The organism is Candidatus Chlorohelix allophototropha (genome assembly GCF_030389965.1).
GTDB lineage: Bacteria > Chloroflexota > Chloroflexia > Chloroheliales > Chloroheliaceae > Chlorohelix > Chlorohelix allophototropha.
Map to the genome: position 1 here is coordinate 1,897,270 of NZ_CP128399.1, position 57,671 is coordinate 1,954,940.

51 protein-coding genes and 1 pseudogene (2 of these 52 only partly in view) are annotated in these 57,671 nt (G+C 44.6%); 23 read left to right on the forward strand and 29 right to left on the reverse strand.

The annotated features are described in order from the left end of the window. Positions 1–68, reverse strand: partial view of a cation diffusion facilitator family transporter gene (locus OZ401_RS08395; protein WP_341467781.1) — the 5' end (the start) only. The gene continues 892 nt to the left of window position 1, outside the view; 68 of the gene's 960 nt are visible here — the first part of the coding sequence; the start codon lies at positions 66–68; its stop codon lies beyond the left edge, outside the window. Positions 69–508: 440 nt separating this feature from the next. Between OZ401_RS08395 and OZ401_RS08400 the strand changes: the two genes are divergently transcribed. Together OZ401_RS08400 and OZ401_RS08405 are read left to right on the forward strand one after the other, a co-directional pair. After that, on the forward strand, positions 509–2,011 hold the full coding sequence (locus tag OZ401_RS08400) for a DEAD/DEAH box helicase (RefSeq protein ID WP_341467782.1): 1,503 nt from the start codon (positions 509–511) through the stop codon (positions 2,009–2,011). 209 nt (positions 2,012–2,220) lie between these two features. After that, positions 2,221–2,856 carry a sigma-70 family RNA polymerase sigma factor gene (locus OZ401_RS08405; protein ID WP_341467783.1) on the forward strand — a complete coding sequence of 212 codons (636 nt, stop codon included), beginning with the start codon at positions 2,221–2,223 and terminating at the stop codon, positions 2,854–2,856. 162 nt (positions 2,857–3,018) lie between these two features. On the opposite strand, the gene OZ401_RS08410 is transcribed toward OZ401_RS08405, so the two are convergent. Continuing rightward, complete coding sequence (locus tag OZ401_RS08410; RefSeq protein WP_341467784.1) at positions 3,019–4,134, reverse strand: Crp/Fnr family transcriptional regulator; 1,116 nt, start codon at positions 4,132–4,134, stop codon at positions 3,019–3,021. Between the two features lie 477 nt (positions 4,135–4,611). Here OZ401_RS08410 and chlG point away from each other — a divergent pair, with 477 nt between their 5' ends. After that, the gene (chlG, locus tag OZ401_RS08415; RefSeq protein WP_341467785.1) at positions 4,612–5,583 is read left to right on the forward strand and encodes a chlorophyll synthase ChlG; all 972 of its coding nucleotides are present in this window, start codon (positions 4,612–4,614) and stop codon (positions 5,581–5,583) included. A gap of 51 nt (positions 5,584–5,634) precedes the next feature. On the opposite strand, the gene OZ401_RS08420 is transcribed toward chlG, so the two are convergent. The 3 genes from OZ401_RS08420 to OZ401_RS08430 all read right to left on the reverse strand — a co-directional run bounded on the left by OZ401_RS08420 (position 5,635) and on the right by OZ401_RS08430 (position 7,845). Further along, on the reverse strand, positions 5,635–6,765 hold the full coding sequence (locus tag OZ401_RS08420; protein ID WP_341467786.1) for a glycosyltransferase family 4 protein: 1,131 nt from the start codon (positions 6,763–6,765) through the stop codon (positions 5,635–5,637). A 111-nt stretch (positions 6,766–6,876) separates the two neighbouring features. Beyond that, complete coding sequence (locus OZ401_RS08425; protein WP_341467787.1) at positions 6,877–7,248, reverse strand: beta/alpha barrel domain-containing protein; 372 nt, start codon at positions 7,246–7,248, stop codon at positions 6,877–6,879. Positions 7,249–7,293: 45 nt separating this feature from the next. Beyond that, complete coding sequence (locus tag OZ401_RS08430) at positions 7,294–7,845, reverse strand: hypothetical protein (protein WP_341467788.1); 552 nt, start codon at positions 7,843–7,845, stop codon at positions 7,294–7,296. 536 nt (positions 7,846–8,381) lie between these two features. Between OZ401_RS08430 and OZ401_RS08435 the strand changes: the two genes are divergently transcribed. Together OZ401_RS08435 and murJ are read left to right on the forward strand one after the other, a co-directional pair. Next, positions 8,382–9,293: a restriction endonuclease gene (locus OZ401_RS08435; RefSeq protein ID WP_341467789.1), complete on the forward strand. Its 912-nt coding sequence runs from the start codon at positions 8,382–8,384 to the stop codon at positions 9,291–9,293. Further along, positions 9,294–10,838, forward strand: a complete 1,545-nt coding sequence (gene murJ / locus OZ401_RS08440; RefSeq protein ID WP_341467790.1) for a murein biosynthesis integral membrane protein MurJ — start codon at positions 9,294–9,296, stop codon at positions 10,836–10,838. It abuts the gene before it with no gap. Positions 10,839–10,969: 131 nt separating this feature from the next. Here the strand turns inward: murJ and OZ401_RS08445 are convergent, their stop codons facing one another. From OZ401_RS08445 to OZ401_RS08465, 5 genes are all read right to left on the reverse strand, one after another. Next, positions 10,970–12,241, reverse strand: coding sequence for an ABC transporter permease (locus tag OZ401_RS08445; protein ID WP_341467791.1), 1,272 nt, complete (start codon positions 12,239–12,241; stop codon positions 10,970–10,972). A 120-nt stretch (positions 12,242–12,361) separates the two neighbouring features. Beyond that, positions 12,362–13,405 (reverse strand): ABC transporter ATP-binding protein, encoded by a 1,044-nt coding sequence (locus OZ401_RS08450; protein WP_341467792.1) that lies wholly within the window; start codon positions 13,403–13,405, stop codon positions 12,362–12,364. 309 nt (positions 13,406–13,714) lie between these two features. After that, a complete protein-coding gene (locus tag OZ401_RS08455; RefSeq protein WP_341467793.1) occupies positions 13,715–14,155 on the reverse strand; it encodes a hypothetical protein in 441 nt (146 codons plus the stop codon). A 16-nt stretch (positions 14,156–14,171) separates the two neighbouring features. Next, a complete protein-coding gene (locus tag OZ401_RS08460; RefSeq protein WP_341467794.1) occupies positions 14,172–14,951 on the reverse strand; it encodes a hypothetical protein in 780 nt (259 codons plus the stop codon). Between the two features lie 11 nt (positions 14,952–14,962). Beyond that, a complete protein-coding gene (locus OZ401_RS08465) occupies positions 14,963–15,448 on the reverse strand; it encodes a Fur family transcriptional regulator (RefSeq protein ID WP_341467795.1) in 486 nt (161 codons plus the stop codon). A 199-nt stretch (positions 15,449–15,647) separates the two neighbouring features. Between OZ401_RS08465 and OZ401_RS08470 the strand changes: the two genes are divergently transcribed. The 3 genes from OZ401_RS08470 to OZ401_RS08480 are packed head-to-tail and all read left to right on the forward strand — an operon-like array spanning position 15,648 to position 17,758. Further along, positions 15,648–16,037: a helix-turn-helix transcriptional regulator gene (locus tag OZ401_RS08470; protein WP_341467796.1), complete on the forward strand. Its 390-nt coding sequence runs from the start codon at positions 15,648–15,650 to the stop codon at positions 16,035–16,037. Between the two features lie 34 nt (positions 16,038–16,071). Further along, positions 16,072–17,394 carry a cation:proton antiporter gene (locus OZ401_RS08475; protein ID WP_341467797.1) on the forward strand — a complete coding sequence of 441 codons (1,323 nt, stop codon included), beginning with the start codon at positions 16,072–16,074 and terminating at the stop codon, positions 17,392–17,394. Positions 17,395–17,413: 19 nt separating this feature from the next. Then, positions 17,414–17,758, forward strand: a complete 345-nt coding sequence (locus tag OZ401_RS08480; RefSeq protein WP_341467798.1) for an HAD family hydrolase — start codon at positions 17,414–17,416, stop codon at positions 17,756–17,758. An 11-nt stretch (positions 17,759–17,769) separates the two neighbouring features. On the opposite strand, the gene OZ401_RS08485 is transcribed toward OZ401_RS08480, so the two are convergent. The 3 genes from OZ401_RS08485 to OZ401_RS08495 form a co-directional block, all read right to left on the reverse strand. Further along, the gene (locus OZ401_RS08485) at positions 17,770–18,003 is read right to left on the reverse strand and encodes a hypothetical protein (RefSeq protein WP_341467799.1); all 234 of its coding nucleotides are present in this window, start codon (positions 18,001–18,003) and stop codon (positions 17,770–17,772) included. A 305-nt stretch (positions 18,004–18,308) separates the two neighbouring features. Continuing rightward, positions 18,309–20,480, reverse strand: coding sequence for a hypothetical protein (locus tag OZ401_RS08490; RefSeq protein WP_341467800.1), 2,172 nt, complete (start codon positions 20,478–20,480; stop codon positions 18,309–18,311). A 140-nt stretch (positions 20,481–20,620) separates the two neighbouring features. Then, positions 20,621–22,162, reverse strand: coding sequence for a bifunctional glycosyltransferase/class I SAM-dependent methyltransferase (locus OZ401_RS08495; RefSeq protein ID WP_341467801.1), 1,542 nt, complete (start codon positions 22,160–22,162; stop codon positions 20,621–20,623). A gap of 230 nt (positions 22,163–22,392) precedes the next feature. On the opposite strand from OZ401_RS08495, the gene OZ401_RS08500 reads away from it, so the two are divergent. Then, positions 22,393–23,592 (forward strand): transposase, encoded by a 1,200-nt coding sequence (locus OZ401_RS08500; RefSeq protein WP_341469865.1) that lies wholly within the window; start codon positions 22,393–22,395, stop codon positions 23,590–23,592. A gap of 109 nt (positions 23,593–23,701) precedes the next feature. Here the strand turns inward: OZ401_RS08500 and OZ401_RS08505 are convergent, their stop codons facing one another. The 3 genes from OZ401_RS08505 to OZ401_RS08515 all read right to left on the reverse strand — a co-directional run bounded on the left by OZ401_RS08505 (position 23,702) and on the right by OZ401_RS08515 (position 28,596). Then, positions 23,702–24,643 carry a GDP-L-fucose synthase family protein gene (locus tag OZ401_RS08505; RefSeq protein WP_425607615.1) on the reverse strand — a complete coding sequence of 314 codons (942 nt, stop codon included), beginning with the start codon at positions 24,641–24,643 and terminating at the stop codon, positions 23,702–23,704. 143 nt (positions 24,644–24,786) lie between these two features. Beyond that, positions 24,787–27,315 (reverse strand): glycosyltransferase, encoded by a 2,529-nt coding sequence (locus tag OZ401_RS08510; RefSeq protein WP_341467803.1) that lies wholly within the window; start codon positions 27,313–27,315, stop codon positions 24,787–24,789. Positions 27,316–27,399: 84 nt separating this feature from the next. Continuing rightward, on the reverse strand, positions 27,400–28,596 hold the full coding sequence (locus OZ401_RS08515; RefSeq protein WP_341467804.1) for a glycosyltransferase family 4 protein: 1,197 nt from the start codon (positions 28,594–28,596) through the stop codon (positions 27,400–27,402). Positions 28,597–28,998: 402 nt separating this feature from the next. Between OZ401_RS08515 and OZ401_RS08520 the strand changes: the two genes are divergently transcribed. The 3 genes from OZ401_RS08520 to OZ401_RS08530 are packed head-to-tail and all read left to right on the forward strand — an operon-like array spanning position 28,999 to position 30,919. Next, positions 28,999–29,343, forward strand: coding sequence for a MazG nucleotide pyrophosphohydrolase domain-containing protein (locus tag OZ401_RS08520; RefSeq protein ID WP_341467805.1), 345 nt, complete (start codon positions 28,999–29,001; stop codon positions 29,341–29,343). A 3-nt stretch (positions 29,344–29,346) separates the two neighbouring features. After that, positions 29,347–29,841, forward strand: coding sequence for a type II toxin-antitoxin system VapC family toxin (locus OZ401_RS08525; RefSeq protein ID WP_341467806.1), 495 nt, complete (start codon positions 29,347–29,349; stop codon positions 29,839–29,841). A 37-nt stretch (positions 29,842–29,878) separates the two neighbouring features. Continuing rightward, positions 29,879–30,919, forward strand: coding sequence for an NAD(P)H-dependent glycerol-3-phosphate dehydrogenase (locus OZ401_RS08530; RefSeq protein WP_341467807.1), 1,041 nt, complete (start codon positions 29,879–29,881; stop codon positions 30,917–30,919). A 309-nt stretch (positions 30,920–31,228) separates the two neighbouring features. Here the strand turns inward: OZ401_RS08530 and ybiA are convergent, their stop codons facing one another. Next, positions 31,229–31,660 (reverse strand): riboflavin biosynthesis intermediates N-glycosidase, encoded by a 432-nt coding sequence (gene ybiA / locus OZ401_RS26010; protein ID WP_486599295.1) that lies wholly within the window; start codon positions 31,658–31,660, stop codon positions 31,229–31,231. Positions 31,661–31,729: 69 nt separating this feature from the next. Beyond that, positions 31,730–32,233, reverse strand: a pseudogene (locus OZ401_RS26015) (protein-tyrosine phosphatase family protein); the annotation flags it as partial. Positions 32,234–32,842: 609 nt separating this feature from the next. On the opposite strand from OZ401_RS26015, the gene OZ401_RS08540 reads away from it, so the two are divergent. Further along, positions 32,843–35,836, forward strand: coding sequence for an alpha-galactosidase (locus OZ401_RS08540; RefSeq protein WP_341467809.1), 2,994 nt, complete (start codon positions 32,843–32,845; stop codon positions 35,834–35,836). A 49-nt stretch (positions 35,837–35,885) separates the two neighbouring features. On the opposite strand, the gene OZ401_RS08545 is transcribed toward OZ401_RS08540, so the two are convergent. From OZ401_RS08545 to OZ401_RS08555, 3 genes are all read right to left on the reverse strand, one after another. Then, the gene (locus tag OZ401_RS08545) at positions 35,886–37,175 is read right to left on the reverse strand and encodes an NAD(P)/FAD-dependent oxidoreductase (protein ID WP_341467810.1); all 1,290 of its coding nucleotides are present in this window, start codon (positions 37,173–37,175) and stop codon (positions 35,886–35,888) included. Between the two features lie 51 nt (positions 37,176–37,226). Continuing rightward, positions 37,227–38,348: a prolipoprotein diacylglyceryl transferase gene (lgt, locus tag OZ401_RS08550; protein ID WP_341467811.1), complete on the reverse strand. Its 1,122-nt coding sequence runs from the start codon at positions 38,346–38,348 to the stop codon at positions 37,227–37,229. A 78-nt stretch (positions 38,349–38,426) separates the two neighbouring features. Then, positions 38,427–40,172, reverse strand: coding sequence for an ArnT family glycosyltransferase (locus OZ401_RS08555; protein WP_341467812.1), 1,746 nt, complete (start codon positions 40,170–40,172; stop codon positions 38,427–38,429). Positions 40,173–40,310: 138 nt separating this feature from the next. Here OZ401_RS08555 and crcB (OZ401_RS08560) point away from each other — a divergent pair, with 138 nt between their 5' ends. Further along, positions 40,311–40,685 (forward strand): fluoride efflux transporter CrcB, encoded by a 375-nt coding sequence (gene crcB / locus OZ401_RS08560; protein WP_341467813.1) that lies wholly within the window; start codon positions 40,311–40,313, stop codon positions 40,683–40,685. A gap of 20 nt (positions 40,686–40,705) precedes the next feature. Continuing rightward, positions 40,706–41,161 carry a fluoride efflux transporter CrcB gene (crcB, locus tag OZ401_RS08565; RefSeq protein WP_341467814.1) on the forward strand — a complete coding sequence of 152 codons (456 nt, stop codon included), beginning with the start codon at positions 40,706–40,708 and terminating at the stop codon, positions 41,159–41,161. A gap of 16 nt (positions 41,162–41,177) precedes the next feature. On the opposite strand, the gene OZ401_RS08570 is transcribed toward crcB (OZ401_RS08565), so the two are convergent. Both OZ401_RS08570 and OZ401_RS08575 read right to left on the reverse strand, forming a co-directional pair. Next, positions 41,178–41,699 (reverse strand): thioesterase family protein, encoded by a 522-nt coding sequence (locus OZ401_RS08570; protein WP_341467815.1) that lies wholly within the window; start codon positions 41,697–41,699, stop codon positions 41,178–41,180. A 19-nt stretch (positions 41,700–41,718) separates the two neighbouring features. After that, complete coding sequence (locus OZ401_RS08575) at positions 41,719–43,281, reverse strand: MFS transporter (protein WP_341467816.1); 1,563 nt, start codon at positions 43,279–43,281, stop codon at positions 41,719–41,721. Between the two features lie 443 nt (positions 43,282–43,724). Here OZ401_RS08575 and pruA point away from each other — a divergent pair, with 443 nt between their 5' ends. The 6 genes from pruA (at position 43,725) to OZ401_RS08605 (ending at position 49,536) form a co-directional block, all read left to right on the forward strand. Further along, a complete protein-coding gene (pruA, locus tag OZ401_RS08580; protein ID WP_341467817.1) occupies positions 43,725–45,308 on the forward strand; it encodes an L-glutamate gamma-semialdehyde dehydrogenase in 1,584 nt (527 codons plus the stop codon). 619 nt (positions 45,309–45,927) lie between these two features. After that, complete coding sequence (locus tag OZ401_RS08585) at positions 45,928–46,413, forward strand: hypothetical protein (protein WP_341467818.1); 486 nt, start codon at positions 45,928–45,930, stop codon at positions 46,411–46,413. Positions 46,414–46,430: 17 nt separating this feature from the next. After that, positions 46,431–47,576 carry an FAD-dependent oxidoreductase gene (locus OZ401_RS08590; RefSeq protein ID WP_341467819.1) on the forward strand — a complete coding sequence of 382 codons (1,146 nt, stop codon included), beginning with the start codon at positions 46,431–46,433 and terminating at the stop codon, positions 47,574–47,576. A 290-nt stretch (positions 47,577–47,866) separates the two neighbouring features. Continuing rightward, a complete protein-coding gene (locus tag OZ401_RS08595; protein WP_341467820.1) occupies positions 47,867–48,418 on the forward strand; it encodes a carboxymuconolactone decarboxylase family protein in 552 nt (183 codons plus the stop codon). 15 nt (positions 48,419–48,433) lie between these two features. Beyond that, complete coding sequence (locus OZ401_RS08600) at positions 48,434–49,240, forward strand: mycofactocin-coupled SDR family oxidoreductase (RefSeq protein WP_341467821.1); 807 nt, start codon at positions 48,434–48,436, stop codon at positions 49,238–49,240. Between the two features lie 128 nt (positions 49,241–49,368). After that, positions 49,369–49,536, forward strand: coding sequence for a hypothetical protein (locus tag OZ401_RS08605; RefSeq protein ID WP_341467822.1), 168 nt, complete (start codon positions 49,369–49,371; stop codon positions 49,534–49,536). Between the two features lie 179 nt (positions 49,537–49,715). On the opposite strand, the gene OZ401_RS08610 is transcribed toward OZ401_RS08605, so the two are convergent. Both OZ401_RS08610 and OZ401_RS08615 read right to left on the reverse strand, forming a co-directional pair. Further along, on the reverse strand, positions 49,716–50,606 hold the full coding sequence (locus OZ401_RS08610; protein ID WP_341467823.1) for an SAM hydrolase/SAM-dependent halogenase family protein: 891 nt from the start codon (positions 50,604–50,606) through the stop codon (positions 49,716–49,718). A 230-nt stretch (positions 50,607–50,836) separates the two neighbouring features. Next, entirely contained in the window at positions 50,837–51,181 is a 345-nt protein-coding gene (locus OZ401_RS08615; protein WP_341467824.1) for a four-helix bundle copper-binding protein, read from the reverse strand. Between the two features lie 765 nt (positions 51,182–51,946). On the opposite strand from OZ401_RS08615, the gene OZ401_RS08620 reads away from it, so the two are divergent. Next, the gene (locus OZ401_RS08620; protein ID WP_341467825.1) at positions 51,947–52,276 is read left to right on the forward strand and encodes a hypothetical protein; all 330 of its coding nucleotides are present in this window, start codon (positions 51,947–51,949) and stop codon (positions 52,274–52,276) included. Between the two features lie 252 nt (positions 52,277–52,528). On the opposite strand, the gene istB is transcribed toward OZ401_RS08620, so the two are convergent. The 4 genes from istB to OZ401_RS08640 form a co-directional block, all read right to left on the reverse strand. After that, a complete protein-coding gene (gene istB, locus OZ401_RS08625; protein WP_341467826.1) occupies positions 52,529–53,326 on the reverse strand; it encodes an IS21-like element helper ATPase IstB in 798 nt (265 codons plus the stop codon). After that, positions 53,323–54,846 (reverse strand): IS21 family transposase, encoded by a 1,524-nt coding sequence (istA, locus tag OZ401_RS08630; RefSeq protein WP_341467827.1) that lies wholly within the window; start codon positions 54,844–54,846, stop codon positions 53,323–53,325. The genes istB and istA overlap by 4 nt, the downstream gene beginning before the upstream one ends. A gap of 489 nt (positions 54,847–55,335) precedes the next feature. After that, positions 55,336–56,331, reverse strand: a complete 996-nt coding sequence (gene cysK / locus OZ401_RS08635) for a cysteine synthase A (protein WP_341467828.1) — start codon at positions 56,329–56,331, stop codon at positions 55,336–55,338. 64 nt (positions 56,332–56,395) lie between these two features. Beyond that, on the reverse strand, positions 56,396–57,166 hold the full coding sequence (locus tag OZ401_RS08640; RefSeq protein ID WP_341467829.1) for a PIG-L deacetylase family protein: 771 nt from the start codon (positions 57,164–57,166) through the stop codon (positions 56,396–56,398). Positions 57,167–57,579: 413 nt separating this feature from the next. Here OZ401_RS08640 and OZ401_RS08645 point away from each other — a divergent pair, with 413 nt between their 5' ends. Continuing rightward, a protein-coding gene (locus OZ401_RS08645) for a hypothetical protein (protein WP_341467830.1) crosses the window boundary here: on the forward strand, positions 57,580–57,671 show its 5' portion. The gene runs 73 nt beyond the window's last position; 92 of the gene's 165 nt are visible here — the first part of the coding sequence; it begins with the start codon at positions 57,580–57,582; its stop codon lies beyond the right edge, outside the window.

The following is a 57,671-nucleotide window of genomic DNA, read 5'->3' on the forward strand; positions in this document are numbered from 1 at the left end:
CGCCGCTCGACTATATCTATGCGGGCGGTTTTTGTAATAGTATTAACCTGTTCGTTAACCTTTAGCAAAAGATATTTCTCTCTTCCACACTAATGCTACATTAAAAAATAAACTAAAAACCCTTTATTCATTATACGCAGTTTGTGAAGAATCAAAGAAAATATTAGAGTTTAACATCCTTAATTGAACACCAAAGATAAACTTTTAGGGTAATATTGATTAATCTTTACCATTAGCCAGTGCTAATTTGCGATGCCTGAGCATTAGTACAAAAAGTGTGTTATACTTATTAAGAACAAATATATGGCTGTGATAAGAGGTTGCGTCAATGAAGTTACGTACCTCAGGGAACTTCTTCAGCAATCGGCACTTATCCAACGTGTCTTGTTTTCCTTCTTTTTGAAGCTTTCCCCAGGCTAATTTTTATGTTCATCTTTTATCAATAATAAATATGACTCGTTCTGGCTGTATGCCGGGGAGAGATTTTTTAGGAAGGCTAACCATACCTTTGAGTACGAACAATTTAATTACCGAAGAAATAACCCATACGGAAACCAAAGTAGCAACCTTTGCCCAATTTGGATTTCCTTCCTATTTGAAAGAAGGGTTGCTTAAGATGGGGTTTCATCACCCTACTGAAATTCAATCCAAAGCTATCCCAATACTGATGACCGGTCAGGATTTGATGGCACAGTCTATGACTGGAAGTGGAAAGACCGCCGCTTTTGCACTACCCTTGCTTGCTAGAATTCAGACCAAATCAAGAGAATTGCAAGCGCTCATTATTGTGCCAACCAGAGAACTGGCAGTACAGGTAACCCATGTTTTCAAAGGTCTTGCCGGAAACAGTGCCAGAGTTACCTCAATTTATGGTGGCGTTGGTATGGAAGGACAAATCCGCGGGTTGCAAACTGGCGGATATCAGGTTGTAGTGGGAACACCCGGACGCTTACGAGATCATTTAAATCGTGGCACTTTGAAGCTTGGCAACGTCCGTATGCTGATTCTCGATGAAGCCGATGAAATGCTGGATCGAGGTTTCACTCAGGATATCGAAGCAATTGCCAGTTGTACGGGTGTGCCGGGAAAACGTCAGACCGCTTTATTCTCGGCTACTTTGCCGGAATGGGTGATGAAAACTGCCTTAACGCACATGCGCAGTGACCACGAATCCATTTTAATTCCGCCCGGTGAAGCAACTGGTCCCGATATTGAGCATTTGATCTATGATATGAAGGTAATGGATAAACCGGTGGCGTTGTGCCATTTGCTCGATACCTACCCTTCACATTCTATGCTCGTATTTGCGCGTACCAGACATGGAGTTCACAAACTTGCTGCCCGTTTGCAACATGCGGGGTATTCTGCGGCAGGGCTTCAGGGCGATTTGAGCCAGAATGCTCGTGACCGCGTAATGTCCGACTTCCGAATGAAAAAAATCCGCATAATGGTGGCTACCAACGTAGGGGCACGTGGTCTTGATGTTAAAGGCGTAAGTCATGTTATAAACTATGATTTGCCGGAAAGCCCCGAATTATTTACACACCGGGCAGGTCGTACTGGTCGCAATGGTGAAAGTGGTACTGCTATCACCTTTTTGACCGGCGAAGACCGTGATAAATGGCGTGAGATCGAAGGTGCGATGCGCAGAGCCGGAGTTGATTTCACTCGTAGCCGCTGGGATGGTCCCCGTGCTACTCCAGAATCGATTCAAGCCTTTAATGCTGTTCCGGTTAACGAAATTAGCAGCTACGATGACTCGAAATTTGCGCCAAGGGAGTATCCACGCCGCGAAAATAATTCATGGCAGCCAGCCAGAAACGACAGGCCACGCCGCGAAAATAGCCAACCACAAGGGCAATTTGACCGTAATGCCAGACGACCTAACCGCAGTGGCAGTTTTGAAAATGGGGCGCAGCCTCGTTCAGAGCAAGGCACTCGCAACGAAGGGTTTCGCGACCGTGATGCGGCTTATTCTGGCGGGAAGCGTCGTAATTCCTACGAGCGTTAGGTAGTTCTACTCTTTTAGGTTCCTTCAATAAAAAGTAACCATACTTCAGACAAGGGGCATTAAGCTCCTTGTTTGATTTCACACATTTAAGAATTAATTAACTTCTTTCCAATAAAAACCTAATCTTTGCAGAGTATTATATAAATAGAGATTCAGTTAAATAGATAAATTTTAAAGCGCAAGTAATCATAGAATAAATAGAGGCTATTATGGATACAGTAGATACAAATATATCAATAGATTTCCCAGATTTAAACGAAACGAATATAGATTTAAATGATAATGAGTTGGTACGATTAATCTTACAGGGTGATAGTAATGCTATGGCGCAACTGATAAACCGTTATCAGGTGAGCGTCTATAATTTGTGTCGGCGAATGTTGCGTAACCAGCAAGAAGCGGAAGATGCAACTCAGGAAGTTTTCCTGCGGGTGTACCAACAACTCCACACTTATAATCTTGATCGAAAATTCTCAACTTGGATTCTTTCGATTGCGGCGCACTATTCCATAGACTTAATTCGGCGAAAGCGTCCGGTTTCCGACCTTGAAGAAATAATTTCATGGAAGGCAAGCCTAGACCCTGACCCGGAAGATATGGTGGTATCGGGCGAAGAAAGAGACGAAGTGCGCGAACAATTGAAAAAATTGCCCGGCAAGTACCGCATGGTGTTAATCTTGCGCTATTGGTACGATTTCTCGTATGAGGAAATTTCCAAAGCTACCCTCCTATCGATCTCAAACGTAAAAATCAGGCTGTTTCGAGCACGCGAAATTCTGGCAAAACAAATGGCAGGTTCACAGCCTGCCTTAAAAGCCGCCGGGAAGCTTGCCTTTGGTTATTAACTGATAAGTTGTAAGGGAGAGAAAAAGAAGCGAAGAAAAGCTGAATACTCAGTTGGTAAAGTTAAGTGATCAAACCCTCGGTACGACAACTATTGCTCTAATGAAAAAAAGAAGGGCGCTTATAACCCTTCTTGAAGATAACTTTAACTTTTAAGCGTGTTGCTAAGCGACAAGTTCCTGTAAAGCGCGTCTATCCAAAATCTGGATTGTACGGTTTTGGACGTTGATAAGTTTCTTGCGCTGAAGCTCAAGCAATTTGCGTGTAACGGTAACGCGGTTGCTACCGATCATATCGGCAAGCTCTTGATGGGTTAACCCAAGCTCGATTACAACCGAATTCTGATTCTCCACCCCAAACTCAGTAGCTAATTTAAGAAGAATATTTACTAACCTCAGGCTTACATCCCTGCCGAGCAAACCTTCAATCAAGATTTGGCTTTGGGAAAGCTGTTGCGAAAAACTGTAGATTATTCTGCTGGCGAGAGTAGGCGATTGTTCCATCAACGTATCCAACGCACTCTCTTGAATGCATGCCACAATCGAGTCGCTCATTGCTTCAGCATATACATCGTGGAAATAGCTATTCTGGTTGCTGGATTGTGCAAAAACGTCATTCAAGCTCAAAATTGATAGGGTGATAGCCCGTCCGTCTGGCAGGATTTCATACAACCGAACTCGTCCCATCATTACAAAATAAAGGATTGCGCGGTTATCACCGGGCTGGAAAATTTTCTGGTTTTCGGAGTAGCGTACCAACCGGAAGGCATGCACACTTTTAACCAGTTCTTGCAAACTGCTACGTTCGAGGCGCAAACGCCGCGACTCGGCGCTTTCCGCAGCCAGTTCATCTTGGATAATCCGATTTTCATCAATAAACCCATTGAGAATTGCGCCTTCAGCGCGAGAACGTAGAATATTGAATCTTTCGGTTATGGGTTTTAACAATCCGGGGTTTTGCTCAACCATGTGGGTGTTACTGATAATGTCCCACATCATGTTCATCATTGTGGACATCTGCCCTACAACTGCCTCAATACGGGTGGAAGCGCGAGCTTGCAGCCTACCTTCTTTTTCAAGAATAACAAGGTATTCGTCGTAGCGGGCTGTTCTTAGCGCACGAATTAGCTGTTCCCAAAGAGACATGTGCCTCTTACGAACATCTGCGTCAAACTTGGCTACTTCAAACCCATACCCTCGTTGGTCAATCAGCGAAGCCCATTTCTTTCGAAAAATAGGCTTTGCCTCGGCTAAAGCACGTGCCAGTTCCTCAGCTACCATAGCTATCCCTTTCCGGCTAATTTCTTAAGAGAGGAGGGCAACACTAAATTAAGAACTCTGTTTTTGGCTGGAGTCCTCTCATTTTTAACAGCAATAACATGTATTACTTGAAACAATCTGAAATGTGGAGTCTTAAAAAGAGATTAGTAGTAGCAAAAAGTTCCACACTCAAATACAACAAGCATAAGCTAAACAAGCTATGGCTGGTGCCCGACAAAAATTAGGTTGTTCGTTATTTTTTTTACGATAAACAGCCGAAATCTTATGCGTATTATAAACAAACCTTGAAAAAAAGGCAAGAAAGTTAAGGTTAAGATTCGAATTCATCATGGTATTCAAAGTTGAGACAATATGAGGGTAGTGTAAACTACTGCTATGCAGTTTCGTTTCTGCTTGAATCAATTAAATTGTATTTTTATAACCACATGCTTCAGCATTGTACCATCCACCGGACGTAAGCAATGAAAGAAGGAAAAAATGTCGCTCAATCCCGATAACCGGCAAGGATACAGAGCCAGAATCAGAACAACGGGTGATTTGGCTCCGAGTACCGTCAGCTTTAAAACTAGATTGGGCTACAGCATTGGGATTATGAAGCCGGTAACATGGTTTGCGCCAATGTGGGCTTTTCTTTGCGGTGCAGTGGGTGTCAGCATGGATTGGGGTAAAGCTGAGAATATCTTCAAATTAGTTTTGGGTATTCTTCTTTCCGGTCCAGTTCTGTGCGGTTTGTCGCAAGTGCTAAACGATTGGTTTGATCGTGAAGTGGACGCGATAAACGAGCCACAGCGGTTGATTCCATCCGGCAAAGTAGGCGGCGGGCATGTGCTGGTAGAAACGCTGGTGCTTTCTATTCTCGGCGTAGCAATTCCAATGTATTTGGGTACCCCTGTTATGATACTGACTGCTTTGGGTTTTATCCTAGCTCTTAGCTACAGTATTCACCCTATCCGCGCAAAACGCAACGGTTGGATCGGTAACGCGCTGGTAGCCTTAAGTTATGAAGGCTTACCTTGGTTAGCAGGTTCTACTACCTTTGGATCAAACGGCGCGGGTGGTTGGTCTTCTATTACCTCATTGGGGTTGGCTGCGGCAATGTTCTATAGCCTTGGCGCGCACGGTATTATGACCATTAACGATTTCAAAAGCATCAAGGGCGATACTCAAATGGGTATCAAAACTATTCCGGTGCAACATGGTCCACGTGCTGCCGCTTGGATTGCGATTGTTATTATGAACATTTCTCAAGTTGCTGTTATCACGCTGCTTGTTATGACTGGAAAGTGGGTCAACGCCGGAATTGTAGCAATACTATTGGTAGGACAATTCCCACTTCAGCGTAAATTCCTAAACGACCCGAAGGGTAAAGCAATTTGGTATAACACCACCGGCACAACTATGTATGTATATGGGATGCTTTTTACCGCAATAGGTTTAGGGGTAAATTAGAAAAAGAATTTTAGAAACCACCTCTCTGAAATGGAGAGGTGGTTTTTTTATTTATACGGTGAGAAGTGATTTGGAATTGGCTATGACTTCGCATAACTCTAACAATTTGCGGCTATTTTGGAGAGCGTCATGATCGGTTTTAGCCAACGCTAGGCTGCGTTCGCCCATTTGTAGGCGCAAATTCGGGCTTTCCAGTAAAGTAATTAACGCCCTTGAAAGCGCTGCACCATCCCGCGGTTTAATCAAAAAGCCGTTCTGCCCTTCCAATACTGCCTCATCAATTGCACCCACGCGGGTAGAGATTACGGGTAGGGCAGAAGCTAACGCCTCGCCTATAACTACCGGGAGACAATCGCCTTCGGTAGGTAGCGCAAATATATCTGCTTGTTTGTAAAGTTTCTGCATTTCTGGGCTGTTTGCAGCGATACCATGATGCACGAATAACCCAAGTTCCGGTTCATTCGGGATATCGGCTTTTGTAACCAAATGTAATTCAGCTTTCAGTCCCTTGCTTTTTATTATCTCACGGTAAGTTTGCAGCAAGAGCTTTCCACCTTTCCGCTCGAAATCGCCTCCTACAAACAGGATACGCACCGGGTCAGTATTGCTTTTAACCCGCCGTGTTTGCCATTCTTGGTCGCTTAATTGCCAAAGTTGGAGGTTAGTGCCGGGTCGTATAACTTCAACTTTATCCGGGGCAATACCGTAATCTTCAACCAACGATTTTTTGACCCAATGCGACCATGTGACCAATGCTTTAGCGGCGCGATAGGAACGTCGGTGCATTGCCAATTTCATTTCTTCGCTCAAGCGATTGCCTTGCTTGTGGTTGTAGGCTTGCCCAACGGAGTCAAGGTTTTTGGGTGTCGCATCAAGAGAAATAATCGTGGGAACCCCTTTTGTTTTATCAATTGAGAAAACAGTAAGGGTAGCGGTATGGAAGAAGAAAAGATCAGGCTTATAATTTAGTTTTGATATAGCTCTACGCGCTTTTAGACCTGCACGTATAGTCCAGTTTCGCAGCACGGGAAGCTGTTCCAAGCGTGATGTTGGCGGATAGTTTACATCAAGCCATTCTATCTTTACTCCGGTTTCATTGCGATAAGCATTTTTCAGGTTCGAGGCATGTACCGCATTACCGAGGGTTTGCTCCATTACGAACGCAAATTTTTTTGGTTCCATTGTTACCTTTACCGGCTAAATTAACAAAAAATCATGTTCCATTTTTATAATAGCCTACTGACTTAAAGAGAGGGTGACACCGGAATAAAGGGTGATTACAGAGCATTAATACTATTCTTCGACTTCAAAGCCCTCCGTTGCTATATTTGTGGCGGGATTATGACGCGCTGCAATCAATTCGGCGAAACGTTGCACAATTGCGCTGTTGGCTACCGCTTTATATGCCCCGGCTTGGCGCGCTTTTAAAAGCGCCTCAGGTTGTATATGCGAACCAAATGCCAGTACCGGAATTCCGGCTTGGCGCGCTTCCTTAATCAAGCTTTCCCATTCGAATTGGTTTGCTTGCGTATCAACCAAGGCGAGTTCAAAGTGGTCTTTGCTCACCCAAGCCCGAAAGTCAGCGTCATTACGGGCGAAAACCCCGCTCCAGGTTTCGCCATTTTCAGAGGGAAGATGTTGGAGCGAGGTTTTTAATTTACTCATAAACATAAGATCGCGCGTTATAGCCAATAACTTCATAATTTAGCCCTAAAGAGACTTAACAAAACCCTCACCGTTTTTAATAAAGCCGTTTGTGGTAAAGAAGCTTTCGTTCCATTCTGAGTTATCGTTTTTAGGGAGTGACACGCTGATTGCTTTCAAACCCTTATTACGTGCAATGAGTTCAGCCTCCCTTAAAATTTCAAGTCCTACACCCCGTTCCTCGTAACCCGGTAGCGTATCATAATGATATAAGTGTAACTGACTGTCTATCAGTCTAGCTTTGCCTCCCGCAATCTGGCGAGTACCCCAATAGGCAGCGATATTTACCGGAGGATGTACCTCACTGGAAGTTTGCCCGGTATTATCCTCTGTACGCAGCGCAATATGCCTGCCATCCACATCATTGAAAATACGCTCTACGCCGGGGCGGCAATACATATCTCGCCGCTCTTTACTATTCAAATCTATCTGTCGTTGCTCTTCTTCTTCTTTGGCGGCTTGTGATGCGCTCAACTTACGTTTGTTAAGCGCACCACCCCACTCTAATTCATTTGTACCCTTCTCATCTTTTTCTTTTTTCTTGAAGAACCCGAACATTGTTAATTCTCCTGTAGTATATATTCAGCTCATAAATTACGGTATAAACGGTTTCTATATTTCTAAATTCTATCCTACCACAACTTGTATATAATTTGGTTCAAGGCGATGATAGCTCCAACTGTTCTAAAAACCTACCCGGTTTTGAACAGTTTTGGGAGGGGTAGTATTTGTCGCAAGCGCAAAGATACCTTTAAGCAGCATTATCAGCATTAAAATTAACAAGAAAAGATACGCTATGCAGGCGTGAATGGCGTATATGAAATATCCCCTCTATCATATTTGTTATGGGTAAGCCTGATTAGTTTGAGAAGATGACGTTATCACAAAATTTATATACCGTCAAAAGTAGTAGTACCGATTACCATCTACCTAAAGTGTATGCGGCAAACATCCTGAAGGGAAATATCCACGACAAGCTCAGTTTCCGCTTAACCCTTCGTAACGACCTCTTGCAAAAATGCTATAATCTGTTTTTAGTCACAGAAGTTTTGGTAATGCTATATTGTGTTTAGTTCTAAGAAGGAATTGTCTAAATGGCTGTACCGGACTTTCAGACTTTAATGCTTCCCTTGATGCGGATAGTAGAGGATGGGGCTGAACATCTATTAAGCGATGCTATTGAAAGACTTGCAATCCAGTTTAATTTATCAGAAGAAGACCGGAAAGAACTTTTACCGAGCGGTAGACAAGCCAAATTGGATAACAGGGTAGGTTGGAGCCTAACACATTTGCGTAAAGCCGTTCTCCTTGAAAGTACTGGTCGGGGAAAATTCAGAATCACTGGACGGGGGAAAACTTTACTAAAATCGAACCCTCAAATCATAAACATGAAAACATTGATGCAGTACCCTGAATTTATTGAATTTCGCAAGAAAGAAGAAGATACCAAGCATAACGATATTAAAGACGAAGTAAATACGGGACAGACCCTTGAAGAAGTGCTTGAATCCAGTTATCAAACTCTTAGAAAGATTCTTGCTCAGGAACTTCTTGACAGGGTTAAGAAAGTAACACCTCGCTTTTTTGAGAGATTGGTGGTTGATTTGCTGGTTAATATGGGCTATGGTGGCTCTCGCAGAGATGCAGGTGCTGCTATTGGTCAAAGTGGCGATGGTGGAATAGATGGAATTATTAAAGAAGATAGACTCGGTCTTGATGCAGTTTTTATTCAGGCAAAACGCTGGGAAAATACTGTTGGACGACCTGTAGTACAGGCTTTTGCCGGTAGCCTTGAAGGGCAGCGAGCTAGAAAAGGCATTCTTATAACTACCTCCACTTTTTCTCAAGAAGCCCGCGATTACGTCAATCGTATCGAGAAAAAAATAGTATTAATTGACGGTGAGCAACTTGCGCAATACATGATAGATTATTGCACCGGGATAACTGACGTTGCTACATATACGATCAAGAAGATTGACGCAGATTATTTTGATAATGAGCTTTAGTTGAGACGAATTTTTTCCAATACCCTGATAGTGATGGTGGCGACACTGGCAAGCCGGGTGCTTGGCTTGCTGCGTGAAGTGGTAATCGCGGCGCGTTTTGGGACAGGCGAGGATTACAGTGCCTATGTTGCCGCTTTCAAAATACCCGATATGCTTTTTCTGGTGTTGAGCGGTGGTGCGTTGGGTTCTGCGCTCATCCCCGTGTTTGCGGGAATGCTAGGGCAGGGTGATAAAGATAAAGCGTGGCGACTGGCTAACGCGGTGGTAAACGACGCTTTCGTGGCTTTGCTGATCAGTGGAATAGTCGCCTTTGTTTTTGCTCCGTATCTGGTTTCGTGGGTAGTTGCGCCCAATTTCTCGCCTGCACAACAAGAATTGACCACCAGCCTGACCCGCTTACTGCTACTGCAACCCATTATGTTAGGAATGGGTGCAATTGCTTCGTCCGTTCTGAACGGTATGGAGCGATTTCTAGTTCCTGCGCTTGCGCCTCTCTTTTATAACCTAAGCATCATTCTAGGAGCGTTGTTTCTCTCACAGAGCATGGGGGTATATGGGCTTGTAGCGGGCGTAATTGGCGGTGCGGCGCTCTATCTGCTGCTCCAGATTCCTGCCATGTTCCGGGCGGGTTTTCGCTTCAAAGTGGGGTTGGATTGGCAAGCGGAAGGGGTTAGGCGAGTGTTAACCTCGCTTGGTCCGCGACTCATCGGGCAAGCCGCCTTGCAGATAAATTTCATTGTGATTACCAACCTTGCTTCGGGCGAACCTAAAACCGTATCCGCGCTAAATTATGCTTTCCAGCTTTTCATGCTTCCGCATGGTTTGTTCGCGCTGAGTGTGGCAGTAGTGACCTTCCCGGCAATGGCACGTCTCTACGGAGCGGGCGACCTAGCAGGCTTGAAGGCTAAGCTGGTGGAAGGTTTGCGCCGCATTTATTTTTTCGCGCTACCCGCTACGCTTGGGCTAGGTTTGCTGGCAACTCCTATCGTGCGCTCCTTGTTTGAGCTTGGCAATTTCGATAAAACTAGCACCCAGATGGTTAGCTATCCGTTGGTATTTTTCAGCATTGGACTGGTTGGCTACGGTGTAACCGAAATTACCACCCGCACATTTTATGCGATGCACAACACTATCATTCCGGTTTTCGCCGCAGTAATAACCGTGCTGAGCAATGTGGCGTTGAGTATTGTGCTGCAACGTTCGCTAGGACATGGTGGGCTTGCGCTCAGCCTCGCTCTCACCAATACGTTAGAGGCGCTGATATTGCTCTACCTGATTAGGCGCAAGCTTGGAGCGTTAGATACAGGTAATGGGCTATGGCTTGGCATGCTTAAAATTACGCTGGCAGGCGACCTGATGGGTACATTTCTACTGCTGGCGGGCTGGTTGCTGGCAACGCCCCTGACAGACCTTTCCAAAGTCCCACTCATCCTACTGACAGGTGCGATTATTGGTGTAGCGGGTGCGATTTTCGGTGGCGCTGCCTATCTGCTCAAAATCGAGGAATTGCATAGTGTGACCGCGCGTTTCCGCCGCCGGGCTTAAAGGCTCTCAGAGTCTATCCCTAATTCACGCAATCGCGCCAAGCTCTTTCTTTTGTGGCAACTTTCGGTAGGTATAATAAAAAAACAAGGGGCTGTTTATACCCCTTGCCTTAGAGATTTATTCTTGCCTTGTTATTTGCTGATACGACTCAGCCCCAACGCTTGGAACATGGAGGGGCGTTTGCCGTAAAGCAGTACGCCTGCTCGGTAAATCCGCGCTGCATACCAACCGCTAACCACGATACCCCCTGCCAATAGCAAAAATGACAACGCGATTTCCCACGGCTCAACCGAGCCAAAACCCACTCGCGCCAGCATCAATATTGGGCTGAAGAAGGGTACGAAGGACAACACCTTTACCCATATCGCATCAATTGCCTGTAAGCCGAAGATTGACACGAAATACGCGATCATCATCAACGTAGAGATAGGCGCAATGGATTGGTTGACATCTTCTGAGCGACTGCACAAACTCCCGGCGGCAGCATAGAGCATCGAATATAGGAAGAAGCCGCCCAGATAGAATAACAGGAAGTAGCCAAGAGTAGAGATATCAAAACCAGACAAGTTGAAGGAGTTTGAACTGGCATCCCCGGTCAATGCTTCGGTAATTGGTCCTTGTAAAAGCAAGGCGGGTACTGCTACCAGCCCAACTATTAGGATGGAAACCAAACCCAACAAGCCAATGCCGAACACTTTGCCGAACATTATATCGGTGGGTTTTGCCGCGCTAATCATGATTTCCATCACTCGACTGCTCTTTTCTTCTGCCACGCCTTGTGCAATAATCGAGCCGAAAGCGTTCAGGGAAATAAAAAGCATAATTATCAATATCAAAACCACCCCGTAGGAAGCCGCTACCTGTGCTTCATCTTTGGCAATACCTTTGTTCTGACTGCGTTCCAGTTCGGTATCGGTCACTTTGATAGAAGCAGGGGTGGTAGTAACCTGCGGCGGGACATTCGCTCGCACAAGCCTGTCGGCAATGGTTAAGCGGGTTGCTGCATCAGAGACACGCTGGGTAGAAGTACCGTTTCGACCATCTTTGGTATAGTAATCAAAACTCAATTCATTTTTACTGTCACGGCTGATTTGCAGAACACCGTTGATTTTTCCATCCCGTACTTGTTGTTTCAGTCTATCCACCTGATCGGTAGAACTGTAGCTGATGACAAAAGGCGGTTTCTTGGGTTTGTTGGTGGTTACGCCGTTCAGTGAATAATTGACGTTAGTATTGAGATAATCATCAAGGAAAGTAGTAAGCTCAAGCCCGCCTATATTCGACTCTTTAGTATTGTTTACAATTGACAGGTGGGTCTGTGAACCACCTGTAATGGCAGTGATAATTACCGGAACATACATGTAACCTAAAAACACCAAAATGGTGATTATTATTGTTATCAAAAACGACCTTTTTTTGACGCGGGTTGAAAATTCGCGCATGAGAATCAATCTAAAGGGATTCATTTCATTTCTCCACTCTTGGAAGCTACACCTTACCCGTTAAACGCTTGCCTGATAATCTCAAGACTTTGCAGCAGTCAGCGTCTGGTTATATTCCTTTGCCACTGCGGCGAAGCGGTTGGGGTCTTCGGTTATGGAAACACCCGCTACCTTCTCGATAAAGATGTCGTTAAGTGACGGTTCTGCCAATTCGAAGCGCAATACATGGTCGCCTCGCTGTAACACCAGTCGTAGCAAATCGTCGGTAGTGGTGGGCGCAGAAAGATGCAATTCCACATAATCGGCACGACGTTTGGTGACGGATACTCCCGGTATCTGGTCAAGCCAGAGCATTTCAATATCATTTTGTAGCGCAAGGCGTACCACTTTTCTGCCTGTTCCGCTCTTTATCTCACGCAAATTGCCGTGTAGCAATACCTGCCCCTTGTTGATAAGCACGATGTCTTCGCACAACTCTTCCACCTGCTCCATCTGGTGAGTGCTGAAGATAATCGTTTTTCCACGCTTGTGCATCTCAAGGAAGGCTTCTTTTAGCTGGTTAACATTTATTGGGTCAAGTCCACTGAAAGGCTCATCCATAATTAGGATTTCAGGGTCGTGTAGTACCGCCGCTAGGAACTGGATTTTTTGCTGATTACCTTTGGAAAGTTCTTCAAGCTTTTTCTTGCGGTTCTGCTGGATGTCAAAACGATCAAGCCAATAATTTAAATGTTCTTCTGCTACTTTTTTGGGAGTTCCAAGTAATCGCGCCAGAAAGATAAGCTGTTCGTCCACCACCATTTTGGGGTATAAACCGCGTTCTTCCGGCAAATATCCAAAGCTTCGCCTAGGTATGTCAATGATCGATTTCCCCTTCCAGGTAATAGTACCGCTATCAGGACGCAAAATGTCCAGAATCATGCGAATTGTGGTAGTTTTGCCCGCTCCATTCGGACCGAGAAAACCGAATATATCGCCTGTCTCAACGGAGAAACTAATTTCATTGGCGGCTTGTATCCGAGTTTTTACGACTTTACTCTTTTTTTTGCGTCCGGTATTACCTGTTTCGCCTTCAACCGCTATCTCGGTTGTAAAGGTTTTGTTGACCTTATCCAACAAGAGCATAATGCCCTCCTTAAAACTGAATCTTTTATTCATGTTAGCGCCAAAGTCTTAGCGCGAGTATTTCTGCTTCTCATAGTAAGCCGATATTAAATAATTAACAATGGTCTATAGACTAATCTTGCTTAGGTCATAATATTTGGTTATCAGGGCTAATTTGTAACGCATGTTTCTGATGAATTTTGCAATGTGGGGAAAATCCAAATGCTACATCGGTCTGAAGGGATTGGGAGGATAATACCGAAGGTTCGGATGGAAAAAGAAAAGGCTCAAAAACCGATTTCGAGCCTGTATTTCGAGAATTCCGGGTTTTTAGTCTTTTTTCAGTTCGTAATCGCTAGTGTAGGGGCGACCCTGAATCTCGTTTGCTAGGGCGATACCTTCATTAACTAGATGGTCAACGCCCTTTATTAACTGGCTGCGCTCTTCCGAGGATAGACGCAAAAATGAAATGCCACTACCCAGTACTAACCCCCCGATGAAGAACAAAAGCCCACTCGGACCGCTGCGTTTCTTTTTAATACCTGCCTGCTCACGCAAGTAATCCAGCGCTTTTTCCATTTCTTCGGCTTTGCGTTGTTTGCGCGACATTATCTGCCCGAAAATCATACGTGCGCCGATGCTACCCAAACCCAACGCCAGTTTCCGCGAGTCGAACGCAATACTTTTTTTACCTTCTTCTTGCGGCTTGAGGCTATTTATTACCCCACTTGCGATTTCCATGATTGTGCTAAAATCCAACCCATCTGCCATTGTGTTTTGCTCCCACTTAGCCTCTGGCATTATCCAAAATTTTACCGGTCAGTGCATCTACCCGAATTAGCAAGGTTTTGCTGCCCTGCTCGAAAATCAGGTCGAAAGACAGCGATGCTCCCTCGCGGGCTGATTTTGCCAGCCTAAACCCTATCGGGCGATCGCTTTTATCACCGCCATTCGCTCGTGCTACTGCCATTACTTCGTTGGTATCTATCAGGGAGGGGATAGGCGGTAGGGCTTGTTCTGCCTGAAATTTCACATTATCTTCAGGCAAATCCTCCTCGCCTGATTTTGTAACAGTAAGTTTACCGTTATCCCACGTAACCAGCCAAGTGGTGCGCTTGCTGGCTTTTACCGAGATGGCTTGAAAGAACCATTCGGTGCAACGTCCGTCCGGTTCAATTCCAAGTTGTTTTTCCAAATTATTGAAAACCGAAACATATACCGCATCTTGCTGCCAACTTTTCACCTGTTGGTCAACCACCGCAAAAGCTTCTTTCATGGTCGCGCCACCCTTTGCGCCGATAATAGGGGTAGGTGTGCCGTTGCTACCGGGTAAGGCAACCGTAGTTGCAGGGGTAGGGCTAACCACTGGCGTGGCTAGTACTGCCACAATAGTAGTGCTAGGAGCGGCGGAAGTGGTTACGCTTGTGCTGGTGGTAGCGGCAGCGGTGGTGCTACTGGCAACTGGAGTAGCAGTAGTGGCGCTATCCCCACAGCCTGCCAGAAGCAAAGTGATTAGCACCAGCAACATCATAAATCTCTTATTTAAGTACCATTTCGCTATTCGCATTAATGCGCTCTTTACGAATCCTTTTTCATAATTGAACCGACTACCGCAAATTGTTCCTTATTCTGGCAACGTTCGCACTGTCCGAAAACTTCCAGCCAGTGTCCTTTAATGCTGAAATTGGTCAGGCGGGATAAATCTTGCAGCAACTCGTTCAGATGGCAATTTTCGAAGTCTATAGTCAAACCGCAGGTGTTGCAAATAAGGTGGTGATGGTGGCGGCTTTGACATACCACGTAGCTATGGCAACCGTCTCCCAGATGTATTTTCTCCAGCAATTGCATGCTCGTTAGAAGGTCGAGGGTGCGAAAAACAGTAGCGCGACCAACCGAAGGGGCTTCACTCTTTATGGTTTCATAAAGGTCTGCGGCGCTAAAATGACCTTCGTGTTTGAGGGCAAGCTCAACCACAACTCGACGCGACTCGGTTAGTTTATAACCCGAATCGCTGATTTTCTGCATTATTTCTTCGCCGGCTGAAGTCTTTACGATAGTACCCATAGCTCACCACTTGTTATACAGCTATGTACTGCCCGGAATATACCGGTACAACGGAAGTGAATTATACGCTATTGCCAACTCAAGGGCAAACAAAAATTCAGCGGTCACAGAAATCACAACCACATTTACAGAAAAATAAATATGTTATATAATTACATGAACAATATTACCGGTATTAATGATTATATGGGGAACATTTATGACCTCGCAACCTACTAAAGATAATAAGTGGCAGCTTTTTACCTCGCACGGGCTGGTGCTGATTTCGTTGCTGAACAAGCCGGGTAAAACCATTCGCGAGATTGGCTATTCGCTTGATCTCACCGAACGTGCAGTGTCACGGGCTATAACTGACCTAATCGAAGAGGGCTATGTGGTGAAAACCCGCTTGGGGCGGCGTTGCTTTTACCGGGTCAACGAAGATAAAGTTTTGAAATTCCCGCTCGGTATCGGCTATGAAGATTCCCCGCATATTACCGTGAAGGGGCTGAAAGCCGAGAACCTGGCGACTCATGCCGAACATCTGGATAATCCAGATGATGCGCCAGTGCGTAAAAAGGGCGACAAAGCAGCGGTTTCGAGCGTATAAAGCATGTTATAGATGAACTTGTGAGGCTGGCACGATGAATCTCGTTATCTCACCTGTAGGAAAACTGCTATACACGCCAACGGCGGCAGCAGCAAGCGAAGGCATGAGTCCTGTTTTACAATTTTTGCTTGTGCTGGCTCTGGTTATTTTTGCTGCCAAAGCAGCGGGCTACCTCAGCACTCGGTTTGGGCAACCGGCAGTGCTAGGCGAATTGCTGGCGGGTGTTATTCTCGGTCCTAGCCTAATCAACCTGTACAATCTGGGCTTTATCCAGCCTGAAAATCGCCCTTATTTGGAGAACACCATCAAGATTATTGCCGAATTGGGTGTAATCTTCCTTATGTTTATGGCTGGTCTTGAAACCAACCTAAGCGAAATGTTTAAGGTGGGCAGGGTTGCGGTATTTTCAGGTATTAGTGGCGTAATCTTCCCGATTGCCTTTGGTATTCTGGTGGCAATGCCCTTCGGTTACACTTTTGAAAAGAGCCTGTTTATCGGTATCATACTGGCGGCTACCAGCGTTAGCATATCGGCGCAAACCATGCTCGAACTGGGCGTACTACGCAAACGCGAGGGCGTTGCGCTGCTTGGGGCGGCGGTTTTTGATGATGTGCTGGTGGTGCTGGTACTCTCCTTTTATCTGGCAATGGTGGGTGGCGGTAGCGGTGGTGGTGCGCTTGAAATTATAGCGGTAATCCTGAAAATGGCGGCTTTCTTCCTTGTCACTGCGCTGCTCGGCTTAAAGGTTTTACCGTGGGCGCTGTCGCGGGTTAAAAAACTGCCAATCAGCGAAAATATAACTGCCACAATGGTAGTGCTTGTGTTGCTAACGGCGTGGGCTGCCGAATATTTGGGAGGCGTAGCGCTAATAGTGGGGGCGTTTATGGTGGGAGTATTGGCGGCGCGTACCCGTTTCCGGCACGAACTGGAAGAAAAATTCCGCACAATAATTTACGCGCTGCTTGTTCCGGTATTCTTCGTCAGTATCGGGTTGCTGGTAAATCTGGGCAGTATAAACGGCGAGGCATGGTTCTTTGCCGGGTTGGTGTGTGTGGCTGCTATTGTCAGCAAAATAATCGGTTGTGGACTGGGAGCGCGTCTTACCGGCTTTAACAATCTTTCTAGCTTGCGGTTGGGTGTGGGCATGGTATCACGCGGGGAGGTCGGGCTGATAGTGGCTTCGGTTGGTATTTCTGAAGGAATCCTGAATCAACAAGTGTATGCGGCGACGGTTTTGATGGTGCTGGTCACTACGCTTTTCACGCCCTTTGCTTTGAAACTGGCATTTCGAGGTGAGAAAAGAACCGATGCGGGCATAAAAGCGGCGGAACAGGTCGAAGTTAGCGGCGCGAACTAGCGTAAAAGAGAGTTTATAAATGAGCGATTATTATCTGGCTGTGCTGGTGCTGGACGATGAGGATTTCGAGGAAGAAGTGATTAATCTGTGGGCTGAAAAAAACGCGCGGGCAATAACAGCACTGGATTGTGAACAGTTTCTGATGCCGCGCAATTTCAACCGCGATGACCTCCCGCTTTTCCCCGGTCTGAGTGCGCTTACCGAACTGGAACGAAGCGAGCGGCGCTTGTTGTTTGCCCTTGTTAAGAGCCGCGAAGCCTTGCAACAACTTTATGAGGAAACCCGCCACAACACTGGGGCGGATATAAAACCGGGCAAGGCTTTGTTTTTTGGCTTGCCGTTGGCGCTGGTGCAGGGGCTATAGACGGTGAAAGATTAATGCGGTTTGCGCATTCGCACCGTGTAAGGGGGCAATCCCGCTACCGCATTGTAACGCTCGGTGTGCTGCACTTCGGGTAAATCTCGCTCGTCCTGATAAATCAGGCAATCGTTACCTATGCCACTATTCTCCTGCAAACGCTGTACATCTTGCAAAAAGCAGCTTTTGATAAAAATACAGTTATCGCATTTCTGGTGTTGCTTGCGCTCTACTATTAGTTCGTAACCCATCTATTATTCTCCATGGTGAATGTAATTGGCACAACGGTTTATTATCTGCGTATTATATAATATCCCTGCGTGGGAGGCGGTAAGCGATTTTCTGTCATTTCCTTGATATTGTGGGTGAAGACTTGCCACAGTTTTTAGCACGAAAAATAAGGTACTAATGACCTTGCAGTCATCTACTCTAGGGTAGCGGCAGGGTTTGACGAGGGGGTAGGAGTGGTTCGATTTTGACCCACTAATCGTCCGAGATTAGCCACTTTTCTTGTGTTTTGGTAATTACTGTTTCATCCTACTGGATTTTACAACCTCTATTTTTCGTAACCGACATACTTGAGTAAAGCGGTCACCGGACGACCATCGTTTCCAGGTAAATTTTGGTATTGGGAAAAACGAAGGTCGATACGGTGATTAGTTACGGTTCCGGTTATAGGTACTTGTATTTCAAAATCCCCAAGAGTCAACTGCTTTGTAGCAACAGTAACACCATCACTGAGTATTTCAATGTTTGAGGTAAAGGATTGGTTATCTATTAGGGGTATCATGCCTTTGATAACCAGTTTAGCGGTACTGGTGGGTTGTGCTAGGCGGAAGAAAACTGCTTCGGATGCCCAGCCATCTTCGTACATTCCAGAATATTCTAGATTTGGATTAGCCAAATCCGCTGGGAATTGAGATACTGCTTCCGGCGCTTTTAGTTGGTTATTTGGTTTAGTTGAAACCCGTTGTAAAAGCAACCATTCATATGAGAGAGTATTTTGATAACCGATTTCTTTCCAACCAAAGTTTTGTGGGAATTCTAAAAATGATTTATACAATGGATTAGTTTTTAGTTTCTGTAGGATATTTGAATCAAGATAGAATAGATTAATATTCTTGGAGGCTAGAAAATCAGGTAAAGCTGTATTAGGCTTAATTTCATCCAATATTGAATAATCAAAAGCACTACTATAGCCTTTTCCAATATAGTTAGAAATATCAGAAGCGAATTCACCTTTAAGAAAAACTGTATCAGGTTTTTCAATCAGCGCAGTGTAGGGTACCAATCTACGGTAGTCATCTAAAAGAAGGCGAGGATGGACATGATTCTGATCACTATAATAAACGGGAGCTATTATTAAGCCTATCACCATAATTACTGGAATTGACCATGAATATTGTTTTAACGAATTTGACCAACGATTGAAAATAATAAATATAGCCATACCAAAAAGAGCCATAATAATCAAACCCAAACTAAAAAGATAGGAAGGTCGAGGTCTTTGAGTTGGTATAATAAAAAATGTAACGACTCCAACAGAACCCATTAACATCCATCCCCAAATTCGGCTTTTTATCCAATTCTGCCACCAATACACTCTATTTTTTAGAAATAGAACAAAACCGGTTAATAAAATTATTATAAGTCCTATACTAAGAATCAGCGCAATATTAGAATTATATTCTACAGGAGCATAATCTGGGTTAACATTGCCAGAAGTGGCATTGAAAAGAAGAACTTGCAAACCGTTAGGAGTTAAACTAAAGTTCCAGCTAAAGTGTTCTATTGTTGCCTGAGGATTTGCTGTGAGCATTTCTACTAAGGAAGGCATCTTTTTACCAAAAGTAGTTTCCATTAGCTGACTACAGTCAGTCCAAGGGCTTTTATTCCATTCTGGATGTCGCTGTTGATAGCCAAAAGCGTAAACTTGACACATATTAAGAGTATGTTTTATCCCAGATACTTCGCTTAATCTACTAAATTGGACTGTGGAACGGGAGAAGAAAAAAATTACAAGCAGAATTGCGACTACTAGAGGTGCCAAGTAGGCTAGCAAATATTTACGCCACTTAAGGTTCTTTATATCGGATGCTTTTCTCCTATAAGCTATTTCATACACAAAACATATAATTGCAAAAAGTACAAAAGTTATGGCATATTCGTTTCGAACCAGAATACACGTACCTAATAATAAACTAAGAGTAACTCCCCTGCCCATTAGGGTAGGTTTCCATAGGATTAGAAGCCAAACTGAGAGGATTGGTATAAGTGCGAATAGGTGAACCTCATATAAAGAATCGAAATTTATAGGCAAAATCACCCACCATACTGCAACCAACCAGGCTATGAACGAAGGCAAAAGTCTCCGCATTAATGCCAGTACCATTACACACAGAAGTAAAACAATAATCATACGATGTAAAATTGTTACACTATATACATCCTGAGTAAGATGCAGCAGGCTACCATAAAATGTTGTGTATAGCGGAGACCAAACTATGTTATCGGTAAATTTATTAAACCAACCAAAGGCATCTGTAAAATAAGAAGAAGTATCACCAAAAGTCAAGTCGCGAAAAAGCCACATTCCCCAAATTATTTTCAACTGTAGAAGAAAAATAGTCAGGTAGGCAAACCATGGTTCTTGGAGACGGTTAACTAATATGTTTAATTTAGTAATTTGCAGCACTTTACTTAACGAGGATTGGGAAGTTGAAATCAAAATCAATAGACTCCTTAGAAGAATAATTATGAGAAAAGGCGTTACACTGCTTACATTCTCCAACTCGCAAATTTGAACCTAATTGTGTATCGCTGCTTCTCCAAAAATTCATTATATGTTGAGCAGCTTGTATATAGAAGTTAGTTATTTGGGTGGACTATATAAATATTTTGATAACCAAATAAATCCGGTAGAAACCAAGTAATTAAGGTCAATAGTCGTGTAAAGATGCGTAAAATAAAGCTGTTTTTGGGGGTTTTAAATAATTCTAAAGGCAATATTGTTACCTTCTGATCAATTATTTTATAACCCATTTCTTCAATAAATCGGCATCCTGAACCACGGGTATAGAACCTTAAATGCGTTTTATCGAGTATTCCTCTTTGAGAGTAGTTAAATTTACCGAACAGTAATGCTAACCGAACAGTAATATTTGCAACATTGGGAAGTGAAATGAGAATATTACCATTTGGCTTAAGTAAATCTTCACAATCTTTCAGCAAGTTACCGGGATTGACAAGGTGTTCTAAGATATCCAATAATAAAATAACGTCAAAGGCACGTAACTCAAGGGTATCCTTAACCTCTTTCAGCCCATTATTTAAATCAGCTTTTAAATAATGTTCAAAAGCAGAAATATTTTTTGGTTGGCTCAATATATCCACACCAATTACTCGATTATCTTTTTTTGCAATCTCCTTTGCAAAATATCCTTCACCACAACCAATATCAAGAATATATTTATTTTTACCAACCAAATTCATAATCAATTCATGACTAGAATTCTCATCCTGTTTGAGTGGGTAGTGGTTAAAATATTCCTCATATTCTGGGTAACATTCCATTGATCTAGCAGTAAGCTTGTAACGGAGCACTGATCTTATAACATTTCGGGCATAACGTAACCCATTTACGTAGCAAATTTCATCGCCATAATAGGTTGGAATAGGGGTCTCTATGATTCGGAAGCCTTGATGCTGTAGTTTTATAATAATTTCTGTGTCAAAATGAAAATCATTAGTCATCTTGGTGAAGTCTATTTGGCGCAAAGCTTCAATGCTGTAAGCACGATAACCGCTATGAAATTCAGTTAGGTTTAGGCCAATCAAACGATTTTCTAAATAGGTGAGGATGCGATTACCCATATATTTGTAAATAGGCATACCACCCTTGAAAGGACCACCGTACTCATTCATCATGCGAGAACCAAATACCGCTTCTGCCTGAGATTGAGCTAAGGGTAGAATCAGTTGCGACATAATCTCTGGCGCATACTGACCGTCTCCGTGAAGAAGCACAACAATATCAAAGCCTTTTTCAATAAAATAACGGTATCCTGCTTTTTGGTTACCGCCATATCCTAAATTCTCTTTATGTTTTATGACTGTTAGCTTTTCTCTGCCTCTCAACACTTTGTAGCCAATTGCTAATTCATGAGTAGCATCCTTGCTAGCATCATCTAAAATTATCACTTCCTCAACAACTTCCCATACGTCTTGTGGAATCCGATCAAGAACCTTAGCTAACGTAGTAACCGCATTGTAAGCTACTATAAGGATTCCTATTCGCTTGTTAATTTGTTCAATCGGGAATTTATTATGTTGGAAGAACGAGTCAGTTATTGATAATTGGGAACCATTTGATGTTGTAAACCTCAAAGGAGTAGAACTTTTTTTTGCCATTTTAAACTAACTCCATTTTAAATTGACGTTTAGATAAACCAAAGGGCAAGCAGTGTTGGCACAACTTGCCCAGACGAGTAATGTTCTAATTGAGAAAGGACACTACTCGTATGAACCTTAACACACTTAAAGAATTTCGGCACGAAATCTATGACTGCTTTGAATACGCCAGTGACGCATTGTTTAATCTGGCGGATGCCCTTATGACAGAAAGCTAGGCTCAATCGGTACTGGAACTGACCCTTTCGCCCAATTTTGAGCGAAAATGGCCCAGTTTGTATGAGGCTTTGCAAATGGGTCAAGTTAACCAAACTCGCTTCGAGCAAACCATGGTGCGCTACGCCCCTCATCCCTTCGATGGTGAAAGATTGGTACTGGCAGTGGATGCTACCAATATCGAGCGACCCTTTAGCACTACATCTGCAGATCGTGGCTGGCTTTACAAACACAATCTGCCCAATTGTGATAAGCCCGTGACCGTGGGTTGGCAATTCTCGACCGTGGTGGTGGTGCCGGCTCAAACCAGTAGCCATACATACATTGTCTCCAACCGCAGGATCAAAACCAGTCAAACACCAGCAGAGGTAGCCAGCCAGCAACTGAGCGAATTGCGCCCATATTTTGCTGAAAGACCGCTCAATCTGGGAGACCGGTACTACCCCACCAAAGCATTTATTCAAAATAGCAGTAAGGACTATGACTTGCTGCTGCGGCTCAAGTCTAACCGAGTATTCTATCGAAAAGTGGTGAGAGATGAGCAGAAACGAGGTCGCGGCGCTCCCGCTAAACACGGTGCTCGTTTCCAATGTAATGATCCCAATACGCACGGTTTGCCGCAGCGAGTGTGGGTTGGGACGGACGAAAATGGACACAAACTGGTAGTAAGCGCATGGACTGAGCTGCATTTGAGGGAAGCACCTGAACTGGCACTGAGCATAATCCGAATACAGCGTGAGGCAGCCAGTGGTAAAACCCATGACCCTCTGGAAAGTTGGTATGTGTGGTCGGGTCAAACTGAGCTTGACCTGACGCAAGTCTGGTCGTATTACAAGAGGCGTTACTCGATAGAACACGGCTATCGTTTTGACAAACAAGATTTGTTGTGGGAAAAACCACGCTTGCGCTATCCGAGCCAGTTTGAGTTGTGGACGGCGATAGTCAGTTTGGTACACGACGAATTGCAAATCGCTCAAGGCTTGGGCTTGGAAGTGTTGCGACCTTGGGAAAATAGTCAACGAAAGCCAAGCCCTCAGCAAATTCGACGAGGCTTGTCCGGAATAATTGTGCAGTTGGGCAGTCCGGCCAAAGCCAGCAAAGTGCGAGGAAATGGGAAGGGTCGAGCGGTTGGCACCAAAGTAAGACCGGCTACCCGCTATAAGGTGGTCAAAAAGGGGTTTTCTACCTCTAATTTGACGAATATTCGCTGTTAAATTTGCTGGTAACTGGCTACAAACTGTCATTCTTTTGTAAGTTCCGATACGGGTTTCTATTTCCTATAGCCCCGTTTATCTAAACGTCAATTTAAAACTTCACTACAATTTATTTTTCAAGTGAGTAGAGATACCATTCTATTGTCTCTTTTAAGCCTTCACTGAAACTGGTGCTGGATTTGAAACCGAATTCTTGCTCTGCTTTGCTTACATCAAGTTTGCGACGCGGTTGCCCGTTCGGTTTGGTAGTATCAAAGGTGATTTTGCCCTTGAATCCACAAAATTCGGCTATAGTAACGGCCAGTTCTCGGATGGAAATCTCATAGCTTGAGCCGAGGTTTACGGCATCACTTTTGTTATATAATTCGGTAGCCATTACTATACCGCGAGCGGCATCATCCACGTAAAGAAATTCGCGTGTTGGTGAACCATCCCCCCAGACTGTAATTTCCGGTAGGTTCTCTTTGCGGGCATCAATACATTTTTTTATCAGGGCGGGAATTACATGTGAGCTTCTCGGATCAAAATTATCATAAGGACCATAAAGGTTAACCGGCAGGAGGAAAATACCGTTAAAAGCAAATTGCTGACGGTATGCTTGGGCTTGGACTAATAACATTTTTTTTGCCAAACCGTAGGGCGCATTCGTCTCTTCAGGGTAACCGTTCCAAAGGTCGTCTTCCTTGAACGGCACGGGGGCAAATTTAGGATATGCGCAAACTGTGCCGACTGCCACAAACTTCTCAACCTTATGTTGGCGAGCTTGCTCCATCATTTGAATACCCATAATCAGATTATCGTAAAAAAAATCGCCGGGATGTTCTAAATTAGCGCCTATCCCACCAACTGTAGCAGCCGCATGGATTATTATCTGTGGGTTTATATCTTGATACAATTGAATTACTTGCTCGTTATTTCGCAAGTCATATTCAGCCTTGCGCGGGGCAAAAATATGTTCACATCCTTTTTCTCTCAAATTATTGATAATGCTACGACCTAAAAAGCCATTACCGCCTGTTATCAAAATCCTTTTAGCAGTGAACAATTTTATGCTTCCCTTCATTTTGTAAAAAATAAGCATTCTGGGACTTGGGCAGAAATTAACTTTTTCTCATATGTTTGTTATTTAATCAAATTATAAGGCTTATACTACTTCTGTGCAAAATATTTTAGTTGAAATATTTAAACTAAGCCTTAATAACGTAAAATACCAAGTCGGTATAGCTTATGATAAATTATATGCTTTTTTAAGTAAGGCAGTATTTTGTAATAAATTTCAGCTTCAGAAACATTTCTTCCGATATATTGCTCTCTGAGCCTGCTAGACTCTTTTGCGCCTATGTCATTTATTCTCGCTTGACTCTTTTGTTCAGTATGTACCCTAAAAGCGCCTAAAAATCGTGGCAAACGAGCGAATGTTGCATTTGCCGCGCGGAAGCGAAGTAAAAGCTCCCAATCCATTGCAAATTGAAAATTCTCATCAATCTTTCCGCCAACTTTTTCCCATAAGCTACGCCTCCAGAATAGAGTTTCTTGTGGTATATAATCAGCCCATGAAAGAATATCTTCCATTATCGGCAACCCATGACGGTGCGGCGGCAGAATCCAGCGTCCTACCTCCCGGTCGTACTCATTAATGATTACACGCTGTCCATAAACTACATCTACTTGCGGATGCTCGATAAAAAATTGTGCTACATAAGCTAATGTACCGGGTAAAAGCAAATCGTCTGAGTTTAAATAAGCCATAATTTCCCCATTAGTGTTTTGGAAACCCAAATTAATTGCGTGCGCTTGCCCTTTATCCTTAGCAGATTCCCAGCGTGTTAGCTGTCCAGAATAACGTTTTAAAATCCTAACCGTATTATCAGAGGAACCGCCATCTTGAATGATGTACTCCAACTTTGGATATTGCTGGTCTAGGACACTTTTTATGGTTCTTTCGATAAATTCTGCGTGGTTATAGCTAGGAGTAACAATTGTAATTAAAGGAGGCGCTTTCAACTTTTTGGTTTTATAGTATCTAGTAGGTATCTTTAAGGTTTTGTGCGGGTACTGATAAAGCACTCCTAGTTGAAAGCCGAACAATTTTTTGACCAAATATGGTCTGATTTCATTGAATAAATTCTTGTTGCCTAAAAAACGCTTGAAAAAAATAGAGTTGTTGACTACCTTTAGCTTGTGAGAAAATTCAGTCCGATTGCCTTCTGCGTCTAGCGCTCGAATTACAATCAGATGATTCCCATTTAGTACCTCAGATAAAGGAAAATGGCTTTGAAACCCACTGTTGATCGCGTTAGGGTGGTTATATCTCTGATATACATCAGGTCTTTCTATTCCATAATTTATCTTCCCAAAATATCGATTGTCTATGAAGAGATCGAGATTAGCTATTGGGGCAATGGTTGAAAATATCCAACCAGCTACTTCCAAATTACTTGTTAAAACTATGCTGCTTCTTGGTTTATCAAGATATCCGAAATAAACCTGATTAGATTCTGGAATTAAAGAGATTGACTTAGCACTTTCGTTTTCTATCAGGCTGCTAATCACCTGTAACTTTGTATCAGTTTCTGTCCTTTTACGCTCAAATTCTTGTATTAATTGTTCTTGGTTAACTACCAAACTGTCTATAATTTTTAATCTTGCATCGGCGGCTGACCTCAAAAGCTCATTTTCTTGTACTAACTGTTTTTGGATGTCCTCCAAGCTGTTTATATCTTGTAATCTTGCATTAGCGGCTGATCTCAAAAGCTTATTTTCTTGTGCTAATTCATTGATTATCTCATGACGCAACTTAGCATGAGTCTGAAAGTATGATAATTGCCCTTCAATGGCAGTCTGTCCTTCTATATAGGCAGCTTCGATGTAATCAAATGATATATTCACAGGATTAACGGTTCGTTGCAATACTAAGCCCATTGCCAAATACTCTCTTATTGGTTCAGTGCGCTCATCGTGAAGCTGGGTTTTTTGCCAAAAGTCATGAACTTGCTCTAAGGTTAAATTCTCAAATTCAGGTGGCAAGGTTATAGGTGTAATATCAAAATAGTCACTGATTTGGTCAAATAAATGTCTTGTAGCATTTATAGAAAATGGATAGGCGAATTGGCGTTGATAAAGGGGTTTTTCTTTTTCATCAGCTTGTTGTTGCTGCTGAGGCGCTACGTCAAAGGTTATAAGCAAATAACCGCCCGGTTTAATTACTCGCGCAATTTCAAGAAGTGAAACACGGTCATTTCCCGGCGCTATATGCTCTAAACATGAGACAAACGTTATAATATCAAAACTAGCATCTTTAAAAGGGAGCTTTTCCGCTCGCGCATTTAAGTATTCAACCTCTGAGCCATAAAAGGCATTCAGATTATTATCAATTAAAAAATCAATGTCTTCTTTCAGTGGGTCAATTGCGGTAACTGCATGTCCTCGGCTCGAAATCCAATTACATAAAGGAACAACCCCACAACCAACATCCAGAACTTTGATTGATGTTTCTAATTGTTTTTCTAGCTTAGTAAACCAATTTGTGATAAAACCGTATTCCCTTTTACGAATTGCCCAAAAACAAACATTGGAGTATAAAATATAATTTGGATATTCCGCCCAACTGGGTTGTTTATTTTTTGCTGCATCTCGAAGATTTTTTAGTGTAAGGTAAAAATCATTAGTAGCTAGTTGTTCTTCATCTTCCGAGTTAAAGTCAGAAAACAGCTCACAAGTCATATTCACCCCCAATGGTTGATTGACTAATATACTTCCTTCTTTATTTGCTCTGGCAAGGCTTACGCAACCAAATACAAAGTATTGTTATTTAAAGGACATAACTGATTCATAAAATTTTTTGAGTTCTTGACAATTTTCCTGCCAATTTAAGTGTACTTTAGCAAATTCGTATGAACCTGTGGATAATCTGTGGTAAAGCTCATTATCTTGGAGAAGTTCTTTTACAGCATTTGAAATTTGAATCTCATCTGCATTAGGTAAGATATAAGCGTTTTCTTTGTGTGTCAAGTAATATGCTAAATTTGTAGCTGGAAGAATTATTGGTTTCCCCATCGCAAGAAATTCGGGGAGTTTGGAGGGAAGGCGATAATTATTGAATTCATTGGGATAACCGGGCTGGACAAATATATGCGCTAAACTTAAAATTCGGGGAATCTCTTTATAATCTATATGACCTAATTCTACAGAATACTTTTTTATCCATAGTTCGTCCTCTCTAAGAAATTCACAGCCGTCATATCCCGTTCTTACCAAAAAAGTGTTATAACCCTGTTGGTTAAGCAAAGCTATAGCAAGATATAAACTTCTTACTTCTTCTGCATTTGCTTTATGCACGCTACCGGTATAGCAAATCACTGTACTATTTATTGGTATGCCCAAACTCTTAGCCAGTAGTTGATCTGGTTCTCTTGGGAAAAATATTGAGGTATCTACTCCGGGGGTTAACAAATGTATAGGCACTTGAGCAGGCATTAGGTTTTTTAGTGAATCAATTATTACTGTTATACCATCCGCGGAAGCTAAAAAGTCACGATAATTCACAGGATGCGATAAATGTACTGGATACACCCCATTCATTTGGTAGTTTTGATTGCCACCTAGCTCTTTTTTTAGTATAAAATCCTCATTGTCTTCCATATGAATAAATTGTTTAAAGCGGTAATTGCTCCTTAATTCCTCACAATACTGGCGTACTATTTCTCGTGGTGTCCAAGCATGTACTATGTCAGGTCCTTTAGAATTATTAAAAAGCCGTTTTAGATTTCCAATCTCTCTAAAATTGGCTGTTTTATATAAGTTCCCCCCAATTTCCCTGATAGTTTCCTTATTATCAGGTACAGCTACTATGCAATCTATGCCACTAACAACCAGATTATTAGCTATATTATGAACATGAATAGCGCTGTTTGTTCCAAAATCATAATATAAAACAAATAGTAAATTTATTGAGTGCGTTTTTTTATTAAGTGATAACCAGCGTTTTTTTATTTGTGAAGACATCTGATAAAATATTGAGCGCCTATCTTAATCGCCAAACGCTCTAATAAAATAACTCCTTTCTATTAGAATTCGAGCTATTTAAACTCAAACTAAATGGGTTTGTCAAAAATGAAAAGATATACTAGCTATTATATAATAAGGCTTTCAACGCTTTCAACAACGATACTGATCGAGAATTATTATACTCTGCCTCCTTTTGATGCCTAAGTGGAGTATATATTATAATCGAATAAGCATCAAAGAGATGTATTTATGGGCAGGAAAAGTAAGAGGAATACTAACATCAACTTGAAAGCCTTTCAAGAGAGGCGTTTATATTTTCCGCAATAGCGATGAAAATGACAACGTTCCACGCACTTTGAAACGGTAGCTAGGGTATTTTTGAAGAATGAGGTATATGGCATGAAAACCATCGCGGAACGCCAGCGCGAAGCAGCCCAAATGTTGGGCGACGATTTGAAGCATCCCAGAGTAGGCGCGGTGCTAGGGCTGGTCGAGGAATTGGGCGAACTGGTAAAAGAGGTGATGGAGTGCGAGATTTACGGAGTGGATAACCCCGAACTGCGCCATAAGATGGGCGATGAGGTAGCGGATGTGCTGTTCAGTTTGTTTGAGGTTTGCAGCGCGTACAATCTGGAACTGGAAGAAGTGTACGACCGCAAACTGGATAAAATTCGCGGCAAGTTGCCAGAGTGGCAGCTAAAATACGCTGAGGGCTTGCGCCGAGTGCGCGCCCGACTGGATTAAGCGATGGCGCAACAGAAACCCAAGCTAGTTTACTGGAAACCGGGCTTAGCGGTGAAGGCTTCCAAAGTGTATCTTGACGCTAATTTCATCGTCGCGCTGGCGCATCCCGCCCACATTTGGCATGCCAATGCGTTGGCGTTGTTGGCACATTTCAACGAGCGCAACACCGGGTTGACGCTTTCTTCGCTGGCTTTGAACGAGGCGATTTATCAGCTAATGCGCTTGCGTGAGAAGGAGAGCGAGTCGCCCGAAGCTGTCCCTAATCTGTCGCTGTGGCTGGACGATATTTTGCTGCGTTCGCCCCTCTTGCGCTTGTTTGAGCCGCCAGATCTTGCCTTTCATCGCAAGACCCTGAAAGCGATTGCCGAGCATGAATTAGACCCCACCGACGCTTTCCACTATATCGCGGCACGTCACCTTAATTGCCCGTTGCTTAGTAATGATGCCGGCTTTCAGAAAATTCCTGATGAACACCTACTCATAGTGACCTTCTTTTGATTGTGGTAAAATCGGGGAAAGTAGAAAGAGGATGGCTATGGCAAATAGTTCTTTTGTAACGGTTATCGGTAGTGGTAGCTGGGGTACAACCTTGGCTTGGCTGGTGGCGCGTAAGGGCATGCGCACAGTATTGTGGACGCGCACCCAAGAGGAAGCGGAGTTGCTACGCGCTGACGGTGAGAACAAACGCTTTTTACCGGGCGCGAAATTTCCTCCCGCGCTTGAAATAACCTCAGACCTTGAAAAAGCGATTTCCCCCGGCTGTGAAATGGTGATTATGGCGCCTCCTTCCGGCTTTATGCGCAACGAGATGCAGATGTGCCGCCCTTATTTCGACAGCCTCTCCGAAATGCCGGTGGTACTTAGCGCGGCGAAAGGCTTGGAAAAAGATAATCTCTACCGCATGACCGAAGTGATGGCGCAGGAGTGGCCCGAAGGGGAAGAGGCGGGTAAAATCTGCGCTCTTTCTGGTCCTAATCTGGCGCGGGAAGTGGCAGAGGGCAAGCCGGGCGCAACCGTTATCGCCGGGCGCAACGATGTTTCCACCACTCGCGCACAGCAGTTGATTACTTCTGCTACTTTCCGGGTCTATACCAACCCCGATGTGATAGGAGTCGAACTTGCGGGTGCACTCAAGAATATTATCGCGCTTGGCGCAGGGGTGGCGGATGGGCTGCATTCGGGCGACAATGCTAAAGGCGCGTTCCTGACTCGTGGTATGGCGGAAATCGGCAGGCTAGGGGTGGCATCTGGCGCAAATCCGCTCACTTTCCTCGGTTTGGCAGGGCTTGGCGATCTGGTAGCGACCTGTTTCAGCCACTACAGCCGCAACCGCCATGTGGGTGAAGAACTAGCGACTGGTAAGAGCCTTGATGAGATTCTCAAAAATATGACGCAAGTGGCAGAAGGGGTCTACACCACTGTTTCGGCGCGGCGGTTGGCTGCCCGTTTTGGCGTGGAAATGCCCATCACTGAACAGCTATACCAAATTATGTTCGAGGGTAAGAATCCGCTCATCGCTATCACCGACCTGATGTTGCGCGAACCCACCGGGGAGATGTACGGGTTTACGATATAAACGACATATCCTCCGATTGTATATTTGTAAGGCATGAAGTAACGATACTTAAAACCAACTACTCAAAGTCAATTATAATACCTTGATTGCTATAGATGTTCAGAAAAGGAATTGGACAAATACGGCGTTGGTTAAGCACAAACCTGCCTGAAGATTCCAATACTAAACTTGTACATCTATAGTATCCAAGGTTAACCGCTCTCTCCTACTTCTCCCTGTTTCTCGCTCACTTCCACAGACTGCTTACTAGTGCAACCTCGCTATGAAGTTGTGGTGAACTCAGATTACCTCTGCTGAACACAAATAACCCTATCGGCGCAGTTCTTCTCGCACTTCCATGAGGATTGTGCCGAGCATATTTTTCCCCTTGCCGTCTGCACCATTTCCCCAGTATTCGTCTTTGTCTTTGGAATCTTCCACCAATAAGCGGTTTCCGGTTCCCAGCAGTTCAGCCTGTATATCGGCATTAGTTTCAAATTTGCGGTAAACCGCTTTTTTCATTACACCATCCCGGAGTTGAAGCCAACCAGCACATTTGTGAGCATCAAATTTGTGAGCTAGGTCAAAGGCTTCTCTGGGACTATTCGCTTCCCGCACTTTATCGAAATAGGGTGTCCCTACAAATTTTTGAGCTTGGAAGTAATGTTCGCTGGTTTGCCAGTAATAGCCGTCCAGTTCAAAGCCATAGGGAGCAAAGTTGGTGAAATTGTAGTACGGCTTATCTTTGCTATAGAAAAGCACGGGTGTGGCATCTGGCTGATTCGGGGATTGGTTACGGATAGCCCATCGGTCAATCAAGGCGATCTGGGTGGGGTCTTGCGGGGATGTTTGCCTAGCATCGGGGGTGTCTTTGCGGAGTAAATTCATTTTGTCGATAGCCTGTCGAGCGGTAAGGCTTTTCTTTTCGATGAGATAGCACGAAACCACCGTTCCAGTGCGTCCTATGCCACCCCAGCAGTGGACATACACCGGCTTTTGTTGCATGGTGAACAGGTTAATCAACGTCAGAATTTCCGACATCTGAGTTTCGGTAGGCGCACTCTGATCACGTATGGGAGAACTGATATAGGTTAGTTGCAAACCTTTATCAATAGCAAGGCGCTGCAATACCGGGTTGTAGGGGCGCAAGCCTTTGCCGTTTCGGTCGTCGGGGCGGGTCAGGTCAATGAAAACTCTGATACCTGCTGCGACAAATTTCTCTAGACGTTGTCGTGCCACAGTGTCGTCCATATTACCGGGATACTCTCCAGCTAAAAATAGACCGGGAGTTACCCAATAACTGTCGAGAATGGGTGGTGTTTTGGATGCTGGCAAAGTTCTTTACCTAGTTCCTTTCATTTTGTAACGTATTGAGAGTACAGCTTTCTCCAACAAAAGAAACCATTTGGGAGAGGGCTATTGCTTTCGATATTCATTCAGATATAGCCGACATCAGTCGTTGAAAGTTTCAGCATATCCGGCTTTTATCGGGTATTATGTAGGTGCTTGCTACGCTAAGTTCCTTTTCACTCCTGCTTGCCCGTTCATAATAGGTGTTTTGTTAAATATGTCCAGTTTGTATCAACTTTTGGGCTATTTCTCGTCCGGTATGCGCTCCGAATCGCTGCATTACTTTTTGCAGATTTTCTTTTTCCAATCTGATTGTTGCAGCTTAGGTGATGAAGTAGATTGTACCGAGTAATGATACCCGATCTTTCTTAAGTTATCACTGATGGGCTAAAGTCATCAATTAGCGTGAGAAAAAACTAGTTTCTTGCGCTATTATTTTTACTTGATGAGGTTAGAGTAAGATTAAAATCTTAAAAAAACTATGCAAGGTCTTTACTTAAATTTTACATTCATAGAAAATAATAATGGTGAATATGCTTTTCTGTCGCATTAAATCGGGCGTTATGGCTTTTTCATTCGGAGAATATTGAACAATTGCAGAAATTACGACTTAGACGAATCTCAATACTTGCATTCACCCTGCTTTGCCTACTCGAAATTACCAGAGCAGGAGACGTAACCGCTGCGTCTTATACCAATGCCATCAACGCCACTGAAAAATTTAATAACCTTTGGTCACGCAACGATATGCCCGTTGCAGCAGGGGTAGTGGGGCGTAGTTGGCTATGGGGAACTCAACCCATTAAAGTTGATTTAGAACCTTACCTTGAAGCTCCGGGTGGTTCACGGCAAGTGGTTTATTGGGACAAGAGCCGGATGGAGATAAATGACCCCAATGCCGATCCTAATAGCCCGTGGTATCTGACAAATGGTTTATTGGTGAAAGAACTGGTGAGTGGGCAAATACAAATCGGCGACAACCGCTACAATGTTTCCTCTCCTGCTCTAATTCCGGTAGCGGGCGATCCCGCAGAAGTTAATCCCACTGCTCCTACTTACGCTACCTTTACCAATTTAGCTTCTTTAAATAATGATCATCGTGCTACCCAAAATATCGGCAAGCCTGTAAATCAGTGGATAGATAAAAAGGGAAATCTAAAGGTAGATAGCTTGCTCGAAGGCTATAAGGTGGTAGCTAGTTATTATGAGCCTTTAGTGGGACACAATATCCCGGATGTATTTATTAATTATTTTAATTCGATGGGTGCTGTTTACAAAGACGGTTATTACGCATATGACCGACTTTTTGATTGGGTTTTTGCAGCCGGTTTGCCGATAACCGAGCCTTATTGGACGGTAACAAAGATTGCCGGTAAAGAACAAAATGTATTGGTTCAGCTATTTCAGCGGCGCGTTCTGACCTATAACCCGGCAAACCCTCCCGAATGGCGCGTGGAAATGGGCAATGTAGGGCAGCATTATTATACGTGGCGTTATGGGTCGCTGCCTTCACCTTCTATATTGGGTACGCAAACTAGCAGTTTTGTACGCTTTGCTGACAACTGGCAAGGCGATAAATTGGTCGAAATCGGTAACGGCGCTATTCGGCGTGAAGTGCTTTTTGGGAGTCAGGGTGGCGCAAAATCAACCAGTATTCAGAATCTTCTGACAGGTCAGGAATATTTGTCCAATCCGGGGGCTGAGTTCAAGATTACTATGTCACACGAACTGGCTGGTGAACCGGATAATAATGTGGTACTGGATTCTGGGATGTTCCGCGCTACAGCTTTTGAATTACCGCTGCAAGGTATTACCGGGAGTGTGGCGCGAGTGCAGTTAGAAGGTGAGTTTCAAGGAGCGCTCGTAAAGGTATGGCTCAATTATCAGGCTTTATCGGCTGAGAACTTTATCAGGAAATGGATCGAGGTCGCGCCCTTTGAAGCGCCTGATTGGGTTATTAAGCAGGTTATTCTGGAAGATTGGCAAGCAATACCCGCGCTTGAGCCGATTGCACCTGTCCAACGCTTTGAGCAGACCTTTGGGGCGGGTGAACCGAACTACGATGCCTCGATAGTCAAAAAACAGGTAAATTTAAATTCATTGTCGGAGCGTTATTTTGTAGCAAATGAGTCGAATGCTATAGCTGCTCTGGATAGCCAAAAGGAAGGCTTGTATTTCTTTGACGAGTCGTTATTTGGGGATGAGCTTTTTACCAATAGTGGCAATTTGAAAGTCGGAAACACCGATTTTGTAGAAGCTACTAACGGCTTTAAGAGTGGCAGCAGCGTGCTTGGGGCGTGGAGCGGCAGCCTTGAGCTGGGATTTAAACGCTACAGCGAATTTTTGTACAACCATTATGCAATAGAGAAAGGCAAACGCGACCCGGTTTGGTTCAGCACTTGGTATCCGTATGAGCAGGATATAAACGAGAAACTATTGTCGGATGTGGTTGACCGCATGCAAGCGGCAGGTTTTTACGATATGTTGCATATTGATGCAGGTTGGCAATTCGGAGCGCCCCTTCAGGTTAATACCGAGCGATTCCCGAACGGGCTTGATCCGATAGTTTCTAAGCTTAAGGCAAATAATAAAACCCTTGGGTTATGGATTAATCCTTTCAGTCGCAGCTATGAAGCGCAAGAAGGCTATAACGAATTTGCCGCGCAACATCCAGAGTGGGTGGATACGCAAGACCCCAAGCAACGATTTTGCCCACTATCAGGCGCAGGCGATTATGTTCAGGCGCGTCTGCTAGAAATTGCCCGCAATTACCCGCTTGAAGAAATATATTGGGATGGTCGGGACTGGTATATCAGTGGTTGTCAGAGTAGCGAGAGTCGCTGGCGTACTCCTGACGAAGAACATCATGCGATGCTTAAATATTATGCTTCTCTCCTAAGTGATCTAAGAGCCATTCGTCCGGATTTGCGCGTTTCGTTGTGGAGTGCGCCTGCTAATGTTCATTGGCTGAGCGTGGTTGATCAAGTGCAACTATCTGACCTCGATACTCCTCCAATACTGGAAGCCGAACTGGCGCGCCGTCAGCAAATGTATCAGGCAACCTATCAGTATCCCTATAGCGCTATCTGGGGTGATTGGTACGGCGTAAATTATCGGCGCACTTTGATGCAGGGGTTAGGGCAGCCTTTGAACATTTTAAAGTACGCAACGGTTAGCGTTATTGGGAACGGGGCAACACAAGCGGCAGGCTCGCTTGATCTTACAAAAGTGCCCAAAGACTACCTGAGTTTTCTGAAGGAGCTATTCAACTGGCGCAAGCAATTTGCCCAATACTTTACAGTTTACCAGCATGTGCTTAACTTCCCTGACGGGGTGAATATTGATGGAGAAGCGCATATTTTGAATGGGCGCGGTTTTATTATCCTGTTCAATCCTTCGCCAAATTCTGCTCAGGTTGATTTGCCACTTTCAGAGCCAAGCCTTGAACTAAATGCCGCTACCGAGTATCTCATTAATGATTGGACAGCGCTAACTGCACCTATCCAGATGGGTAAGGTGAAACCCGGTGATACCTACATGCTCACCATTCCCGGCTATGGCTATCGGATAATCGGGGTAAATCTCTAAAAGGAATCAAAAAGCCCATATCCGATTAATAAGGATATGGGCTTTTGGTTTACAGCAGTTTGGCGATTTTCTCGCCAAGCTTGATACTATAGTTTTGACCTCGATCTTGTGGGTACACATGCGCCATATTTGCCAGATACACATTGGGGATAGGCGTTTCGTGCGGTGGAAGCTTGGAATAATAATCCATAGTTACAATTGGTTGCGCGTAAGGTCCACCCCAAACCCAGAAGCGGTTAATCCAGCTTTCATCAAAATCTGGGTTAATGCGCTTGATTGCAGGAATGAACTCCTTGACCATTTCCTCGGCGCTTTTGGAGAAATAGGGGTGCGTATGTGGCAAGTAATTGCCCATATAAAGCAAATGTTGCCCATCGTAGTCGGAAGTTGGCATAAAGTTGGTATGCTCCACCATTGCTAAGAAGGGATAGCCGGGATCGGTGATGCTCAACCAGTAGGCAGGCATTACCGAGCGTTTGAGCGACAATACTACAACTTGCGCCCCATAATGTTCTACCGAATTTGCCCCACCGTATTTTTCAATATAACTTTGCGGTAGGCTTGCTTCCGCCATTTTGGTAAAGACGCGGGTCGGGACTGTAGTCACTACTTTGTCGAAGATATACTCCTGTCCGCTCTCGGTAATACTCACCTTACCATCGGGCGTGGGTTTAATGGCGCTGATGTTTGCGCCGAAACGTACTTGCCCACCCGCTTTTTTAACCGCTTCCTCTAACTTGACATAAAATTTATTAAAGCCGCCCCGCATGTAGCCCAATGCAAAAGTGCGTTCATGGATACGACTCCACAACCAAGGCATGGCAATCTGATCGTACTTGTCGCCGAACTTGTTGACCAGTTGCGGTTTCCAAACCACCTCGTAACTGTTTTTGCCCATCCATTTTTGCACCCAAGCATTGGCGGTGGTTTTTGAAAGACGCTGGTAATTGCCTTCTAGCTTTAGATATAGCCCTACCACCCCCATGCGAATTCGGTCAATGAAAGGGATGGGCTTTAGGCGCAGGATACTGACCACTCCATCCAGTCGGAAAATCTTACCATCGCGCAAAATGGCAGAATTGGGCTTTTTCCAGACCATTTCAGAGGTAAGCCCAAGCTCGTCAATCAGGCGAATAATGTCTTTGTCCGTGCCGAAGATATGATGGTAATATTTCTCAAGGTGCGCCCCGTCTTTGCCCTTTGTGGTTACAGGGAAACTGGCAGCAAGCCCGCCCGACTCTTGTCCCTTCTCGAAGATTATCACTTCATCGCCTGCTTGCGCGCGGCGCAGCGCCACCGTCAAGCCTAGCACTCCGCCACCGATAACCCCTAATTTCATCTTTCTTCCTTTTTTTGGTTCAGTATATTGTCACGACTTATTTGTTATTATCTACTCTTGCTCATTACTTTCGGCGGTTTCTTTTTCCACCCGGGTCTCATTTTCTTTGCTGTTGGGTTCTTTCATTTCAGAAGGTGTAACTCTGGCAGCTACCCGCATGCTCAAGGCTTCTGTATCGGGCGTGGGTTGGCGATGGCGATAAAACAGCCAAAAACCGCCGCCCAGAATTAATATCAACGAAACCACCTGTGCTACTCTCAAACCGCTCGGTTCGCCACCGAAGTACAGACTGTCGGTGCGTAATCCTTCAATCAGGAAGCGTCCGATGGAATAAGCCACCATAAAGAGCAAAAGCAAATCGCCGTTACGTGGTCGCACCTTAAAACGACGCTCAAAGGTTTTGGGTTTCATAGCGATATAGAACAGCGCTAGGAATATGGCATATACCCACAATGATTCGTATAGGAAAGTGGGATGGAAAAGAGCGTTGGAATTTAGCCCGGAAGGATTCGCGGGTGGGCAGCGTAGGTCAACTGTGCCGGGGGTTAGCCCGGTGGTGCGATAATCGCAGGGGATTTTTATGCCGAAGAAATATTTGGTTTCGCGCCCATAAGCCTCATTATTGAAGAAGTTTCCCCAACGACCGATTGCCAGTCCTGCCGCCAACCCTACCGAACCGTAATCGGCAAAGCGCCAAAAATTGAGTTTAGCGATTCGGCAATAAACCCACGCGCCGATTACACCGCCCAATATTCCGCCCTGAATCGCGATACCCCCGCGCCATACTTCCAGCCCCCCCGCTTTTAAGGGATTGCCAATGCTAAAGATACTATCTTTGAAATTATCCCAAGTGAAGGCTACATACCATAGGCGCGCTAATACTAATCCGCTTACAAGCGTTACTACCAGCAGCACCCAGATGGTATCCGAGTTGTCACCGCGCCGTTCCGCGAGAAATTGCGCTACCAACGCTGCCAGCACCACCCCGACAGTAATAATCAGACCGTACCAGCGTAGTTGCAAACTGCCTATTTTCAATAAAACCGGGTCGTTGCCCTCTCCGGCGCGTAGCACAAAAAAAAGGACTAGCAGAAATCCATATGCTGCTAATATCCCGTAAAAGCTGAGAATAAATCTGGATAAACGGTATCCGCTTGTCTGTGCCTCTCTCATTGTTTCTACAGTTTTCCTTGTAATTAAAACATGCCGTTTCAAGTTTTAATACCCGCGAAATGATACCATGTTTGCGCTTTACCCGCAGCGTTTACTTTTATCCTTGTCTTTTGGTTCGTAGATGGTGGCGCGATCAGGGCAGGTTTGGTCGTAATTTTCCAGAATCGCGCTTGCCAATGCCGGAGATAGATAAATATCCTGCAATTGTCCGCCTTCGCTAACCCGTTTCTGGATACTCTCTCGCAGCACAATAATCGAGAATTTGCGCTCCCGCACCATTTGTACCAACTGGGATTCGTCCCAACGCCCGTAGAAAGTGGCATGGGTTTGAGTGAAGGTATCGGTGGTGAAAATGCGCTTTCCGGTAGGCATCACCAACGAAACATCATCACTGTAGATTAATGCGCCAGTATCGTTGGTAATAAATTGCACTACCCGGCTATAACCGTTAATTTGGTCGGGTTGGGGGACACGATATTGCAAGCCGAGCCATTCCGGGTCACTGAAACGGTCGTGCAGGAAGGTCAGGCTAGCGCGTGTAGGCGCAATTGAACCCAATACCGGGAAATCGGCAGGCTTGATCCGCCCTTCCGCTACAAACATTGCCAGCGCTTGTACTGCCAGTAGCAAGAGCGCTAACGGGTAAATCCAGCGATATATTTGCTTTGTGTCACTTTGCCACCATTCGCGCAGACGTGATAGGCTCAAGCCGACTCCTATACTCATCGCGGCGGCGAATTCAAGCAAGTGATTATGATTGCCGCCATACGTCCCTGCCGAGAACGTAACTAATAGCGTTGTAGCGGCATATCCCAAAAGCAAGGTAGCCGGGTTTTGCGCCAGCGTTGGAAAAGGATTGCGCCGTTTGAGCAGGCGTGGCAATATTTCTACTAGATAGAGTGTGGCAAAAAACAAAGCTACCACCAAATATATTTGATAATTCAGGGTAAAAGCAGAAGCGAATTTCCAGTAATTGCTGAAGCTCCACGGCAATTCGTGTACGGTGACAATGTGCCACCAGAACCCGCCGTTGCTCAGTAGATTCATTAGCCACATCGGCGCGAAACCGAGCAGTAGGTACAGCCCTAAAAACTTCAGTGCGGAGAGCGGTCGCTTTATCAGAGCGAAACACAGTACCGCAGCGGCGGCAGCGAAAGCGGTTTGCTTGGTCTGTACCGACATAGCTGCCATTAGCGCCGACAAATATAACCAGCCGTCTGTGCCTAGAAAGCGAAAAGCTCTTTGCCCCAAGTCCCACTTTGCCGCAAACCAAATTGCCAACAAATTAAAAAATACTGCGGTAATATCTGGTTTGACCGCGCCTCCCCAGAAAGCCACCAACCCCAAACTGCCCCAACTTGCCGCCGCTATAATTGCGCCACTAAATGAGGGCTTTGTACGAGTTTTGCCGTATAAAAGCACCAGCCTGAAAATTATTAGGGCGCTACCAAGCGTAGCGATAAACGAAATAAGTCTGCCCGGTTTGAAACTGCCGGGCATTATCTCCAGAAAAGGTAGATTCAGCCAATAATAGAGTGGTGTGTAAGGCGCAGAAATAAAAATCTCGCGTGAGGGCGGCGCGAATATATCCACACCTTTCGCCATCATTCCGACTTCCGATACAATCATCCCTTCTGATTCGTCCACTTGAAAAGGATAATTGAAAATTTGCCACATGATATTGAATGAGAAGATTATTTTAGCTAGAAGCAACCCGCCGAGTAGCAAAAACAGGGCTAAAACCAGCCAATCTGAGGCGGTAACGGGCAGTTTCAGCCCTGCTTTTACCGCTGGCTTTTCAAGATTCTTGCGAGATGTTTGCATAGCGCAATTTTAGCAGAAACCGCCGCTTGTACCAAACTTGTATTGATACTCGCGTTAGTATTCGCATTGATAATACTGCTCTACTGAAATATAATTTGCCCGTTACGATTGGCACTTTTAACTGAAACTGAAATATACATGGATTTATTATTGGTCGGGGCGGGCGGTTTTCTGGGCGCAAACGCACGTTATATCCTTTCCAGCTATGCTGCTCGCCGCCTCGGTACCGCTTTTCCTTATGGCACATTCTTCATCAATATTACAGGTAGCTTTATTCTTGCGCTTTTTTCGGCGTTGGCTTCGCGTTCGATATTAGCGGGGGTAGAGTATCGCTGGTTGGTGGCAGTGGGCTTTTGCGGGGGCTACACTACTTTTTCTACCTACACTTTTGAGACTCTGACCATGTTGCGGGAAAGAAATCTCAGGGCTGCTCTGTTGTTTTATTTGATCGGCAGCTTTATAGCCGGATTACTAAGCGCGCTTGTCGGGTTTTGGTTGGGGAATGTTTTTTAAGAAACGGGTGAATAAATAAATTGCGCAATTATTTGTTGGTAGGCATAGGCGGCGCGTGCGGTGCGATGGTACGCTACACCATGAACGGTTGGTTAAAGGGTGTAGTGGGTAATTTCCCGCTCGATACTTTTCTAATAAATTTATCTGGTAGTTTTATGCTTGGTTTGTTTCTAACTCTCTTAACCCGGCGCAATAGTGCGCAGGTGGAATTGCGGTTGTTGGTTGGTACGGGCTTTATCGGGGCGTACACCACCTTTTCCAGCTTTACCAACGAAGTGCTAACCTTGCTTCGCAGTGAAAATTGGCTACTCGGTTTGAGCTATTCGCTTGCCAGCCTTGTGGGCGGAATGTTGTGTGTTTGGGCGGGCTACCTAGGTGCAGTTATGCTGGAGGGTGGTTTGAAGAAAACAAAAGCAACAACCCATGAAATTAAACTCGCTGATGAGGCACAGCCCATTTCCGAAGGCAAGAAATGAGCCAAAAACCTCTACGCTAGCTTTCAAGGCTGGATAGTTGAATTGCGCCGGACAATTGCGGTTGCCAATCCAGCGCACGGAAACGGGTAAGGGTAGCCTTTAACTTTTCTAGTGTTTCAGGTTCAAATTCGGCGGAGCGACGCACCTTTAAATCCATGTACATTGCTACGCGCTCATCAACCGAGGCTACCCGCTTTCTGGTCAAATTTACGATGTGGTGGATAAAGTGTAAGCGTTTGCGATCATAATTTACCAACCCGGTATGCAACGCTACATGCTCTCCCACTCTTAGCTCGCTCAGGTAGCTGATAACTTGCTTGAGCGCAAAAAATCCCCGTTCACCTGAAACGATCATATCCTCCGATATTCCCACAAGTTTGAAAAATGGTTTGATGCCCATATTACCCACTCCGGTATAGTACATCACATTCATGTGACCGTTGGAGTCGATAAAATTTTCAGGAATAATCAACTCATGGGTGCGCGGTAAATTTAGCGCAACTTCGTAAAGCGCAATCGGGTCGGCAGTCGGCATCATTCTTGGAATTTCTCCTCCATCAGTGACCGCTACTTTTAATCAGGTCGTGGTTATGTGAGCGCATGTATAAAACACTTCCCAACGAGATTATACTCAATGCGGCAGAGTAAATCATCAAGCCGTAGAAGCCCCCCATATCTACAAAGATACCGCCAAGCCATGCCCCGATAAACTGTCCTACCCCTAGCAGGACAGAGTATAAGCCCATCACCGCCCCACGTTTACCGGGTAGGGTTTCTGAGATTGCCGCAAGGTGAATCAACGAAGCGGGGGTGAAACCGCTCATCAAGATTACGCCTAATATTAATAGCGGCAACAAAAACAATATAGTAGTTTTTGTCCCGTCCGTTAGGGTAGCGGGATTCTCACCCAATGAATTATAAAAAGTCAGGATTCCGGTGATAATTACCAACCCTATCAAGCCGACCATCATTACAGTGGTGCGGCGCAGACGCGGTACTATCAACATCCAGATTCCCATACCAACTAAAAATACCAGCCCGTAAGCGCCTACAATCATAGTGGCATCGCTGGGCGTAAAACCACCATAAAGTAATTGGTTAGGATGGCGTGTATCGGCATCTTGCCCGGCAAGCGCAAACTTAAAATCGTGCAACACTGAGTTGGCGAACTGCACAGTGGGGCGCGCCTCTGCCGAAAAAGTAATCGGGTCAATGGTTTTACCAACGTTGGGAGTAGGATAAGCTAGGATAATGGTTGTAAGCGTAAGGGCAGCGCCAAGAAACATATTAACCGCCAGCCACGAAGGAATAAAGGTGAATATACGCTTTTCCTTGATAACGCTTAAACTTTCTATAACTGAGCCTTGCGCTTTGGATTGCTCTTCGCGGGTGAGACTTTCTTCCATAAAGAAGTAGATACATAGGTAGGTGATAGCATAAATCGCGATAACTACTGCGAATCCGGCAGTTCCAAACAGCCTGTAAACTTGTCCACCGAATGGAATAGCCAGCGAAATACCACCTACAGTTGCTACTTCAAAAGCGGTGACTACTCGTGCCCGCAAGCGGTCTGAGCCGATGGTAGCGTCGGCAAGGTAGCCGAGGTTTGCCGGGGCATTAAGGGCGGTTGCCATTCCTTCCAACAAACGTCCTACCAGTAACATCAATAGCAAGGCGATAAGCGGCAGGTCTATAACACCTACGTTCGGTCTGGGGAAGATGATTGAAGCAAGCGCCAACATAAGAACAGCTATACTTCCAACTACAGGAGCATATAGCATGTAGGGTTTGCGCCCTTTGCGGTCGGATAAAGCGCCGATAAGCGGTGCAAATACCAACTCACTGATATAAAAAGCTTCGATAACTACTACTGCCAACACCGCCGATTCGAAGTTTTTCCCAAGATAAAAGCCCAGAATGACAAAACTTGTGCGGCTACCTATTCTAAGAAACAGGGTTGATAGAATACTGGCAACTATAGAACCTCTGCTGACCAGCAATTTCTCTTTTATGTTATCAAGAGGATGATGGTGTTGGCGTTCTTCTATTTCATGTTCTATTACTTCGATACCGTGGCTGGATTCATCTAATTCGCGTTTGATCGGTTCTTGCAAACTCATGCTAAAAATATGCTCCCTTGTCTAAGCTGGTCTTATTATGATTTAAAAATCCCGCCTAGCATTTTTTTTTCGGTAGGTAGTAATTATAAAAGAATAATGCAAAAAATTTACCATATTTTATCATACCTCTTAAAGGTAACCTAGAAACATTACTATTAGCATTAATACTGCTACAAATAGCATTAAATATACGTAAATCTGTTTGCTTGGTTAGATATATTCGGTTAGAGGAAAATTAATTTTCCTGAACTAAGCTTGATAACCCTCTAAGTTCGTGATAATGTATAATCTACCTAAAATATTGAAGTAGAATAGCTAATTCTGAAATCCCCTAAGAATCTACTCGAAATAATTACCGACAAGTTTACCGCTAAAGGGGCTAAAATAGAAAAGATACTACACTTTATCACTAGCGCATATAAATAAAGAGGAGTACGGTGCATATGTTAGAAGTAGAACCTCGCAGTCCGGCTACCCCGGATTTTGTAAATCAACCTCTCACCGATTTTAGCAAACCCGAAAATGAACATGCTATACGTGCTGCTCTACAAGAGGTGGAGAGCAAGTTAGGTCACACTTACCCTTTGCTTGTGGGTGGCGAGAAAATTATTACCGAACGCAAAGGCAAGAGCCTGAATCCGTCCGACCCGGCTCAGGTAGTGGGCTATTTCTCGCAAGCCGATAAGGCACTAGCGAATAGGGCTATAGAAACGGCGCATACTACTTTTCAGACTTGGCAGTATGTTTCTGCGCAGGAACGGGCGGGATACGTTTTCAAAGCGGCAGCCATAATGGCGCAACGCCGCCATCTTTTTAGCGCATGGATGGTCTATGAAGCGGGCAAATCATGGGCTGAAGCCGATGCGGATACCGCCGAAGCGATTGATTTCATGGAATTCTACGCCCGTGAGGCATTACGCTATGGGGGTGAACAACCTCTTACTCACATCCCTACCGAGAAAAACGAGTTGCGCTATATCCCGTTGGGGGTTGGCGTAGCTATTCCGCCTTGGAACTTTCCTTTGGCGATTATGGTGGGTCTGACCGTTTCAGCATTTGTGTCAGGCAATACCGTTATATTGAAACCTGCCAGCGCCACGCCGATTATTGCCGCGCATTTTGTCGCTTTGCTGGAAGAGGTTGGTTTACCAGCCGGGGTAGTGAATTTCTTACCCGGTCCGGGTGGTGAGGTCGGCGATACGTTGGTAGCGCACCCTAAAACGCGCTTCATCAGCTTTACCGGCTCAATGGAAATCGGTTTGCGCATCAACCGTTTGGCAGCCGAACTAGCGCCCGGTCAGATTTGGATTAAGAGGGCAGTGCTGGAAATGGGCGGCAAGGATTGTGTTGTGGTAGATGAAACCGCTGACTTAGAGAAAGCCGCCGCTGCAATTGTCGCTTCTGCCTTTGGTTTTCAGGGTCAGAAATGCTCGGCTGGAAGTCGCGCTATTATTGTTGACTCAGTTTATGACACCGTTTTACGAATGGTAGTGGAACGTACCGCTAAATTGACTGTGGGTAAGCCTTACGAAAAGAATGTAGGCATGGGACCCGTTATAGACGAAGCTGCCTTTAATAAAATCAGCGAATATATCGAAATCGGTAAAGGAGAGAGCAAACTGGAGTTTGGCGGTGCTTTGGCAAAGGCCGCCTCAAACGGTGGCTATTTCCTACAACCCACTATTTTTAGCGAAGTGCCGGAAACTGCCCGCATTGCGCAAGAAGAGATTTTTGGTCCTGTACTGGCAGTGATACGCGCCCGTGATTTTGACCATGCGCTGGCGATTGCCAACGGTACTATCTACGGTTTAACCGGGGCGTTGTTCACAGGGGATAATAGCCGAATTGAACGTGCTAAGAATGAATTTCATGTGGGTAATTTGTACTTTAACCGGAAATGCACTGGGGCGCTGGTAGGGGTACATCCTTTTGGCGGCTTTAATATGAGCGGAACTGATAGTAAGGCTGGCGGTCGAGATTACCTAGCACTTTTTACTCAGGCAAAGTTAATCTCTGAGTTAATCTAAATCTGATACGATTTGGCGTTCGATTACAGTATTCAAGATAACAGGGCTGAAATGTTTGATTGGTCGTAGCATGCTGAGATTGCTACTTTCCAGTCTTTCACCAAGCCCTGTTATTGCTAATCAGCCATTGCAGAAAATAATAATACCTCGCTTGCTACCGTTCCACCTAGCTGTTTCACTTTCCAGTAATTGCGCACACAATAACTGTTGACATTGTTTATCAACTATGTTATATATATTAAAGCTCCTTTGAAGATAAAATACCGATCAATAAAAAGAGTTATTTATGCAAGCTATATTCAATGCCAAGTCCCGAAATGTGCATAGCACTCACGCGGAGGTTCGACAAACATTATGATTCTGATTGCTGCTGTCCGCTCAAAAGCATCTTTGTCACTGTTCCAAATGCCTATTGCCCTCATACGTGATTGCTTCTCCGGTCGTGTTTCTTTCCTCTGTTGTAACTGTTAGCTTTTTATTATTTATACCGTTCCTTCTGTTTAACTCAATAACGGTAAATATATACCTTTAATCAAAATCTGAGAAACCACTTTTAGTGCGATTTTTTCGAAAATGTACCGTGGTTGCTACATGCTTACTTTAGAGGAAGAGCAAACAAATGGAACTTTATCTCGAGATATTCTTTTCCCGAATAGGGGATGACAAACTACTATATCTCAAGCAACTTGTGGAAGTTCAAGATGGTGCAGCCAATCCCGACAAACTGGTCTATGAAGCTTTTAGCCGTAATTTTCCTGACCAAACCACCAGCCATGAAAATTTGCTGATTCATTCTACCAGTTGGCGGCATGAAGAACCGGGCAAATTTATTTTAACTTATCTGGTTTACTCGGACGAATTAAACCTGTCCCGCGGAGATGCGCAATTGATTCCTCTACAAGAGTTGCGCGTAGCTAGGGGGTCGGATTCACGCACCCCGCGCCCGACTGTTATTAAGGAAAGTAATGTAGTCTCGCACGGCTTCCGACACTTAAGTTTTCTGGCTAAGAACGACCCGGTAATAAAAAAAGTATTGGGTACAAACAAGGCTACTTTACAAGCGGTGGAAAGCATGTCAATGGGACTGTCAGGTTCTTTTAACTGAGAGGATAATTCCGAATTATGCGCAATAAATCTTATGATGTGATCGTGTTAGGGCTAGACCCGGTGGGCAGCGCCACCGTTTACGAGTTGGCGAAGCGGGGCTTGAAAGTGCTTGGTTTGGAAAACCCCTCTTCTAGAAAAGAAGCCGGAAATACCACTCGGATAATTCGCGAAAGTTATCATGAAGTTCCGGGCAGTGTGAAAATGACCCACCACGCTATCCAACTTTGGCGGCAACTTGAAGCGGAATCTGGCATACCACTGTTGCGTATTACGGGTGGTTTGGTAATCGGCGCACCCGATAGCTTGCTAATACGGGGGAGTTTGCAAACCGCCCACCGTCACAATTTGCTAACGGATTATATTTTACCTTCGGAACTCTCCAGTTCCTTCCCACAGTTTAGCTTGGATGATCGTTTCAGCGTTATTTTCGAGCCAAACAGTGGAGTCTTATTTGCCAATTCGGCTATAGCTGCCTATCTTCAGGTCGCCTCGCGGCATGGGGCACAAATAAAAAATACGGAAACAGTAACACAATGGTACAAAGCCCATGACCACCTTATAGTTGAAACTACCCAGGGTCTTTACCGTGCCAGCCAAATGGTTATCAGCGGAGAGAGTTGGGTGAGACGACCTGCTCCCAGACAAGAAAAACCGCAAAAGTTGCAACGGAGAATCAGTTTGCAACTTCAGCCTGCACAATCGGGCGATTTCATACCGGAGAAGTTTCCGGTTTTTACCCTTGAAGTACCCGAAGGTCGCTTTGAAGGTTTCCCCTTATTACCGGGGCAAGGTCTTAAAATTGAACTGTATGAAATTTTGGAGGCAGAGGAAAGAGAAATTAATCAGGTTTCAAAAATCAAGAATTATATAGATAGAGTAGAAGCAAGCATAGCGCAATATTTGCCGGGTGCTTTTGCAAATCTAGACAGTTCCCCAATAACCACCTACATGGTACGACCTTATAAGCGCAGCTTATTGGAACGGCATCCTGTCAATACTCGCATAATTCATGCTACTGGTTTATCCGAGCAAGATTTCGGGATAGCAAGTATGTTGGGTGAAGGGCTGGCGGAAATGGTAACAGAAGTATTTACACCTTACTCTAGCGAAGTTAAGCAACTGTTTTCCAGCGACTTTGTACCGCAGATGCCATGTGTATAACTTAGCTATAGCGTCAGCTATTTATTGGTACTGATTAGATGACGCTAAATTAGAAAATACCCGTACCAACAATATATTCTCTTTTCCATCCTCCTTATCAGATAACTGACCGGTATTTCTCAAAATTACTCGGTCAGTTATATTTTTGAAGAAAATTTGGCTTAAAACAGATATATGATTAAATTGACAAACTAAATCAAGATATGTTAATTTGATGCTATACAAATATGGGTCAGTCCATTCAATGCTTTACCCATATTCCGTTTTTAGAATAAAAGGAGGTGCTTCTGATGCCAAGAATCAAAGCTTTAGAATATGAAGAAACCGAGCCGGCAGTACAAACTGAATACGAACACCAGATACAGGCGAATGGTCGTATGACCAATATGAAGCGTACTTTGGCGCATTCTTATCCGGCTCTCCACGCCCTGCTAGAATGGTATCCTTTGCATGACGCGGTTCTACCGTTTTTGGGAGAGCGTGCCGTTGATCTGTTTACCCACGCTATCTCTGCCCAAACCGATTGCCTGATTTGCTCTATCTATTTTCGCCGTGTGCTGATTAACGCAGGCGAGAATCCGGATGATTTAAAACTGGATGAGCGCGAAGGAGTACTGGTGGAATTTGGTCGCCAACTGGCAGCCGACTCGAATCAGATTTCGGATGAGCTATTTGCCAAGCTTGAGCAATATTTTACTCCTAAACAGATTGTTGAATTAACCGCGTTCGGGGTATTGATGCTTGCCACAAATGTGTTCAATAACACGCTGAAGGTTGAATTAGACGACTACCTCGAACCTTATCGGAAAACTACTACTCAACCACAGGTAACTTTGAAATAAGAAGGATGAAGCCTAATGTCACAAGAATTTGCCGGGCAAGTCGCCTTTATCACCGGAGCGGCACACGGGCAAGGTCGGGCTACGGCACTGGCGTTGGCAAAAGAGGGCGCTAAGATTGTTGCCTTTGACGTTGCACGCCAATTAGAGTATCCCGGTTATAAGCTAGGGGAACTCTCTGACCTAGAATCGCTCCAACTTGAAATAAAGGAGCTTGGCGGCGAAAGTTTAATATATGTGGGCGATGTACGCGATGATAAAGCTATAAGCGCGGCAGTAGAAGGTACTTTGGCACAATTTGACCGGATAGATATTTTGTTTAACAACGCGGGAATATGCTTTTATGGTCTGGCGCACGAACTTACCGAAGAAGCTTGGGACACGATGCTGGATATAAATCTGAAAGGGGCATGGCTGGTAGCCCGTCGAATAATTCCGGTTCTGATAAAGCAGCAATCCGGCGTGATTATCAATAATTCCTCAATTGCAGGTTTGCGAGGGCTAGGTCGTTTAAGTCATTACACTGCTTCAAAGTGGGGCTTAACCGGGTTGACCAAAGCTTGGGCAATCGAGCTTGCCCCACACGGCATACGGGTAAACTCTATCCATCCTACCGGTGTCAATACCCCGATGAACGATGGGCTGGCAGCTTTAGAAGGCACTACGACACAGGAAATAGCCGAGCGTTCGGCAGGAAACCTATTGCCTGTGCCGTGGATAGAACCGGAAGATGTGGCGCAAGCGGTGTTATATTTGGCTTCTCCGAGAGCTAGATATATAACGGGCGCTCAATTTGTATTGGATGCCGGGTTGTTAACCCGCTAGACCTGAAACCACCGACTAACCTCAGAGTAAATCCTATGCTTTTGCTGCTGAGGTTTGTCGGGGCAAATTGAAAAAAGAGAAAAGTTAGCGCTCATTTGTAATGGCGCAACCTATTTTGCGAGGTGCTTATGGAATTTAACGAATTAGTACAGGTAGGTGAATGGCTGGAACTACGGCATGTAGTTAATAAATCTGAGCATAAGAATTACATTGTGGTTGCACGCTTTAGTAAAACAGTGGCTACTCTGAGTGATATTCATATTGTAGCCCGGTTACTGGGATATCCTCTAGGCTAATCAGACCGGGTTTTCCTCTTTTCTGATATTGGTCAATTTCGGTTTGAGTATATTCAGAGAACTTGAGTCAAGCCCAATAGGAGGGCAGGCGCTTTTAATAGCGCAAGGCTTAAATTTTTTATTCCCGAACTATGGGGGTTTGGCTGGCTACTTTGCCAGCGCACCCATCTCAACTTCTTTCAGATTTCTACCACGAAAGGAGTTCCAATTTCAACTTGCGGTCGTCTGTACATAACCCTAACCGAGGCTTGATCCTGAGTTGGGTTGCCAACATCAAAAGCGGCATAGCCATTTACACGTGCCAATTCCAGAAAATCACTGCTACCAAAGAGGGTTATTAGTTCATTGGGTGAGCCATCCCCGTAGTTTGCTTTAATACCATTGGTTTCTAGCCGAACTTTTCGGTTTGTAGTAGGTGAGTAGTATTCTACGTGAACCCGTAGATTGCGTCGCTCACTTTCGGTAAGCTGGTCAAATTGGCGGCGATGGATGTTGCTGATGATATTTCCAAAATGGTCTATATGCAATACTCGTCCCTGCAATACCTTTTTCTTCCCGATCTGTTCCCACTGCGGCCAGAGATCCTCAAATGATACTACTTCTCCCACATCAAGTAAGGGCCCAACTTTTTCAAAAGGTTCTCCCTTAGACAGGTGTGCAGCTACAGGCGCGTAAATATCCCGCCCAAAAAAGGTGTTGCTAACAAATTGGCGGTGGAAAGCTTGATTGAGAGGTTCACGCACACTGATATTCGGGTAAGTGTCAATGATGTAGGAGAAAAGACCATTATCCGGTCCTATAAAAATTCCTACTTCCGGTACCTTCAGACAAATGGTTCGGCGGTCGGTACTTACACCGGGGTCAACTACTGCGACATGGATGGAGTTGGGCGGAAAGTGATAATGGGCATTATATAATACAAAAGCACCCTGCAAAACATTCTGAGGTTCTATTTGATGCGAAATATCCACCAGCAAAGCGGCGGGGTTTATAGTGTTAATAACCCCTTTCATCATACCGATATAGCCGTCTTGCTCTCCAAAATCTGTGGTAAGGGTAACAATTGTCATAACGCCTCGATTCTCTAATGAATGAAAAACCCTACATTGATTGATATTGGGATAAATATAACTTAGTTTATCTAGATTATCAAGTCAAGTATCTTGGGTCGATAAAAAAACAGCGACCTTTTCCTGAGAGACGGTGAAATCCGGTTCTCGAAATAATCGCTGTAAAAGTATTTCCAACTATTAAAGTTTTTGGCTTGGCACAAAACAGGACTCCAAGCCCCAATCTAAACTTAAGCCATCATCATCTGGCAGGAAGCGGCACATTCCCGCAGCATTTTGGCACAAGCCATCATCTGCGCATCTTCCGCAAACTTCTCGCACTCCATCGCGCAGCGCATGCACATTTCGGCGCACAGCGCGCACACTTCCTTGCACATATCCGAACCATTAACCATAAAATTATTGCAGGTCTGACACATCATGGCGCAATCTTGCATCATCCGCATGCAATTGCCTTCCATAAATTTGTCGCCCATCATCATGCAGTAGGTCATGGTTTGCATACACATCCGATGGCAAGCCATACAATCGTCCATACATTTTTGCATCTCAGTAGTCATTGTTACCATCATCATCGCAGTTCTCCTTCAGTTAATTGATCTGCCCACGCTACTTTAGGACAGCACTTTAATTAATAAAGATTTCGAACCAACCCGGGCTTTTCCGATTAATGGTAATTAAAAAAGGTTCGACCCGGTAGGAAATAAGCCTCCGGTCGAACCTCCAGATGTCCGGTCAGTTCAACAAATTAGGGACAGAGCCATTCAAACAAAAACCTGAAAGGAAAAAGCCAAGTGCTTTTGAAAAGAGATTCAGAAATTTGAACAGAAAACCTCTTTACAAAAGATTTGAACAATGATATACTTGAGTAGTCAGCTAAAGGATATCAAGATTAAATCCAAAATTACACAATCAGGTTATTAAGGCTCTAGAATGAAACTGGGTTATGGGTAGATAAAAGACGGCAATCTTAAACTCTAACCTAAAACCCAAGAAAATATAAGTTACTAAAGATCACATTGGGAGAAAACCTAGATGTGATCTTTTTGACGTTAAAATAAATATATCAGAATAGTTTGAGCCTGTCAATAGAAAACAAAGATGACTAAAAGAGAAAATGCGGTTGTTTTTGTGTAAATTATTCCAACAATAGGCGCTACAATTTTTGATATTTTGTTTAACATTTCGATTCGAAAAGTTGTGAAAAATCCCTCTACTCTTTTTGAATAACTCCTCTACAAGTAAATTGCTGAATCCATAATAATTACTCTTGACATTGTTGATAAACTAAGTTATCTTATTACTGAGAGAAATTATTATTACAGCAAAAGAGGGAAAGCATGAAAGACACAAAAAAACTTTTATTCCGTTTTAATCCTGATGCACCATTGCGCCAAACCGTAAACTTTATTCGAGCGCAGGTTGCTGGTCAGGGCACCGAAAAGAGTTTTGCTCTGACCGCTTTGGAGACCAGAAAGAGCTTTGATGAGTCTGGTTATGGGTTAATGCTGCCGCTAAATATCATTACCAATTCCAACGATACTAGCGCTGTGATACCAGCTTTGGTTTATCTGGATGGTAGCGGTTACAGTGAGCGCACCTTAAATCAATTGCTAGAATCTATCGGCTTACCAGAGGTTAGAGAATTGGTTGAGTACAGCCTAGACTAATTTAGATTTACTTCCTCACAAAACATAGAAGACTTGACAGCTACACTTTTACTGAAATGATTTGCGCTCTAGTGTAGATTGCGGTTGTCAAGACCTAATATTCCGGGCTAAAAATGCATCTGAATTTAACCCACTTTTTTAAGAAAAAGCTCCAGGCAGTGGCCTGTCGCACGCTGGCGTTCGCACAAAAGCCAAGCTTTTGCGCTCAACCAGCTCTTATTAGGCTGAAATAATCTTAGCCTCTTGAAATCTTTAAGAACCAGTTCCCGCTTCCGGTTTCTTTTCTTCTGGTGGAAGTTGCCGACGCTCTAAGCCGTAACTCTCCTTTCCTAAAGTGCGGTAACTGCTACCTCTTAAATAAAAAACTTCTCCGTGATGCAATAAACGGTCAATAATCGCCACCATCAAGGCAGTATCACCACCCTCGATCAGTTCGCCCCAGTTAGAAAGGCTTTTGTTACTGGTAATGATCGTAGCACCTCTGAGGTAACGTCCGCTGATCAGCTCATATAAGGCCGGACCTACACGTGCGTCCATCGGTAAATAGCCCAGTTCGTCTAATACCAACACCTGACATTTCAAAAGCGGCTCTAAAATCCTGGCTATTTCCTGGCGAGTGCTAGCCGCAATCACTTGGTTCGCCAGTTGTTGAGCCGTAATGAACTTTACGGTGTAACCCAACTGCACCATCTTAATTCCGGCTGCAATCGAAAGATGGGTTTTCCCAAGCCCACTTGCCCCGATTAGGAGTAAATTCCCAGCTTTTTCTACAAAACTGCTGTCGAAATAGCGTAAAATCACGCTGCGCTTCAGTTCCGGGTGGCGACTGAAATCGAATTGTTCCAGGCTGGCTTCAAAAGGGAAACTGGCTGAGTGCAAACGCTTTTTGAGTTGGTTCTCCTGACGAGATAGCAACTCTTCGCTTAACAATTCTTCTAAAAACTCCCCGTAATCCATTCCGGTTTCGCGTGCCCGTTCAATCCAATCGCTGTATACCTGTTTTACCCTGCCCAGTTTTAGGCTGGTGAGTTTATGTTCCAGACTATTCATCCCACCGCCCTTTCTATTTCATTTTCCTCAGGTATGGCCGAAAAACGGTTGGCCACCAGTGGTTCGTATTCACTGAGTAGCCGTTCCACCGCTGGTTGAGTGGGCTTGAGGGTAGCGGCATTACTGCCTGAACCCGCTGGCTTGAGTAATAAACCCTTGAGATATTCCGCCCCGTAAAGCTGTTGTTCCGTTGCCAATTCCACCGCCGCCTGGAATTCTTCCAGCCCTACCTGCTGGGCCAGCGCGTATAGTTGGTGGATTTGTTCACTCATGGTGGCTCTTTGCCGTCGACAGATTACCGCCACATACTGGTACACTTGCGGTCCTAAATTTAACAACCAATCCCGCCACACCATGGTTCTGGCTCTGGGTTTGATCTCAAAAGCTTGGGTGTAATGTTCCGGTATTACTAAGCGGCGGTTTCGGGAATAACAACGGGGGTGCTGTGCCACCAGTTCCGTACCCCGCCATAACTTCAGCCATTCCCGATGTATCCGGGCTGTCAGGGTTTGTCCCATTAGTTCCGCCGGTACGCTATATTTGTTGGTCTCAAAAATGACTACCCCTTCCCGGTTTACCACCAGGCTGGTAAATAAACCGTAATCCCGGGCACTAGCAGGCAATGGGCTGAAGTGTTTACGCTCTATTTCCAGTAAGCTACCCGGAATTTCCCCGGTCGCTGCGCATGTACGCTCGTAATTCACTACCCCTAACCATTCTTCCAACTGCCTTACCAGATCCGCCGCATCGTAGAATGTACGACCAGCTAGAAAATTGTTTTTGGTATACTTTACCAAATTTTCTACGGCACCTTTCTGGTTTCCGCTGGCCGGGGCACAGGCTTCCGGGTGAAACTCGAATTCTAGTGCCAGTTTCTGCCACACCGGATGCCACACTGGTTGGTTCTTTTCATCTCGCCTCAGTACCACCGTCTTCATATTATCCGTGGTAATTACCCACGGTACTCCCCCCATCCGGTTGAGGGCTTCCACCAGGCAGCGCACCAGCGTTTCTTCGGCCATATCTTTCTGAAAGCTCACATACATAAAACGCGAGTATTTCAGCCGGGCACAGAAAAAGTAGAAGGTTTGGGGTACACTATCTTGTTTACTGAACAGCACTCCCCGAATTTCACCCCAGTCTATTTGCAAAAACTCTCCAGGTAAGCCCTCAAAACGTATCTGTACCTGATGAGCCTGGTTCTCTCTGGCTTTTTTGAGCTTGCGCACATAGTCATAGAAGGCGGTGGGTCTGCCACAGTAGGGCTGTTTGGGATCTTCCCACGCTAGTTCCAGCATTCTTTTCACTTGTAGTTTTTGTTCTAGCCAGCCTTCAATCTGTTCTTTGAAGACTGCCACACTACTTTCACGATTGGGGCGGGTTTGTACCTTGTCGCTAGGTTCATTTAGCACTCTTTTTACGGTACGGGCATCATGTTGCACTTTGCCCGCAATTACGTTGTAGTTGTCCCCTCGTTTCCGGTGGTACTTTATTGCGCTTCTGGCCATAACTTCTAACATCTCCTTCTCGTAGCTCCTCTCTTCTCACCCTTCTTGCCAATAGTGTTGCTAGAACAACTATTCTACAAAATTGGTCTTCTAAGAGAAACCCAAAACGGCATTTTTATCCCGGAATCCTTTTCCTTTCCTTCCCGTATTCTACATCTACTAACTGAAACCCCCTGTTGAAAGTCAGCAGGGGCTTAACGGCGAATGTTTCCCCCCTTCGTTAAATTTTATAGAATCTATAAACAACGAAACCTGTGAATAACTGTAATGGGAATTTTATGCAAAAAAGCAAACAAGGCTATTAACACCGCATGGATAACACTATCATAAAATCTCCTCCCATAGCAAAAATAATAGGGCTTTCGCTTTTAGGCAAGGGGCTTGAGCAAAATCTAGGCTCATTTTTATTTTTCCAAGCGAAGGCCCTAAATAAAAAAAGTTAGGTTTGTTCCCTTTGTGTATGTAGGAAACAAACCTAACTTCCAGAATAAAGATTTTAGGCTAAACCTGAAGCCCTTCCCGAATATCGGCAAATAAAAGCGTACTCAGATAGCGCTCGCCGGTGTCTGGAAAGATCACTACAATATTTTTACCCGCGTTTTCCGGTCGCTTCGCCACCTGTATAGCCGCCCAAGCCGCTGCTCCACCGCTGATACCAATTAACAAACCTTCCTGCAAGGTAATGGCTCTGGCTGTGGCTATCGCATCATCATTCGACACTTGTACAATCTCATCTATCAGCCCTAATTCCAGCACATCTGGCACAAAACCCGCTCCAATACCTTGAATTTTGTGAGGAGAAGGCTTGCCACCGCTCAAAACTGGGCTGGCAGATGGCTCAACCGCTATCGCTTGCAAACTGGGTTTGGCTTCTTTAAGCACTTGGGCTAGCCCCGTGATAGTACCACCTGTGCCTACTCCACCGATCACAATATCCACCTGCCCGTCCGTGTCATCCCAAATTTCTAGAGCGGTAGTGTTGCGGTGGATTTCAGGGTTTGCAGGGTTTTTGAATTGTTGGGGAGTCCAAGCGTTAGGAGTGCTTTCCAATAATTCGGCTGCCTTGCGAATTGCGCCGGGCATACCTTCCGCGCCGGGGGTGAGTACCAACTCTGCTCCGTAAGCCTTGAGTAAAATGCGCCGCTCGATGCTCATTGTTTCAGGCATAGCCAGAATGAGTTTGTAACCTTTTACTGCTGCAACCCAAGCCAGCGCAATACCGGTGTTACCGCTGGTAGGTTCGATGATAATGGTGTCCTTATTCAGCACTCCCCGACGCTCGGCATCTTCAATCATCGCCACACCTATGCGGCACTTTACGCTGAAACCGGGATTAAAAGCCTCTAGTTTGGCATAAACATTTGCAACTGCTTCTTCGGTCACCTTGTTGAGACGCACAAGGGGGGTATTTCCCAGCAGTTCGATCGCATCTTGGGCAATTTTCGGTCGGCGTTTGCGCCGCTCTACCAAATTATCAGTTGCCTCAGTTGTACTCATTCTCGGTCTCCTTCTTACAATTCAACAAAATTAGTTTTATATATTAGTACGATACTGACATAAACTAAGCCACCGCTTCGATTTCCTCTACCTCAAGCACCTGCAAGAGATCGTTTGCCGCCTGAGGGAGTAGCGAAGGAAGCCATTGTTTTCCCGCCACTCGCGCCAGTCGAAAGTATTCATACTCTCCTAACAATTGCAGATCAGCTTGATTTAAACTCGCAAAACTACCCACTTGGGTGCGATGGCACGTTAGGGCTTCCCATTTACAACGATTGGTCTGGTGTATATCTATCCTGAAAGGTAACTTTTCATCGGGAAGTCCCACCAGTTCCAACATGACATTTTCCAGCTTTCCTTCCATACGATTGCTCAGCCGCTCAACTGTGCTATGGCGTAACCCAGCATAGAAAAGGGCAGCCCCACGATGGGCGGCTCGATTAAAAGCTAAGGTAGTAGCCTTGCTGGTAGCGATATGGTCTGGATGCCCCGTCAAACCGTCCGGTCCAAAAGTCAGGACAATTTCAGGCTGGTGGCTTTGGAGAAACGGTGCAATAACCCCAGCTAGTTTGGTAACGCTCAATTCGGACAATTTCCCATCGGGTAAATTTTGCACCGGTAAAAGCTCCACTCCTAGCATCCGGCAAGCTTGCTCAAGTTCCAGACGGCGGAGCGATGTAATTGAACTGGATTCGGAAAGGTGCGAAAGCGCGTTTTCTCCACGATCGCCTCCGGTAAGGCACAGCACCAAAACCTTATGACCATACCGGGCATAATGCGCCAAGGTTCCACCCAAAAGAAAAGTCTCATCATCGGGATGAGCGAGTACTGCCAAAATTCTGGCTCTACTCTGAAGATTATCTTGTCTTTTTATTGCACCCATAAAACTAATAACCTCAATAGTTTGATTAAGCCGGAAGGTAATACGAGTATACGTATCAACATACTCATCTATGTTTATCCAGAATAGCTTAGGTAAGTAAGTTTGTCAAGAAGGTAAACATAATTAGATGGGGCTAATGTGCTGTAGAAAATAAACCCAACAATTGTTGGCATAGTAACGAAAGCGAGTTGTAATTAGTTCATCACCGGAGCAATGCAATAAGTGCAAGGTTGTGTTGCATATAAATGTGCCAATTTGGGCTGCACCCAGCATGCCCAGAAATCAAGAAAAAAGACCATCCATTCGTTGGATGGTCTTTATCTTTTTATATCTCGGTTCTAGCTATAGATGTTCAGAAAAGGTTTTTGAAAAATAAGGCATTGATCAAGTCCAGCACTTGCACCGTATTTACCCATAAATGCTTTTTGGAAGGCTTACGGGGGACGGGGGTGTTAGC

Bases quoted from the DNA above. Each gene is read 5' to 3' on its own strand.
- OZ401_RS08405 (WP_341467783.1), top strand. From the start codon at position 2,221: ATGGATACAGTAGATACAAATATATCAATAGATTTCCCAGATTTAAAC.
- OZ401_RS08410 (WP_341467784.1), bottom strand. From the start codon at position 4,134: ATGGTAGCTGAGGAACTGGCACGTGCTTTAGCCGAGGCAAAGCCTATT.
- chlG (WP_341467785.1), top strand. From the start codon at position 4,612: ATGTCGCTCAATCCCGATAACCGGCAAGGATACAGAGCCAGAATCAGA.
- OZ401_RS08420 (WP_341467786.1), bottom strand. From the start codon at position 6,765: ATGGAACCAAAAAAATTTGCGTTCGTAATGGAGCAAACCCTCGGTAAT.
- OZ401_RS08425 (WP_341467787.1), bottom strand. From the start codon at position 7,248: ATGAGTAAATTAAAAACCTCGCTCCAACATCTTCCCTCTGAAAATGGC.
- OZ401_RS08430 (WP_341467788.1), bottom strand. From the start codon at position 7,845: ATGTTCGGGTTCTTCAAGAAAAAAGAAAAAGATGAGAAGGGTACAAAT.
- OZ401_RS08435 (WP_341467789.1), top strand. From the start codon at position 8,382: ATGGCTGTACCGGACTTTCAGACTTTAATGCTTCCCTTGATGCGGATA.
- OZ401_RS08450 (WP_341467792.1), bottom strand. From the start codon at position 13,405: ATGCTCTTGTTGGATAAGGTCAACAAAACCTTTACAACCGAGATAGCG.
- OZ401_RS08455 (WP_341467793.1), bottom strand. From the start codon at position 14,155: ATGGCAGATGGGTTGGATTTTAGCACAATCATGGAAATCGCAAGTGGG.
- OZ401_RS08460 (WP_341467794.1), bottom strand. From the start codon at position 14,951: ATGCGAATAGCGAAATGGTACTTAAATAAGAGATTTATGATGTTGCTG.
- OZ401_RS08465 (WP_341467795.1), bottom strand. From the start codon at position 15,448: ATGGGTACTATCGTAAAGACTTCAGCCGGCGAAGAAATAATGCAGAAA.
- OZ401_RS08470 (WP_341467796.1), top strand. From the start codon at position 15,648: ATGACCTCGCAACCTACTAAAGATAATAAGTGGCAGCTTTTTACCTCG.
- OZ401_RS08475 (WP_341467797.1), top strand. From the start codon at position 16,072: ATGAATCTCGTTATCTCACCTGTAGGAAAACTGCTATACACGCCAACG.
- OZ401_RS08480 (WP_341467798.1), top strand. From the start codon at position 17,414: ATGAGCGATTATTATCTGGCTGTGCTGGTGCTGGACGATGAGGATTTC.
- OZ401_RS08485 (WP_341467799.1), bottom strand. From the start codon at position 18,003: ATGGGTTACGAACTAATAGTAGAGCGCAAGCAACACCAGAAATGCGAT.
- OZ401_RS08495 (WP_341467801.1), bottom strand. From the start codon at position 22,162: ATGGCAAAAAAAAGTTCTACTCCTTTGAGGTTTACAACATCAAATGGT.
- OZ401_RS08510 (WP_341467803.1), bottom strand. From the start codon at position 27,315: ATGACTTGTGAGCTGTTTTCTGACTTTAACTCGGAAGATGAAGAACAA.
- OZ401_RS08515 (WP_341467804.1), bottom strand. From the start codon at position 28,596: ATGTCTTCACAAATAAAAAAACGCTGGTTATCACTTAATAAAAAAACG.
- OZ401_RS08520 (WP_341467805.1), top strand. From the start codon at position 28,999: ATGAAAACCATCGCGGAACGCCAGCGCGAAGCAGCCCAAATGTTGGGC.
- OZ401_RS08525 (WP_341467806.1), top strand. From the start codon at position 29,347: ATGGCGCAACAGAAACCCAAGCTAGTTTACTGGAAACCGGGCTTAGCG.
- OZ401_RS08530 (WP_341467807.1), top strand. From the start codon at position 29,879: ATGGCAAATAGTTCTTTTGTAACGGTTATCGGTAGTGGTAGCTGGGGT.
- OZ401_RS08545 (WP_341467810.1), bottom strand. From the start codon at position 37,175: ATGAAATTAGGGGTTATCGGTGGCGGAGTGCTAGGCTTGACGGTGGCG.
- lgt (WP_341467811.1), bottom strand. From the start codon at position 38,348: ATGAGAGAGGCACAGACAAGCGGATACCGTTTATCCAGATTTATTCTC.
- OZ401_RS08555 (WP_341467812.1), bottom strand. From the start codon at position 40,172: ATGCAAACATCTCGCAAGAATCTTGAAAAGCCAGCGGTAAAAGCAGGG.
- crcB (WP_341467813.1), top strand. From the start codon at position 40,311: ATGGATTTATTATTGGTCGGGGCGGGCGGTTTTCTGGGCGCAAACGCA.
- OZ401_RS08570 (WP_341467815.1), bottom strand. From the start codon at position 41,699: ATGATGCCGACTGCCGACCCGATTGCGCTTTACGAAGTTGCGCTAAAT.
- OZ401_RS08575 (WP_341467816.1), bottom strand. From the start codon at position 43,281: ATGAGTTTGCAAGAACCGATCAAACGCGAATTAGATGAATCCAGCCAC.
- pruA (WP_341467817.1), top strand. From the start codon at position 43,725: ATGTTAGAAGTAGAACCTCGCAGTCCGGCTACCCCGGATTTTGTAAAT.
- OZ401_RS08585 (WP_341467818.1), top strand. From the start codon at position 45,928: ATGGAACTTTATCTCGAGATATTCTTTTCCCGAATAGGGGATGACAAA.
- OZ401_RS08590 (WP_341467819.1), top strand. From the start codon at position 46,431: ATGCGCAATAAATCTTATGATGTGATCGTGTTAGGGCTAGACCCGGTG.
- OZ401_RS08595 (WP_341467820.1), top strand. From the start codon at position 47,867: ATGCCAAGAATCAAAGCTTTAGAATATGAAGAAACCGAGCCGGCAGTA.
- OZ401_RS08600 (WP_341467821.1), top strand. From the start codon at position 48,434: ATGTCACAAGAATTTGCCGGGCAAGTCGCCTTTATCACCGGAGCGGCA.
- OZ401_RS08605 (WP_341467822.1), top strand. From the start codon at position 49,369: ATGGAATTTAACGAATTAGTACAGGTAGGTGAATGGCTGGAACTACGG.
- OZ401_RS08610 (WP_341467823.1), bottom strand. From the start codon at position 50,606: ATGACAATTGTTACCCTTACCACAGATTTTGGAGAGCAAGACGGCTAT.
- OZ401_RS08615 (WP_341467824.1), bottom strand. From the start codon at position 51,181: ATGATGATGGTAACAATGACTACTGAGATGCAAAAATGTATGGACGAT.
- OZ401_RS08620 (WP_341467825.1), top strand. From the start codon at position 51,947: ATGAAAGACACAAAAAAACTTTTATTCCGTTTTAATCCTGATGCACCA.
- istB (WP_341467826.1), bottom strand. From the start codon at position 53,326: ATGAATAGTCTGGAACATAAACTCACCAGCCTAAAACTGGGCAGGGTA.
- istA (WP_341467827.1), bottom strand. From the start codon at position 54,846: ATGTTAGAAGTTATGGCCAGAAGCGCAATAAAGTACCACCGGAAACGA.
- cysK (WP_341467828.1), bottom strand. From the start codon at position 56,331: ATGAGTACAACTGAGGCAACTGATAATTTGGTAGAGCGGCGCAAACGC.